General features: G+C 68.1%; 52 protein-coding genes and 4 pseudogenes. 34 read left to right on the top strand and 22 right to left on the bottom strand.

All coding sequences use genetic code 11. The annotated features are described in order from the left end of the window. The first annotated feature begins 1,687 nt into the window (after window positions 1–1,687). On the top strand, window positions 1,688–1,894 hold the full coding sequence (locus tag EDD92_RS48795) for a hypothetical protein (protein WP_123970932.1): 207 nt from the start codon (window positions 1,688–1,690) through the stop codon (window positions 1,892–1,894). Window positions 1,895–2,387: 493 nt separating this feature from the next. Then, window positions 2,388–2,597, top strand: coding sequence for a hypothetical protein (locus tag EDD92_RS48790; RefSeq protein ID WP_123970931.1), 210 nt, complete (start codon window positions 2,388–2,390; stop codon window positions 2,595–2,597). A 211-nt stretch (window positions 2,598–2,808) separates the two neighbouring features. On the opposite strand, the gene EDD92_RS48785 is transcribed toward EDD92_RS48790, so the two are convergent. From EDD92_RS48785 to EDD92_RS48770, 3 genes are all read right to left on the bottom strand, one after another. Continuing rightward, window positions 2,809–3,168 (bottom strand): hypothetical protein, encoded by a 360-nt coding sequence (locus EDD92_RS48785; protein WP_123970930.1) that lies wholly within the window; start codon window positions 3,166–3,168, stop codon window positions 2,809–2,811. Between the two features lie 52 nt (window positions 3,169–3,220). Further along, window positions 3,221–3,520: a hypothetical protein gene (locus EDD92_RS48780; protein ID WP_123970929.1), complete on the bottom strand. Its 300-nt coding sequence runs from the start codon at window positions 3,518–3,520 to the stop codon at window positions 3,221–3,223. A 795-nt stretch (window positions 3,521–4,315) separates the two neighbouring features. Further along, window positions 4,316–4,933 (bottom strand): TetR/AcrR family transcriptional regulator, encoded by a 618-nt coding sequence (locus EDD92_RS48770; RefSeq protein WP_123970928.1) that lies wholly within the window; start codon window positions 4,931–4,933, stop codon window positions 4,316–4,318. A 374-nt stretch (window positions 4,934–5,307) separates the two neighbouring features. Here EDD92_RS48770 and EDD92_RS48765 point away from each other — a divergent pair, with 374 nt between their 5' ends. From EDD92_RS48765 to EDD92_RS51965, 3 genes are all read left to right on the top strand, one after another. Then, entirely contained in the window at window positions 5,308–6,333 is a 1,026-nt protein-coding gene (locus tag EDD92_RS48765; RefSeq protein ID WP_260327410.1) for an alpha/beta hydrolase, read from the top strand. 237 nt (window positions 6,334–6,570) lie between these two features. Beyond that, complete coding sequence (locus EDD92_RS48760; RefSeq protein ID WP_260327409.1) at window positions 6,571–7,071, top strand: hypothetical protein; 501 nt, start codon at window positions 6,571–6,573, stop codon at window positions 7,069–7,071. A 46-nt stretch (window positions 7,072–7,117) separates the two neighbouring features. Further along, window positions 7,118–7,252: a hypothetical protein gene (locus EDD92_RS51965; protein ID WP_260327408.1), complete on the top strand. Its 135-nt coding sequence runs from the start codon at window positions 7,118–7,120 to the stop codon at window positions 7,250–7,252. 369 nt (window positions 7,253–7,621) lie between these two features. Here the strand turns inward: EDD92_RS51965 and EDD92_RS48750 are convergent, their stop codons facing one another. Next, window positions 7,622–8,170, bottom strand: a complete 549-nt coding sequence (locus EDD92_RS48750) for a tetratricopeptide repeat protein (protein WP_123970927.1) — start codon at window positions 8,168–8,170, stop codon at window positions 7,622–7,624. Window positions 8,171–8,207: 37 nt separating this feature from the next. Between EDD92_RS48750 and EDD92_RS48745 the strand changes: the two genes are divergently transcribed. Further along, window positions 8,208–9,014, top strand: a complete 807-nt coding sequence (locus EDD92_RS48745) for a hypothetical protein (RefSeq protein WP_123970926.1) — start codon at window positions 8,208–8,210, stop codon at window positions 9,012–9,014. Between the two features lie 496 nt (window positions 9,015–9,510). Here EDD92_RS48745 and EDD92_RS48740 read toward each other — a convergent pair whose 3' ends face one another. The 3 genes from EDD92_RS48740 to EDD92_RS50650 all read right to left on the bottom strand — a co-directional run bounded on the left by EDD92_RS48740 (window position 9,511) and on the right by EDD92_RS50650 (window position 12,956). After that, window positions 9,511–10,059, bottom strand: coding sequence for a hypothetical protein (locus EDD92_RS48740; RefSeq protein WP_123970925.1), 549 nt, complete (start codon window positions 10,057–10,059; stop codon window positions 9,511–9,513). Window positions 10,060–11,709: 1,650 nt separating this feature from the next. Continuing rightward, window positions 11,710–12,582 (bottom strand): hypothetical protein, encoded by an 873-nt coding sequence (locus tag EDD92_RS51960; protein WP_260327407.1) that lies wholly within the window; start codon window positions 12,580–12,582, stop codon window positions 11,710–11,712. Further along, a complete protein-coding gene (locus tag EDD92_RS50650; protein ID WP_221268343.1) occupies window positions 12,582–12,956 on the bottom strand; it encodes a DUF6228 family protein in 375 nt (124 codons plus the stop codon). The genes EDD92_RS51960 and EDD92_RS50650 overlap by 1 nt, the downstream gene beginning before the upstream one ends. A 117-nt stretch (window positions 12,957–13,073) precedes the next feature. On the opposite strand from EDD92_RS50650, the gene EDD92_RS48725 reads away from it, so the two are divergent. Then, a complete protein-coding gene (locus EDD92_RS48725) occupies window positions 13,074–14,339 on the top strand; it encodes a ParA family protein (RefSeq protein ID WP_123970923.1) in 1,266 nt (421 codons plus the stop codon). After that, window positions 14,336–15,442, top strand: a complete 1,107-nt coding sequence (locus EDD92_RS48720) for a ParB/RepB/Spo0J family partition protein (protein WP_123970922.1) — start codon at window positions 14,336–14,338, stop codon at window positions 15,440–15,442. Before EDD92_RS48725 ends, EDD92_RS48720 begins: the two co-directional genes overlap by 4 nt. A gap of 2,047 nt (window positions 15,443–17,489) precedes the next feature. Here the strand turns inward: EDD92_RS48720 and EDD92_RS52675 are convergent. Both EDD92_RS52675 and EDD92_RS52670 read right to left on the bottom strand, forming a co-directional pair. Further along, window positions 17,490–17,978, bottom strand: coding sequence for a hypothetical protein (locus EDD92_RS52675; RefSeq protein WP_399185657.1), 489 nt, complete (start codon window positions 17,976–17,978; stop codon window positions 17,490–17,492). Next, entirely contained in the window at window positions 17,875–18,282 is a 408-nt protein-coding gene (locus tag EDD92_RS52670) for an alpha/beta fold hydrolase (protein WP_399185649.1), read from the bottom strand. The genes EDD92_RS52675 and EDD92_RS52670 overlap by 104 nt, the downstream gene beginning before the upstream one ends. A 453-nt stretch (window positions 18,283–18,735) precedes the next feature. Between EDD92_RS52670 and EDD92_RS48705 the strand changes: the two are divergent. The 3 genes and pseudogenes from EDD92_RS48705 to EDD92_RS48695 all read left to right on the top strand — a co-directional run. Beyond that, window positions 18,736–18,991 (top strand): annotated as a pseudogene (locus EDD92_RS48705) (transposase); the annotation flags it as partial. A gap of 294 nt (window positions 18,992–19,285) precedes the next feature. Next, complete coding sequence (locus EDD92_RS48700) at window positions 19,286–20,536, top strand: neprosin family prolyl endopeptidase (RefSeq protein WP_123970921.1); 1,251 nt, start codon at window positions 19,286–19,288, stop codon at window positions 20,534–20,536. After that, complete coding sequence (locus EDD92_RS48695; protein ID WP_123970920.1) at window positions 20,527–20,880, top strand: hypothetical protein; 354 nt, start codon at window positions 20,527–20,529, stop codon at window positions 20,878–20,880. The genes EDD92_RS48700 and EDD92_RS48695 overlap by 10 nt, the downstream gene beginning before the upstream one ends. A 1,690-nt stretch (window positions 20,881–22,570) precedes the next feature. Here EDD92_RS48695 and EDD92_RS48685 read toward each other — a convergent pair. Continuing rightward, window positions 22,571–23,011, bottom strand: a complete 441-nt coding sequence (locus tag EDD92_RS48685; protein ID WP_260327440.1) for an SDR family oxidoreductase — start codon at window positions 23,009–23,011, stop codon at window positions 22,571–22,573. Here EDD92_RS48685 and EDD92_RS52665 point away from each other — a divergent pair. Next, window positions 22,946–23,149, top strand: a pseudogene (locus EDD92_RS52665) (transposase); the annotation flags it as partial. The gene EDD92_RS48685 and the pseudogene EDD92_RS52665 overlap by 66 nt on opposite strands. Window positions 23,150–23,361: 212 nt before the next feature. On the opposite strand, the gene EDD92_RS48675 reads toward EDD92_RS52665, so the two are convergent. After that, window positions 23,362–24,099 (bottom strand): SDR family oxidoreductase, encoded by a 738-nt coding sequence (locus EDD92_RS48675; protein ID WP_123971061.1) that lies wholly within the window; start codon window positions 24,097–24,099, stop codon window positions 23,362–23,364. Window positions 24,100–24,192: 93 nt separating this feature from the next. On the opposite strand from EDD92_RS48675, the gene EDD92_RS48670 reads away from it, so the two are divergent. The 7 genes from EDD92_RS48670 (at window position 24,193) to EDD92_RS48640 (ending at window position 30,667) form a co-directional block, all read left to right on the top strand. Then, window positions 24,193–25,032, top strand: coding sequence for a LysR family transcriptional regulator (locus EDD92_RS48670; protein ID WP_123970919.1), 840 nt, complete (start codon window positions 24,193–24,195; stop codon window positions 25,030–25,032). Between the two features lie 396 nt (window positions 25,033–25,428). Continuing rightward, window positions 25,429–26,166 (top strand): hypothetical protein, encoded by a 738-nt coding sequence (locus EDD92_RS48665; protein ID WP_260327406.1) that lies wholly within the window; start codon window positions 25,429–25,431, stop codon window positions 26,164–26,166. After that, entirely contained in the window at window positions 26,153–26,761 is a 609-nt protein-coding gene (locus tag EDD92_RS48660; RefSeq protein ID WP_260327405.1) for a Fic family protein, read from the top strand. Before EDD92_RS48665 ends, EDD92_RS48660 begins: the two co-directional genes overlap by 14 nt. 221 nt (window positions 26,762–26,982) lie before the next feature. Continuing rightward, on the top strand, window positions 26,983–27,132 hold the full coding sequence (locus tag EDD92_RS50380) for a hypothetical protein (RefSeq protein ID WP_185124523.1): 150 nt from the start codon (window positions 26,983–26,985) through the stop codon (window positions 27,130–27,132). Between the two features lie 370 nt (window positions 27,133–27,502). After that, on the top strand, window positions 27,503–28,567 hold the full coding sequence (locus EDD92_RS48650) for a bifunctional DNA primase/polymerase (protein WP_185124541.1): 1,065 nt from the start codon (window positions 27,503–27,505) through the stop codon (window positions 28,565–28,567). Next, complete coding sequence (locus EDD92_RS48645) at window positions 28,564–30,096, top strand: phage/plasmid primase, P4 family (protein WP_123970918.1); 1,533 nt, start codon at window positions 28,564–28,566, stop codon at window positions 30,094–30,096. The genes EDD92_RS48650 and EDD92_RS48645 overlap by 4 nt, the downstream gene beginning before the upstream one ends. Before the next feature lie 187 nt (window positions 30,097–30,283). Then, the gene (locus EDD92_RS48640; RefSeq protein ID WP_123970917.1) at window positions 30,284–30,667 is read left to right on the top strand and encodes a DUF6009 family protein; all 384 of its coding nucleotides are present in this window, start codon (window positions 30,284–30,286) and stop codon (window positions 30,665–30,667) included. A gap of 177 nt (window positions 30,668–30,844) precedes the next feature. On the opposite strand, the gene EDD92_RS48635 is transcribed toward EDD92_RS48640, so the two are convergent. The 3 genes from EDD92_RS48635 to EDD92_RS48625 all read right to left on the bottom strand — a co-directional run bounded on the left by EDD92_RS48635 (window position 30,845) and on the right by EDD92_RS48625 (window position 33,194). Continuing rightward, a complete protein-coding gene (locus EDD92_RS48635) occupies window positions 30,845–31,369 on the bottom strand; it encodes a hypothetical protein (RefSeq protein ID WP_185124522.1) in 525 nt (174 codons plus the stop codon). 358 nt (window positions 31,370–31,727) lie between these two features. Continuing rightward, entirely contained in the window at window positions 31,728–32,366 is a 639-nt protein-coding gene (locus EDD92_RS48630; protein ID WP_123970915.1) for a dihydrofolate reductase family protein, read from the bottom strand. Window positions 32,367–32,741: 375 nt separating this feature from the next. Continuing rightward, entirely contained in the window at window positions 32,742–33,194 is a 453-nt protein-coding gene (locus EDD92_RS48625) for an Lrp/AsnC family transcriptional regulator (RefSeq protein WP_123970914.1), read from the bottom strand. A gap of 97 nt (window positions 33,195–33,291) precedes the next feature. On the opposite strand from EDD92_RS48625, the gene EDD92_RS48620 reads away from it, so the two are divergent. After that, a complete protein-coding gene (locus tag EDD92_RS48620; RefSeq protein WP_123970913.1) occupies window positions 33,292–34,251 on the top strand; it encodes an SMP-30/gluconolactonase/LRE family protein in 960 nt (319 codons plus the stop codon). Window positions 34,252–34,372: 121 nt separating this feature from the next. On the opposite strand, the gene EDD92_RS48615 is transcribed toward EDD92_RS48620, so the two are convergent. Further along, a complete protein-coding gene (locus EDD92_RS48615) occupies window positions 34,373–35,008 on the bottom strand; it encodes a TetR/AcrR family transcriptional regulator (protein ID WP_123970912.1) in 636 nt (211 codons plus the stop codon). Window positions 35,009–35,112: 104 nt separating this feature from the next. Here EDD92_RS48615 and EDD92_RS48610 point away from each other — a divergent pair, with 104 nt between their 5' ends. After that, window positions 35,113–35,982, top strand: coding sequence for an alpha/beta hydrolase fold domain-containing protein (locus tag EDD92_RS48610; RefSeq protein ID WP_260327404.1), 870 nt, complete (start codon window positions 35,113–35,115; stop codon window positions 35,980–35,982). 36 nt (window positions 35,983–36,018) lie between these two features. Beyond that, window positions 36,019–36,309 (top strand): annotated as a pseudogene (locus EDD92_RS48605) (PIG-L family deacetylase); the annotation flags it as partial. A 104-nt stretch (window positions 36,310–36,413) separates the two neighbouring features. On the opposite strand, the gene EDD92_RS48600 reads toward EDD92_RS48605, so the two are convergent. Next, window positions 36,414–37,268, bottom strand: a complete 855-nt coding sequence (locus tag EDD92_RS48600; protein ID WP_123970911.1) for an alpha/beta fold hydrolase — start codon at window positions 37,266–37,268, stop codon at window positions 36,414–36,416. Window positions 37,269–37,696: 428 nt separating this feature from the next. Between EDD92_RS48600 and tap the strand changes: the two genes are divergently transcribed. The 5 genes from tap to EDD92_RS48575 all read left to right on the top strand — a co-directional run bounded on the left by tap (window position 37,697) and on the right by EDD92_RS48575 (window position 43,943). After that, window positions 37,697–39,802, top strand: a complete 2,106-nt coding sequence (tap, locus tag EDD92_RS48595; protein ID WP_123970910.1) for a telomere-associated protein Tap — start codon at window positions 37,697–37,699, stop codon at window positions 39,800–39,802. Between the two features lie 4 nt (window positions 39,803–39,806). Beyond that, entirely contained in the window at window positions 39,807–40,364 is a 558-nt protein-coding gene (tpg, locus tag EDD92_RS48590; protein WP_123970909.1) for a telomere-protecting terminal protein Tpg, read from the top strand. Between the two features lie 587 nt (window positions 40,365–40,951). Next, on the top strand, window positions 40,952–42,049 hold the full coding sequence (locus EDD92_RS48585; RefSeq protein WP_123970908.1) for a bifunctional DNA primase/polymerase: 1,098 nt from the start codon (window positions 40,952–40,954) through the stop codon (window positions 42,047–42,049). After that, a complete protein-coding gene (locus tag EDD92_RS48580) occupies window positions 42,046–43,545 on the top strand; it encodes a phage/plasmid primase, P4 family (RefSeq protein WP_123970907.1) in 1,500 nt (499 codons plus the stop codon). Before EDD92_RS48585 ends, EDD92_RS48580 begins: the two co-directional genes overlap by 4 nt. Then, window positions 43,542–43,943: a DUF6009 family protein gene (locus tag EDD92_RS48575; protein WP_123970906.1), complete on the top strand. Its 402-nt coding sequence runs from the start codon at window positions 43,542–43,544 to the stop codon at window positions 43,941–43,943. Before EDD92_RS48580 ends, EDD92_RS48575 begins: the two co-directional genes overlap by 4 nt. Window positions 43,944–44,117: 174 nt before the next feature. Here EDD92_RS48575 and EDD92_RS48570 read toward each other — a convergent pair whose 3' ends face one another. After that, window positions 44,118–44,696: a TetR/AcrR family transcriptional regulator gene (locus EDD92_RS48570; protein ID WP_123970905.1), complete on the bottom strand. Its 579-nt coding sequence runs from the start codon at window positions 44,694–44,696 to the stop codon at window positions 44,118–44,120. A 91-nt stretch (window positions 44,697–44,787) separates the two neighbouring features. Here EDD92_RS48570 and EDD92_RS48565 point away from each other — a divergent pair, with 91 nt between their 5' ends. Further along, entirely contained in the window at window positions 44,788–45,234 is a 447-nt protein-coding gene (locus tag EDD92_RS48565) for a DUF1772 domain-containing protein (RefSeq protein WP_123970904.1), read from the top strand. Between the two features lie 678 nt (window positions 45,235–45,912). Here EDD92_RS48565 and EDD92_RS48555 read toward each other — a convergent pair. Then, window positions 45,913–46,137 carry a hypothetical protein gene (locus EDD92_RS48555; protein WP_123970902.1) on the bottom strand — a complete coding sequence of 75 codons (225 nt, stop codon included), beginning with the start codon at window positions 46,135–46,137 and terminating at the stop codon, window positions 45,913–45,915. Window positions 46,138–46,606: 469 nt separating this feature from the next. Between EDD92_RS48555 and EDD92_RS48550 the strand changes: the two genes are divergently transcribed. Next, window positions 46,607–47,005 carry a hypothetical protein gene (locus tag EDD92_RS48550; protein WP_123970901.1) on the top strand — a complete coding sequence of 133 codons (399 nt, stop codon included), beginning with the start codon at window positions 46,607–46,609 and terminating at the stop codon, window positions 47,003–47,005. Window positions 47,006–47,075: 70 nt separating this feature from the next. On the opposite strand, the gene istB is transcribed toward EDD92_RS48550, so the two are convergent. After that, complete coding sequence (istB, locus tag EDD92_RS48545; protein ID WP_123970900.1) at window positions 47,076–47,867, bottom strand: IS21-like element helper ATPase IstB; 792 nt, start codon at window positions 47,865–47,867, stop codon at window positions 47,076–47,078. After that, window positions 47,864–49,520, bottom strand: a pseudogene (gene istA, locus EDD92_RS48540) (IS21 family transposase). The gene istB and the pseudogene istA overlap by 4 nt, the downstream one beginning before the upstream one ends. A 98-nt stretch (window positions 49,521–49,618) precedes the next feature. On the opposite strand from istA, the gene EDD92_RS48535 reads away from it, so the two are divergent. Both EDD92_RS48535 and EDD92_RS48530 read left to right on the top strand, forming a co-directional pair. Then, a complete protein-coding gene (locus EDD92_RS48535) occupies window positions 49,619–50,320 on the top strand; it encodes a site-specific integrase (RefSeq protein WP_260327403.1) in 702 nt (233 codons plus the stop codon). A 286-nt stretch (window positions 50,321–50,606) separates the two neighbouring features. Continuing rightward, window positions 50,607–51,908, top strand: coding sequence for an MFS transporter (locus EDD92_RS48530; protein WP_260327402.1), 1,302 nt, complete (start codon window positions 50,607–50,609; stop codon window positions 51,906–51,908). Window positions 51,909–51,991: 83 nt separating this feature from the next. On the opposite strand, the gene EDD92_RS50375 is transcribed toward EDD92_RS48530, so the two are convergent. After that, window positions 51,992–52,132, bottom strand: a complete 141-nt coding sequence (locus tag EDD92_RS50375) for a hypothetical protein (protein WP_185124521.1) — start codon at window positions 52,130–52,132, stop codon at window positions 51,992–51,994. A 611-nt stretch (window positions 52,133–52,743) separates the two neighbouring features. Between EDD92_RS50375 and EDD92_RS48525 the strand changes: the two genes are divergently transcribed. Together EDD92_RS48525 and EDD92_RS48520 are read left to right on the top strand one after the other, a co-directional pair. Then, window positions 52,744–53,325, top strand: coding sequence for a helix-turn-helix transcriptional regulator (locus tag EDD92_RS48525; RefSeq protein ID WP_185124520.1), 582 nt, complete (start codon window positions 52,744–52,746; stop codon window positions 53,323–53,325). Further along, on the top strand, window positions 53,322–53,612 hold the full coding sequence (locus tag EDD92_RS48520; protein ID WP_260327439.1) for a hypothetical protein: 291 nt from the start codon (window positions 53,322–53,324) through the stop codon (window positions 53,610–53,612). Before EDD92_RS48525 ends, EDD92_RS48520 begins: the two co-directional genes overlap by 4 nt. A gap of 337 nt (window positions 53,613–53,949) precedes the next feature. Here the strand turns inward: EDD92_RS48520 and EDD92_RS48515 are convergent, their stop codons facing one another. Further along, window positions 53,950–54,147, bottom strand: coding sequence for a hypothetical protein (locus EDD92_RS48515; RefSeq protein WP_123970896.1), 198 nt, complete (start codon window positions 54,145–54,147; stop codon window positions 53,950–53,952). Between the two features lie 115 nt (window positions 54,148–54,262). Between EDD92_RS48515 and EDD92_RS48510 the strand changes: the two genes are divergently transcribed. After that, the coding region (locus tag EDD92_RS48510) for a sel1 repeat family protein (RefSeq protein WP_123970895.1) at window positions 54,263–56,451 on the top strand (2,189 nt) is incomplete at its 3' end.

Below are 56,451 nucleotides of genomic sequence, written 5' to 3'. Positions count from 1 at the left end.
CCTGCCCCTGGCGTGGTTCAGCGACGCCATCGCGCTCGTATGGTCTGAGCGCCCGGCGGAGCCACTTCAGGCCGGAACGACGGGATGTCTTGGAGCTGGCTGACGGGTTATCCCGGTTGTCCCGGACAACTCCGAGGACCTCACGGTCCTCTCCGGCTGAAGGGAGGTCTGCGGCCCGCGCGCGCTGCACCTGCCCGGGCACGATGCTCACCATGGTGCCGTCAGCGTCGGAATGCCGGGGCGGAGGCGTCCGGTAGCCCACCTCGTCGGCGGCCTGCTGAACGGCTTCGTGCTCCTCGTCGAGGACAGCACGCACCTTCTCCAACGCGCGGTCCACGTCGTCGAGAGCTGCGTCGTCGGGCCTGATCGCGTCCAGATCGGGCAGAGGCGTCTGCGGGGTCAGATCCTGAGGCTGCGCGGCGTGGTCGTGCCCCATCCGGACACGCAGTTCGGCAAGCTCTGTCTCCAGGGCCTGCATGCGGCGTGAGGCATGGTCGGCGACCTGCTGCGCGGTGTCCCGCTCCTGCTCTGCTCGGGACAGCTGCTCGCGCAGTTCGGTCTGCTGCCACTGTGCACGGGACAGGCGTAGCTCCAGCGCCTTGTGCTCCCCCAGGTCCTTGGCCGGCAGCAACTGCAGGGCATCGACCCGGCGCTTCAGTTCCGCAACCTTCGCCTGGGCCTGTCCGAGCATGGCGAACAGCAGCGTGACGATCTGGAGTGCCTGGTGCCAGCCGCGCTCGCTGGCCTCGTAGGCCTGCCGGACGCGCTGCATCTCCTGGTAGACCTCGATGGTGCGGTCCTTGGCCGCCAGCAGCTCTCGGGCGAGTGCCAGCTCCTGCGTCTCCTCGATCGGTCTCGGGCTGACTTGTGCCTGGTCCCATAACTCTCGTGCCGTCTGAAGGCGCTGCCCCGTGCGATCGGCTGGTTCGTGCGGGAAACAGACGTCGGCCACGGCCTCGACCAGGTCCCACTCCAGTGCCTCGCCGGCCAGCAGGTCACGAAGCCGGCGCAGCTCGGGCACAACCTTGGCGACGAAGTGGTCCGGTGTGAGCTGCCGATGAAGCTGCCCCACCGACACCGATGTCTCGTCAAGCCAGGACCGAACCAGAGCGACCAACTGGTTGATCTCAGCGCACGACCCCCGCGGCGCTCCCCACGGCCGCCCCGGTCGCTTCCCCCTGTCGGCCACGCACCCTCCCGCTCGATTGTTCGCTGGACAACCCCAGTTGTCACCGGAGAACCATCCAACCGGCCCACCAGGAGGTTCTGCCCAGGGATCGTCGTAATCCCCTACGGCACGACACGATCCAGGCGGTGCACTCATGAACGACACTTCCCCTGCCTTCCAGCATCTCGTGCTGGCGATCGCCATCCTGTCCTCCACCGTCGCCGCGGCTGTCGCCTTCGTCCCGCCCCGCTGGGAGGGAGGCACGATGCCGGCAGGACTCACCTTGTGGGTACAGGAGTTGGTGTTGCGAGGCGACCCGCGGCGCGGTGTCAACGGCAGTACCGCGGGGCCTTGGCAGCCATCGATGCAAAGGGCGAACTGGATGCTCCCTGCAGGGGCTCTCAGCCCTCAGCGGACCCATTTCCGCATGCTCCACCATCTGGCTGCCCGCGCGCGGCAGCTCTGGACCGCTCAGCGAGCGCAGATCAAGACCGCCTGCACTCAGCTGCGAGGTGCCGCATGAACGTCCACGACGTGATGTTTCTGATGCTCGCGTTCGTCGTGCTCGGTGTGCTCTCCGTCGTGGCGGGCGCCATCGGATTCGGGATCGCCAAGTGGGAAGGCGCCCTCACTGCCGCGGCGGTCAATCGGGGATTCATCGCCTTCGGCGCCACCTTCACGATCGGCATCTCCACGCTCGCCGTGATCATCACAGCCCTGAAGTAGCCATGGTTAGCGAGCGTGCTCTACGGAGTGAGCGTGCCTGCCCCCCTCCTGGTCAAGCTCCTCGGATCAGAAAGGCGGTTCAACGGAGTAGCCCTTCTGCGATCGATCGCAGCCAACCCCGCCGCGCGCACCATCGTCCCGCCGGCTGGATCGACCGCCGGCGGATTGCCGAACGTGAGGGCGCCTGCCTTGAGGTTTCTGGCCTATGGGCTCGACTCCCCAATCGGGGAGTCGTCGCTACCTCGAACTGAACGGGGCGGGACTCGGAGCGGGACCGGACCGTGGCCGACTCCCCGCACCCGTCGCGGGCGGGAGTCCGCCACGACTACGCCGCCTCCTGGTCCTCGCCGTCCCCGCCGCCGAGGGCGTGCTTTAGCTGGGAACGGGCCTCGGGACGCTCAGGTAGTGCACGCGGCACAAACGGGCCATCCCCGGTGTCCCGGCCAGCGAACCTTGATCGTGTGCCACCGGATGTCATTGTTACGGTCGCTGGATGGAGAGCTGGGACGAGGGCGCCGTGCGCGCACGGATACGGGAGATGGCAGCACGGGACCCGGAGCGGGAGCGCTTCGGGGCGGACACGCACCGGTACGAGCTGGCACCTCGGCTGGCGGAGGCGGAGATTCGGGCTTTCGAGGAATCCCACGGCATCGAGCTGCCGATGGAGTACCGGTCCGTCGTCGCTGAGGTGGGGCGTCACTGACGGGCGGCAACTTACCGGCTTCGAGCCTGCCGGGTGGCCACTATCCGAGGTTGTTCGCTCATGACGGTGACGCTGCTGACGATCGGCTCTCGCGGTTTACGGACAGGCTCGCGCCCCTCAGGCTCCGCGATGGCCGCCTTGCTTGCCGAACCGACCTCGTCGACCCCTACCCCCAAGCGCTCGACAAGCTGATCGACGCCAAGGCCCACGTTCAGGCTGGCGAGGCGTCGATTTCTTGGATGCCGCCTCCGGGACCGGTGGCGAGATACTCCAGGAGCCGAGTGAGGGCGTTCGCAGCCAGTTCCTGTGCGTGGTCGTCGCCGAACTCATCGGTGACGGGCTCGTCTTCGTCGGTGACGTCGGCCGGCTCGAAGGTGGTCTCCCAGATGCGCTGAACGGGCCGGCGGTCGGCACGGGTGGTGAACCGGATACGGATGGGCCAGCCGGCCCCGTCTGCGGTGACGTCCACGACCTGGATGGTGCCGGACTGCGGGCAGTCGATGGAGCGCCCGCGCAGCACGTCAGCGGTCATCCGTGCGGCGCGGGCGGGAGAGAAGAACACGGCGGTCATATCAGGAGGCTAGTGCGGGGACGGGCCGTGTGCGCCCCGTCCCCGCGTCCGGTCAGCCGCAGCGTGGGGACATGGCGCTGGCCGGGATTCTTTCCTGGTAGGCGGTGATGATGCCCTTGATGCCCGTCGAGCCGTAGCCGAGGTATGACACGACGACGCGGTACCGGTAACCCGAGCACGGCGGCAGGGCGTTCAGCAGGAACACGCGCGTGTTCGGGTCTTGGTCGTATTCGCTGGTGGGGGTGGTGAGGGTGGCGGTGATGTCCTCGTCGACGGTGGGCGTCCAGTGCTTCGCGTGGATCTTGTTGAAGCCGAAGCCGGTGGGCGTGCCACAGCGCAGCCTTGGGGGCACCGGCCGACACCGACCAACTTCAGCAACGCATCACCATGCTGGAACAGAACCTCGCCGACATCCAAGGTCAGCTCGATGAACGCGACGACGAACTGGAGGCTGCCCGAGCGGCCAACCGCGAACTGACCCGCGCCTTAAACCAGCGCGAGTGACCTACAACGCCCGCAGGAGGAAGTCGAAATGTCCGGGTTCATCGGACACGGCGGCCGCCATCTTTTCCGACAAGGAGGGCGGCAGGCGATCGGGGGTGCGGCTATTCGGGCAACGGTCTGTCCTGGACGACGTTCTTCATTACGAGGTGTCGGCGTACGGAGTTTTCTGGTCTTGGCAAGATTTTCGTGAAGTCGGGATTGCCACCGTGCGCCGGTGACGAACGAGATAGCCAAAGCGCTGCCTCCAGAATCAAGATTCTTCGGTTTGACCGTTGAAGAGGGATGCCGGGCCGTCGCGGAAGAAGCGAACCGCAACTCCGCTCGCGCCCAGCCCACCAGCCTGCGGCCCGTTGACTCACTGCACGCCGCAGGCCAGCAACCCGTGGGAGGTTCCAAGCCTGGGACGAGCGCGTGACGCACACCCTGGACTGGTGGGCGGCTTACGGGGCGTGGTGGCTGGCTCGGTGAGGTCGAGGGACTCCAGGTCAGCTTCGGCGCTGCGATCGCCAAGCTCAACAGCCTCAAGCGATCTCCGGCCGATGGTCGGCCGCAGCTGGTCGGCCTTGGTATGCCGGTCTTCACCGACCACGCACCCTCCCCCGGGCAGGGACCGGGAGGGCCCCGATAACCGGCCCTGATCCTGTCAATGAGCGAGTTCTGCTTGGCGAAGGCTGCGGAACACCGCCGGGGTCGTCCATCCGCGCAACGTGGCGTGAATCGCCGAGCGGAATGCGGCCTCGGCCGTCGCGGCGTCGAAGGCCCCAGCCAGTTCAAGAGTCACCAGCCCGTGGAGGGTGGCCCAGATCGACAGGGCGATCGACGTTGCCTCGCCGACGAGGACGGAAGCTGTCACGGCACGATCGATCGCTGCGAGAAGCGGACGGATCGGGTCACTGGCACCGACCTTCCCCGACGGGTCGAAGGACTGCACACCACCGAACAGCACCGTGTACAGGTGGCTGTGTCCTTGCCCCCAGCGACGGTAGGCGACGGCCAGCGCGTAGAGGTCGGCGAGCGGGTCTGCGGAGGTCTGCACCGCCGACACGTCCTGGAACAGGCCGGTGACGGCTCTGTCGCGCACCGCACCGATGAGCCCGTCCTTACCGCCGAACAGGGAGTACACCGCCGTCGTCGACGCCTCGGCGGCAGCGGCCACGGCGCGGACCGTGAGCGACTCCCGCGGACGGGTGGCGAGCATCTCGGTCGCGCACTCCACAAGCCGCTCTTTGACGGCCTCGTCGTTTGTTCTCGGCCTACCCACGGCCAGCAGCCTACCCCTTCTGATAACGTTGTTTTGAAACAGCGTTCTGAAACTGGGGGTCCGCCGTGCCTACGTTCGCCATACGTCTCGTCCGCTTCACCGGACGCTTACTGCTGGCTCTGGCCGCCGCCACGATGCTGGTCGTTGTCTTTCTCGCACTGATCGCCCTCACAGATGGGGCAAGCTCGGGGCTCGCCGCATGGTTGACGACCCTTGGAGTCGGAGCTGTCCTCGCGCTGTGGCTGGGTCGGCGCCGCACTTGGCCGGCACGGCTCGTGCCGTTCCTGCCGGTGGTTGTCGCGGTGGCATTGACGGCGTCGGTCTGTATCCCGACCGTGCCGACGGCCCGGCGATACCCGGCCGCCCTGCCGTTCGTGACCACACAGCACTGGAGCCTGTCCACCGGCAGCCGGGTCGCGGTGTACCACTACCCGCCCGCAAACCCCGGCGCCCGGCATCCCATCCCGCTCGTGTACCTCAACGGCGGACCGGTCCGCGGCATCTCGGTGCTCGACCACCGGTTCCTGCAACTCCTGGCACGCCAGGGCTACGACATCTACGCCTACGAACAGGCCGGTGGCGGACGAAGCGACCTGCTGCCCATGAGCCAGTACACGATCTCCAGGTCGGTCCGTGACCTCGCCGCCCTCGTCGACCGCCTGAACAAAGGCAAGGTCGACATCCTCGGATTCTCCTCAGGCGGGACCGTGCTCACCCGAGCCCTGGCCGACCCGCGCGTCGCCGCCCGCCTGCACCGGGCGATCATCGCCGAGCCCGGCCCCATGGACGGCCCCACCGCACACATCACCGGGCACAAGGGCCGAAAATCCGCACGCGGCATCGCGCCGGCCATGACCGGGCCGCGATCGACGCACGCCCCCCGGTACGCCGTGGCACTCGGCCTCATGCGACTCGGACTCCTCACCCCCGACACCGGACTGATCGGACAGGCCGAAGGCGACAACGCCTTCACCGCCGCAGACCTCGGCAGCGACACCGCATCCGCCTACTGCGCGCGCGACGCGCACCGCATCCCCGCCGAGGACACCCCACAGAACTTCTCCTTCAGCCCCGCCGCCAGCCTCCGCATCCAGCAGACGGTCAAGGACTCACCCTCCATCGCCCCGCAACTGAGGCGCTCCCGGACCCCCGCGATGCTGATGATCGCCGAGTGCTCCTCCCAGGTCCGTCAATGGGCGACCGCAATCCTTGCCCATGACCCCGCCATCCAGCGCACGCAGTACATGCCCGGAGTCGGACACCACATGTGGAACGGCCTCGACGAAAACAACGACCGGGCCGTCGGCGTCATCACTGCGTTCCTTCAGGGCAAGCCAACACCCCTGCCGAACTCCCCGACCCGCAACGAGATCCCTGCCTTCCTGCGCGATCACAAATGAAGACGCTTCAGCCCGTCGCCGGCAACGGCGGGCGAAACCTCGAAGCCTCCCCGGTCCTGCTGCAGGTGCAGCCATGGGCGATCTCTTAGTCCGGAAAAAGTGCAAGCGATCCCACCGAACTCCTGGCCCGAGCACTCCGCGACCGCGGCCGCCAGGTCGAAGTCGAGCACCTCCGGCGCGTGCTGAAAACGCCCGCCGCAAGTCCCGCCCACACCAACCCCGAGCAGGCGCCCACCGATGAAGCGTCTCTTCCGCCGCCGCGGCCACACGCCCGGCGCTCTCAGCCCCGAGGACCAGGCCGCCGTCGACCAGTTCCGCGCCCTGCTCGCCGCACTGCGCGACATGGAGACCTGGACGCCCGGCCTCTACCGGGACATCGCCGTACGCGTCGGACCGCTCATCGAACGGGCCCACTCCCGCCCGGGCGACGACCACGGTCACGACCTGATCGCCGTCTCCCTGGTTCACCCCGACACCCAGCACGCCCCGGCCTACCTCCACGGCCACCAACTCGGCTACACCGGCAAGGGCTGGCTGCGCTGCGAGACGGACAAGATCCTCGGAGTGTGGCACGCGGCCCTCACACCACTCACCCACGCCGCGGCGGGCCTCGACATCCCCGACGACGTCGGCATGAAACCCGCGCACTACGCCGTCCACGTCGAAGCCCGCCGGAAGGACAACTCCGGCCGCATCTTGCTCCACATGGGCTACCCAGACCTGGCTCGCCTCCCGTGACGCGGAACGCCTCAACACCCTGCCGGAGGGCAGAGCGGCCACCGTCATGCCCGGGTACACGGTCACCGCGAAGGACACGGTGTTCCATGTCAGTGACCACACCTCCTACAGCGACCCGCACGAGAACGACGCCTGCGAGCTCCTGGCGGCCCTCCTCGAAGACGTGAGTGCCCCGTGGTGACGACGGCCCTGTACGAGATCGAGACCAGCGAAGCCGACGACGGCACGACCGTCCCTGCCGAAGGCATCTGGGCCCCCAGCAACGAGGATGCAGGCCGACAGCGGATTCATCGCCTACAGCGGGCTGTACGTTGCCGGCATCGGAGCCCCGAACGACGACCGCCCGCACCCGGACAGTTCGTCGTCCTCGGATACCAACGGTGGGCGGACCTCATCGAGGCCGCTGCCGCGTACATGGCCCGCGTCCACGACTGGCGGCACCTCCACAGTTACCCCGGTGACGACCCCAGCGAGGCCATCGACCGGCTCCCCCACGCCGTGCACACGCACGCGGTGTACCTCCGCCACCCTCCGGCTTGTGCATAGGTGGTCAGTGACCAATTCGTGGAGGCGTTCTTTTCTGAGAGCCAGGCTCGTCCTCGTTCGCCGCGAGCTGACCCGGGATGTCCTCCGCTTCCGGATGGCGCCCCAAACTTTCGAGGAGGTTCGCTTGCAAACGCAGCGCTTCGGCGCGATCCGGGACGTACCGTGCCGCGGCCAGAGGGAGGAGCTTGTCATAGAGCCGAAGGGCCTCCTCGATGGCCCGTAACGCTTCATGCAGTTCGACCCGCGCCTCGTACCGGACCCATGCCCAGCAGCCCAGGGCGAGGGCGAGGTCGGATTCGCGGACGTCGGGGTTGCCCGCGGCCAGGCGACGGTAGATCTCCAGCGCCTCCTGCTCGGCCGCCATCGCCTCCTCGCGCCGCCCCAGCTCGGAGAACCGCTTCCCCAGGTTGGACAGCGAGGCGGCGAGACTGCGTGCGTGGGCACCGGGGTCGGCGACAGCCAAGCGGCGGTCGATATCGACGGCTTTCTCGACCGGCGCGAGGGCTTCGGCTGGTCGGCCCTCTCGTTTCAGCGGCCGGATTGCCCGATTCACAGAATGTGAAACACCTCAGGCGAGCAGACTCGACGGCATGGCACGTACCGCCCGCAAGTCAGCTGCTCCCACAAAACCGCTGCTGAAGCCGCCCGTCCGGATCGGAAATCTCGACACCGCCGCACTCGTCGGCGAGTTGCGTCAACTCCACGAGGACGCCGAGGACGAGAGCGTCGGCCAGATGCCCGCTGACGAGGAGCTGTTCGGGGCTCTGCTGCATCTTGAGGCCAACGCGGGGGCGTTGAAGGGCGAGGAAGCGCGGCGCAAGGCCGCGATCGCGCGGGTGAAGCTGTGGGAGTACCTCCGGGAGCAGGCGGACGTCCATCAGGCGAAGGCAGTCGAAGATGCCAGGCATGCGAATGCCGAGTGGGCCCAACTGGTGCCAGCCCTCGCCGTCAGGACCGTTAGCGCGGCGTACAACAAGGCCACCCGTCTCCGTGCTGCGGCGCTGACCGATGACTCGCGAGGCGTTGACAGCCCGGTGCGTCGCACACCAGAGGCCGTACTCGACGTGGAACGTCGCGCGGCGCTCCGCGAGGCCGAGGCGCGCCGGGTCGAGCAAGAGGCGGCGCACCGTCACAGGCTGCTCGCTCCGGTCGCGCAGCGGCTGATCGAGCACCGGGCGGGCCTGGACGACGGTGGGGAGGTTACCGACTGGCTCGACGAGATTGCCACGGTCCTCCCCGATTGCAACACACCGATCCGGGTCGTCAGCCTCCAGACCTATGTGGCAGCCGCGGTCCGAGAACTGAGGAAGATCGAGCGGACGACGGCGCGGCCGGCGGCCTCGACCCCTGACGCCCAACTCGCGTATGAGGCCGCGGCCGAGCTCATCGACGGCTGAGGCAGCCACTACCAGTGCATCGGCTACGTGAGCACGTATGGACGATGCCCCGCAGCTCTGCTGTGCCGAGACGAAGGGGGTGGCCCATGAGCGACGAGAAAGAGCCACCGGTCCGGCGGTACGGCAAACGACAGCCGAGTGGTGGGACCGAGTCCGAAACGGTAGGGCCCGGCGCGCCATCACCGGTGCGGCGCGGCACCGCGTCATCGCCAGAAGAAGTACGGGGCCATACCTACCTTGGAGACGTTGCCGACTCACAGGTTGCCATCGAGGCGGCTCTGGCAGTTGGGGCTACCTGGACGGCTGCACCCTTCGCGGGCGCCTTGATGTCTCACCTTGCGACAGACACATACCAGCAGTTCAGGGGCTGGACACGCAGCACGCTCAAAGGCGCGACCAGGTTCGCTGAGACAGAAGCCCGAACGACTCGGTTCGTTGAGAAAACGACTCGATTGAGTGAGACAGGACAGGCGCGGCCCACAGGGCACTCCCCCAGCTACCGCGAGGCCCGAGTGATTACGCCGTAATCACCCTGGGGCGGCGGGACTTCGGGTCCTGCAGGCAGTTGGCGACGAGGGTCATCGACGAGCCAGCGTGAGTGGAGGCGGTGGTCGGGTGCCTGAGGGGTAGTGCCGGCGAAGAATCCGCCTCCGACGACGAGTCCGTCACCGTTTAGGGTCACGCCGCCTGGATTGATGATGCGAGTGTTCTCCAACACCAGCGTCCCGCCGATCTGCGCACTCCACATGAGGACTTCGCCACTGACGACGGCGTCTCGGCAAAGGAAGTCGCGTTCGGCCACCAGACTGTCTGCCTGCAGCGCGGGGGTGCCGCCGAGGCATACTCCAGTGAGGTCGGCCGTGCCACTCACGCGGGTCCGGGTAAGCCGCAAGGGTCGAGCACTGCGGCAGTGCGCGAAGCGAAAGAGGCCATCGACGCGGGCGTCACGCAGATCCAGGCCCGGCAGCTTCGAGTGGGTGAGGTCGATGAGCTTCGTGGAAGCGGCTTCCAGGCGAGGTTCCCGTTCGAAGTCGCAGTTTGTCATGACGACGGCATGAGGTACGTCGCAGCCTGACAAGTCCAGCAGCCCCGCAACCGTTGCTCCTTGTAGCCGGAGGGCTGGAACATGCCCTGGTACGGGTTCACGCTCCCCCAGTAGCAGACGGGTAATGATCTCGGCGCGTACGACCGTGTCAGACGCCTGAGGCGCTCCTCGAGCCCTCCGGCTTAGATCTACAAGCCGTCCAGGGGGAAAGGCATCCCACAGCAGCTGCTCGGATTCGGACAGACCTCGTCCAGACATAGGCCGCTCTCCCCACGCAGTAGCAGTCGACTCGTGATGCTGCTTGTGGAGATGTTGGGCTGGCTTCCACAGGTTCCTGCTCGGCGGACAACTGGGGCATTGACGCGTGGGCGCTGAGCGTGAGCAGTCAGCAGAGCCGCATCCGCGCGCAGCAGCGTTCTGTACGACAGGGCCCCGTGGGGGGGTGTGCCGGACACAAGCGGCATGGCCCCCCGGCGCCGGAGCAAGAGGCCGCCTCAGGGCGTGATCGACTACGGCGTGATCACTTGAGGGCGGGCAGCCGGCGGCTCCTGGGTGATTACGCCGTAATCACCCAGGAGCCTTGAAACGTGGGTGAGTAACTCAACCAGGCTCTCCAGTGGTACCAGCGCGCCGTCGCTGCAGGCGATGTAGACGCCCTGCTTCCCGCAGCCGAAGCCCTGGCCAATTCGGGCTGCCTGGATGAGGCACTCCCCTGGTTTCAGCGCGCCGCCGCTGCCGGGAGGAGCGACGCGGCCCTGGCGGCGGCCCGCCAATTGGCTGACGCGGGACGGCTGGACGAAGCCCTCGACTGGTTCGAGCGAGCCGCTCAGGACGAAACCGTCACAGCCCCCAGGAAGCAGCGCGCCGACTGGCCGCAGCTGGTCGCCCGGACGAAGCTGCAGCCTGGGCGGATCGCGCCCTCACAGGTGAGGCAACCGAGCCGCTTCCACCACAGGATCCGTACCTCCACCCTGAAACGGAGTGCCGCCTGATGTCCGCTTGGGCAGCGCGAGCTGCCCAACGAGCATTAGCCAACCCACTTGCAGAGGCCCGACAACTTGCCACCGTAGGCCAACTGGACGAAGCGCTGACACGCGCGCGAGAGGCCGCCCTGGCCGGCGACCCTCACGCAGCGACCTGGGGAGCTCTCCAGTTGGCCGATCGCGGACGATGGGAAGAAGCTCTGGCCTGGTGTGTGCACGCCGCAGCAACTGGAAGCGACCTCGCTCTCCCCCTCGTCGTGGTGTGCCTCTCTGAGGAAGGTCGCACAGCCGAAGCCGAGCAGTTGGAGCGCTACGGATGGGACGTCAGCGGAGACATCGCCACATCGTGGCAACCACGCGACGACGCTCCGAGGGGCGCCCCGGCTGTTTCCCCAGGTGCCTCAAGGGTTGGGTGATTACGCCGTAATCACCCAGCGGGCGTCTCGACTTGGGCGAGGGTGCGTCGCTCTGCCTCCGCGCCCAACCGCGGTGCCTTCGCAGGACCACACCGTAATGACCTGGGGACTGGCAGCCCGTCGGGCGGGGTGATTACGACGTAATCACTTGGATGAGACGGATGACCCGTCTCGCTGAAGGTGAACCACGTCGGGGCTGTGACCAGCGGTGGTGCAGATCGAGCGAGACGGAGGTGCGGTCGGCGTCTCGCTCAATCTGAGTTCTGAGGGCCAGGACTTGCCTCGCGTCCGGCAGCGAACTCGTCGAGAAGCTGGAACAGGATCTTGGTCGCGTGCTTCTCGTCCTCGGGCGGCAGGTCGGCGATGTTGTTCCAGCCTTCTGGGAGCGCGATATGCAGGACCTGTCCGGGCCAGGCGTGGTTGCAGCTGCGGCCGCGGCGGGCGACGAGCCATTCGTGCCAGCCTGCGAGCCCCTGCCCGCCGTGGCGTATCGCGTGCTGGTCGTAGCCGGTGAGGAAGGCGGTCAGTTGGTGGAACGACGAGGCTGTGCCGACGAACATGCCGGGACGCCGGCCGACGCAGGCGAAATACTCGCGCTCGCTCATTTCCCTGATCTGTCTCATCGGTCTCCTTCGCAGGTCTGGCGCGGATCCGGCTATGCACCGTGCGGATGCCGACGGTCGTTCCAAAGTCCTCTGAGGGCTTCGAGTTCGGTGCGGGGGAGTGCTCGCCCATTTGCTGCGGTAGCCGCTCTCTCCGGAGGTGTGCGCGACGTCGTCGAAGCAGCGGATTACGGCGCGGGCCAGCTCATCGATGGGGTAGTGGTTCGACCAGAGTTCGGTGCCCTTGTTGTCGTGGTCGCTTCCGTCCCTGAGCTCCAAGACTCGGACCCAGACGCCCTCGTCTTCCCGATAGAAGATCCATCGATAGGCAGTCGGCTCGGCCTCGAACTGCGCTCGCGTTTCCGTCTCGCCGGCGATCAGCCGGGCCAGCGCGGTCAGGTCTTCCGGCGCGCTCGTGATGTAGGACGCGGTGAGCACGATGACCGCCTGGCCGTCTGTAACCGTGCAGTCAGCCCAGCCGTGTCCGTCGAGGCGCCAGGCAAGTCGCAGGCCGATCGTCACTACGCATTCCCTTCCAGGAAGTGCCGGATGTCCGATGCCGCGGCAGCGAGCTCTTCGCCAGCCTCGAGCCAGATGGCGACCGACGCGTTCCAACTCCCGGGAAAGGTGCGCCAGGGACGGAGCGTCCAGGTCGATCCGACGTGCCGGCCTGAGCGGAACACGGCCGACAGGGCCAGGTCCTCGTCGATGGTGTGCCAGGTCCGTGCACCGTCCCAACCATGGACGTCCGCGGCAGAAGTCCTCAGCCTCCGCCAGCCACACCCACCCAGCGCTGACCACGTACAAACGACCGTAGCGAGCCAGGCACGGCAGTGGCTCACAAAGAGCGAGACGGATCGGTAGACAGCCCAGCTCGACCGGGACGCAAGAACCATGACCCAGATAGACCGAGACTGGCCTTCAGCGAGACGGTCAACGGAGAACTTCATCAACTTGGTCTAACTAACGTGTCGATGATGCAAATGATCAAGGGCGTTAGTATGGTGACCTCCATGAGTTCTCCAGCCACCTCCAGCGACCGCGAGAAGGTCGTCTCCAAGCTGCCGGGATGGCTCCGGCAGAACCTCAAAATCAGAACCGCCCAGCACGGCATCGAGATCCAGACGGCCGTCGAACAGGGCATCAGAGACTGGTGCAGCCTGGCCTCGACCCCCGCCACCATCGACACCGCCGCCGCCGACTCCTTCTCCACCTTCCTGCCCCCCAGCCAGTGGGAGGAGTTCCGGGAGATCGCCGCCGACCGGCGCGTCTCCCTCATCCAGGGACTGGCCCAATCCGTCCAGTTGTGGCTCGACACCAACCCTGCCCCAGACATCGAACGCCCAGCGTTCACCCGTCGCCTGATCGTCTGCAACCAAAAGGGCGGCGTCGGCAAGACCGCCATCACCGCCGGCCTCGGCGAGGCACTGGCCGAAGACCCCAACACCCTTCACCCGGTACGCGTCGCCAAGGCACTCGCCAAGGCCGTGCGCGCGAGCGAAACGCACGACGACGAAACCGAAGCGGAAGACGACCCGCTCGACATCGAGAACCTGCCCGGACTCGGGCTGCGGGTGCTCCTCGTCGACTTCGACCCGCAGTGCCACCTCACCAACCAACTCGGCGGCAGCCCACTGCCGATGGATGGGGACAGCCTCACCAACCACATGGCGGGCGACCCCAAGGGCGACCTCCGCGACCTCATCCTCTCCGTCGACGACGACACCTTCGACGGCCGCCTCCACCTCCTGCCGGCCTGCAACGACGCCTTCCTCCTCGACGTACGCCTGTCCGCCGTACGGGCCCGGGAAGCCGCCCTCGAAAGGGCCCTTGCCCCCCTCGAAGGTGACTACGACGTCATCATCGTCGACTGCCCACCCAGCCTCGGCCTCAGCATGGACGCCGCCGTCTACTACGGCCGCCGACGCGACGGCGAAAAGCCCGGCCAGTCCGGGGCCCTCATCGTCGTCCAAGCCGAGGACAGCTCCGCCGACGCCTACGAACTGCTCACCTCACAGATCGACGACCTGCGCGGCGACCTCCAAGTCGACATCGACTACCTCGGCATCGTCGTCAACCTCTACGACTCCCGCCGCGGATACATCGCCACCTCGTCGCTCCAGGGATGGGTGGACATAAAGGATCCGAAGGTCGTCGGACTCATCGGAGACCTCAAGGAACAGAAAGAAGCGGTTCGAGTGAAGAAACCCCTGCTGTCCTACGCCCCTAAATCACAGCAGGCAGTCGGCATGCGAGCCCTGGCAAGGGAGGTCTCGTGAGCAAGGCTGATCAGCTGGGCGCCGGCCGGTTCGGCGGGGGAGTGCGCCCAGTCAGCGCACGCCGCCAGGCCGTCGCCGCCGCCACGGGCGTCCCCACCGAGGCTATCGCCCCGCCCACAGAACTCCCCGTCCAACGGGTCAGCCTCAACCCGGACAACCCCCGCTCCAGCCTGGGGGATCTCACCGACCTCGCGGGCAGCCTCAAGACCCACGGCCAGAAACAGGCAATCACGGTCATGAACCGCGACGCCTACATCAAAGCCAACCCCCAACGCGAAGCCGACCTCGAACCCGACACCACCCACGTCGTGGTCGACGGCAGCAGCCGCCTGGCTGCCGCCCGCGACGGCGGCCTCGCCACCATCAAGGTCATGGTCAGCGACGACGAGGGCTCCACCCCCGAAGAGATCCTCGAATCCGCCCTCGTCGCCAACATCCACCGCCAGGACCTCGAAGAACTCGACGAAGCCCGCGCTCTCCAGCGTCTCCTGGACATTTCAGGCAGTCAGCGAGCCCTGGCCAAACGCCTCCACCGCTCCCAAGGCTGGATCTCCCAGCGCCTCGCCCTCCTCAACCTGACCCCCGAACTCCAAGCCCGCATCGGTGAAGAACCCATCGACCTGCTGCGCGCGGTCGGCAACAAGCCAGCCGACCAGCAGGAAGGCGTGCTGGAAGAGCTCAAAGCGGAGCGAGCACGCAAGGAAGGGCAGGCCCGCACATCGAAGGGCACCCCGAAGCCACAGGCGCCTGAAACGGGGGAGTTGTACAGCCGAGAGACGGCTCCGGATACTCCAGCAGAGCCGGAATCCAACTCAGCCCCGGAGGGAGCGGATGCCACGCAGCCTCCGGTGCACCGGCCGAGGTCTGCGCAGGATGAGCCGTCTGCCATCAAGTCAGGGGACGGCATGCCGTCTGTTCCCGCGCAGGCGGCCACCGAAGGGACGACGGCTGATGAGGGGGAGGAGCAGCCCAAGCGGTTCCCCTACGAGAAGGGTTGGCTCGTCGCAGAGCTCCTGATCCGAAAGATGCCCCCAGCTGAGTTCGACACGATGCTGGACACGCTCATCAAGTACAAGGAGGACCAGACCGTCTCTTCCGGTTGACCTGGGGACACACCACGGTCAGCCCTCCACGAGGGCCGCCTTCCCACGTTTGGAGACCGGCCCTTCGCCTCCCAGCCAGACCAGGGTCTGGCAGGTGATGTGGTGTGTGTCTATCCGGCACCGGCTGGCTCGAGGCTCGGGTGATTACGGCGTAATCACCCGAGCCTCGAGCCAGCCGGTGCCGGTCAGCGCAGTAGCGGCAGCGGTCTGTCAGGAAGTACGAAGCCGGCGGCTCCAGGATGCCGGACGCAGCCGCTCTTCCCCGGGCAGGCGGGCTGGCACACAGGGGCCACGGTTACCAACTTGCTGCCCGAGGTCACGTCAGCACCTCGGCACCGGCTCCGAGTTCGGCCTGCCGGTGGCGCGGCCCACCACCTCGATGCGATCTATCCGTCGCACGAGATGGAGAACCGGACCGGTGCGGGCCTCATCGTCCAGACAGATCGAGCACGCGTGGACGCGTTGATGGCGCGCCGCTGACCGCACCACCGTGCCGGAGCCAGGCTGTCGACGGCGCGCACTTGCTATCTCCCCAACCACCCACGCACGGGCCGGGCGGCCGGGGCATGAAGAGGCACCAGTAGGCCATCGTGCTTCTGTGTGTTCGCCGTGGGTCACGGAGCAGGCTGGTCGTCATTGGACGCCGCGTCACGCCAGGCCTTACGGACCCGCTGCCATGAACGGAGGACATCAGGCAGCTGCTCCAGGATGCCTCGGACAGCGAACAGGAGAACGGAGATGACACCTGCGCCTGCAAGGAGCATGAGTACCGCTGAGTTGCTCACCGGCTTCGACCTTTCTTGATGGTGGTCGAACCGGTGGGGGAGGCAGGCTCAGTTCGACCACGCCGTGCGTGGGTAGAACTGACTTCCTGCCGACACCAAGAACTCAGACCGGGATCAGCTCCCGGGGGCTTCTTGCAGGTGGAGCGTGCAGGCCCTGATGCCTGCGTGGTCGAATCCACTCCCCGGCCGCCCGTGTCGGAGGCGGGCACGGTTCTGTGGAAACCTTCCTGGCACCCCAACATTGAGCTGGGCCGCCCAGGGCGCGGACAGACCGGGCACTGGGCTCGGCCTGAGATTGCTCCGAAGCTAGCACAACTGCGGTTGATGAAGCCTGAGTTCACATCTCGGCTTGACAGCTACGGGTCGCATCCGATTTGGGTTGGGCACGGCCGCTTCGATGACGCCCTAGTAGAAGCGGCGCCGCAGCTTTGCATGGTTGGTTGTCCGCAGCATTCGCACGGCTTCGCCAGCGGCGGCGTACGGTGCCGTCGGCGAACCAGCGGACCAGAGACACGGCAAGGTCGACGGCCATGCGCGCCTCGGCGAGGGTCTCCTCCCGGGGGGCTGCTGGCCTCCGTGGCGGATCGTCTGCCCTGGCCAGAGTAGGGACATCATCACCTCGACGGTCTCTTCCCCCGCGGTGCCGGTCTTCCCGGGGAGGACGACGTCCCACTGGCCCGGGTGCTGGCGCAGTTCGCGAAGTATTGTGCCGAGCATGGCCTTGCTGTTGTTCGGCTCCAAAGTGGCGTGCGCGGCCCACCCTCATTGCCATGGGATCGGCACTGCTGGTGGAGCGCCGGAAGACCCAGCAAGAGACGGAAGCTGACTGGTGCAGAACCCGACGGGAGCGCTAGGCGAAGTTCCTCGCAGCTCACGCCGAAGCTGGCAGCGATCTGCGGAATATTGCCGCCACACCTGGCCTTGACGCGGGCGAGCGGTATCGGCAGACACGCGCGGCCTACGCACATTGCTACGCGTCCCGCCACGAGTTGGAGCTTCTCGCTCCGCAGACTGTCGTCACTCTGGCCGAGGCTTGCAGTCACGCAGTCCGAATGATGCGTGACGCCGTAAGCGCTGGTGGCTTCGGCAGCGTTCTCCGGGGTCTGGCACAAGTTCCGTAAGCCGCTCACATCTTGCAGTTGTTGATCTTCATCGAACGGTGCGGAAGTCGTACTGAAACCGCTCCTCGCACGGTGGTACGCCGGACGGGCAGCCGGGTCAAAACGATCGCCTGCGCCGCGAACGGGTCGACCAGGCTGCACCTACGCCGCGAGTGTGTCCAGGACTTCTGTGACGGAGGCAGGATTGAGAGGGCCTACGTGCGACGCCTCCGGAAAGTTGTGTACGCGGAAGCGGTTGCCGGGTATGAGTGCGTCGGCTTCCGCGACCATCCTGTCCTGGAGCGCGGTGGCGATCGTCCGGTCTTTACCGAAGCGGAGGTAGGTGCGGGGAATGCGTCCCCAGCTGTCAGCTCGGCCGACCGCTCGGCCCGCATAAGCGGCGATGGGCTCGTCGGTCTGCATGCCGGCCAGGATGCGGCGGAAGTCGTCGTCGGGGTAGTCCGTGCAGATCATCTCCTTCAGGAGGGCCAGTTCACGGCTGTCACCTGTCCGGAAGTTCAGCCGCAGCACCCCGAGCTGGTCCGGGTCACCCACCGTCAGCTCGACCGGGCTGACGGCGTTGGCGTTCTCGGGTGCCGCCGTGCAGGCATCCGCTGTGGGCAGGGCACGGCTGGGACAGAAGGCTGCCATGTAGCAGATGTGGTGAAGCAGATGCGGGACGGCGTTGCCGACACGGCTGACCGATACGCCGCCCGCCTAGGCTGTGCCCGACCAGCACCACCGGGCCGTTCCGCGCCGCGCGCCGCACGATGCCTATGACGCGCGCCTCGTAGTCGTCGAGCCCGAGGCCCTTCAGCGGGGATGGCTCGGCCGCCATCGCTTTGAGGTCCTGCCGCTGATACGACTCCGGGACGAAGGCCTCCGTGCCATGCCCCAGCTGGTCGACCATCACGACGCGGTGCCCGCGCAGCGTCAGCTCCCGCGCGATCGGCATCCAGAACGCGCCGGCGCTGTGGGTACCGTGCACCAGCACGTAGGTGGTGGACCCGCGACGTGGCTCCGCCACCGCTCGTGAGGCTCCGAGCCCGCCGGCCAGGGCCATGCCCCCCACCGCGAGCCCCAGACCGCGCAGCGCCGTCCGCCTGGTGGTACTCGTTCGTGGTTCGTTCGTGGCATGCATCATGTTCCGACGCTATGAGCGGCCCGCTGAGCTCACCAGCGGCCCAGCACCCCTGCGGGGGTGGGCCTGGGACCACCTTTCGGGCGCTGGAGGTTCGGAGGGAGACCTACCCTGCAACCGAAAGGACGGTGGATCAGACACCTCAACGCCCAGCTCGGCTCGGTGGAGTCGACGCTCGACATCATCGCCGACTACATCAACGCCTGACCGGTTGGGGCCAGGCCACGAAGCGGCGGGCCCCAACCCCCGTACTTGCGAGGGAAGTTCATGGTGAGCAGGTCCCGTTGCTATCCGTCCGACACCTTCGACGACGAATGGGCCCTCATCGAAGTGCTGCTGCCGCCCCCCGCCTGCGAGACCCCCCACAGGGGGACGTCCCGAGGAACACCCCCGGCGCGCGATCGTCGACGCGATCCGCTACGTCGTCGACACCGGCTGCAAGTGGAGGGCCCTGCCCAAGGACTTCCCGCCTTGGCGCACGTGTTGCGGCTTCATGGCCCGCTGGGCCGCCTGCGGACTGGTTCGGGCTGCGGGGGCGAGCGGCTGATCACGTAGGTGCCGGCCGCAGGGACGCAAAGGCTTGTAATCAAGGGGCCGGCGCGGCCCAGTTGCATCCCGGACCTCGGGCCTCAGGTGCCGCCTGGGCCCCTGTGACTTGCCCCGAGCAATGGCCGATTCCGTGCCTGTCGGTGTCCGGGCCCGGGTCTAGCGTGACGGCCACGCCGGCACACGTGTCCGGGGCCCCCGGGCCGCCGTGGGGCGGCGACTGTCCGGGACCCGTGTACCGCGGCCGTCCCGGGATTGGGGGACGAAGACCATGGCCACAGGCGCCGTCGAGCGCAACCCGAGCGAGTACGCCGAGATCGCGAACCGGCCGGACCGGCCCGTCACGCAAACGCTGTCGGAGGCCGAGGCCGCGAGCCGGCTGGATGAGATCCACCAGTATCTGAAGGACCGTTACGCACGCCGGGACGTTGTCACCCAGACGGTGACCAAAGGCGGCGTCCAGCTGGACTGGGTGCCGGTCGAGTCCCAGATGGTGGACGGCCGTATCGCCGAACCACCCGGCGAGGACCGGCCGTTGAAGGCGGAGAAGGGTGAGTTCCCCGCCGAGCCGGTGCACTTCGAGCTGGAGGACGAGGCCGCCGACCGCGGTCCGCGCGGCACCGTCCCGCTGGTCCGGCTGCCGGTCGAGCGGATCAAGCCCACCAGCACCCTGGCCGACTGGCTGTCCAAGGGCCCTGCCACCCGGATCGTCGCCCCGCTCGGCTCCGGCCGCGAGACGGTCCAGGCGGCGGTCGCCACGGTCCACAAGTACGGCTACAGCAGCCAGAGCGTGACCTGCTACGGCACCGCCGGCAACATCAACGCCTGGAACACCTATGTGGAGCGCAGCGACGAGTTCTCCCTCGGTCAGCTCAGCCTCTCCCGGGGCAGCGGCACCGGACGTCAGACCCTGGAGGTCGGTCACCAGACCTACAAGGACCTGTACGGGGACTGGGTCCCGCACCTGTTCACCTTCTACACGACCAACGGCTACACCCAGAGCGGCGACAACAAGGGCGGCTACAACGAGAACGTGAAGGGCTGGGTGCAGTACAGCAGTACCGTCCACCCTGGCGCCCTCTCCAGCCCGCTCAGCACGTTCGGCGGCACGCAGTACGTGCTGGGGCTGAAGGTGCAGCTGTGGCAAGGCAACTGGTGGGTGAGGGTCAACGGCAACTGGATCGGCTACTACCCGGCGAGCCTGTACGCCACCACCGGCCTGCGCGACCAGGCCTCCGCCGTCTCCTGGTTCGGGGAGGTCGTGGACAGCGGCACCGACCCGGCCACCACCCAGACCGACATGGGCAGCGGCCACTGGCCCTACGAGGGCTTCGGGTACTGCGCGTACATGAACAACCTCGAGTACCAGTCCGACACGGGCGGCACGATGACGCGCTACTCGGGCTCCACCTGGGCGTCCCACCCGAACTGCTACACAGTGGAAGGACACTTCTCCAACACGGGGAGCTGGGAGTCCTACCAGTGGTGGGGCGGCAGCGGAAGGAACTCGGCATGCCCGTGACGGGCACAGGGAATCAGCCGGCCGGAGCGGACGGCCCGGACGGGCCGGGGGAGCCCCTCCCGGGCGAGCCCCAAGCCGCATCCGCCCTGCCGGATGTCATTCCCAGCACGACCGATCCGGACGTGGAGTGCGTGCGGATCGGCTCCGTGGAACACACCGGAGGCGGCGCCCTCGCGGCACCGCCTCCGGGCGCCGCCGGTGAACCGGCCGGCGGCCCGTCGCCGTGCCCACCCGGGTATGTCCCGCGCCGCCGCCGCACGCCATACCCCACCGAGGGCAAACGCGTCCTTCGCCCCGGCCCCTCGGAACGCAACCCGAACGCCCGCCCGGACGAGAAGAGCTGAGCGCGCCGAGCCCATGGTGGAGTCGGCGAGAGCGTCGCGCGGCAGGGAGCGACCGAAGCGACTCACCTGTGATGGCGACTCTTGTGGGTGCGGGCTGCAGGTTGGCTGCAGAGTCGCTTGAGTCGCTTCGGTCGCTGGGGTGGTGGACGAGCGTCGGTTTCAGCGCTGCCGCCGATCGGTCCGGAATGGGGCCAGCAGGGGCAGATCAGGCGTCGGCTCCGGCCCGAGGGGCGGAGATCCAGGGCAGCCTGTCGGGGGAGGACGACCTCCATGGCGGCGGACTCGAGATCGTCGGCCCGCACGGGGCCCCGCCTCACGCTTGTCCCGAATCCGCGTGCAAGGGAATGAAAGGCGGGCGGCAGGGTCTCTGCACGTTCAGTCCCTGCCGGTCAGTCCCTTGTAAACGTGCAGGTCACAGGAGTACCTGACACTCATAAGGGACCCAAGGGACTCTAGTTGGGAGTTATGAGCGAGTCCTGCGTGCGCGTGTATGCGCGCGCGTATCTACTGAGCTCCATGTATGTAGCTGGCTCATAATTGGAGTTTTCAGTCCCTTCAGTCCCTGCCAGCGGGCCTACTTGCCTTCTGATCTGCGAAAACGCGCAGGGACTGGAGACAGGGACCAGACCCTGGCCCTCCTCTTCAGGCCCTCCTCTTCGGGCCCTGCCCGCAGCGCGCCGCGCCGCCAGGACCCGCGCCTGGGCGAGGTCGGTGAAGTCGTTGGGCGAGATGACCTTGCGCTGCACGACGGAGAAGTAGATCTCCACCTGGTTCAACCAGGAGGCGTGGACCGGGGTGTGCACCAGTACCGCGTTCGGAAGCGGCGGCCAGCCGGTCGGCGGCCTTCTTGCCGCGGCAGGAGGAGCCGTTGTCGACGACCCAGAACACGCGCTTGGCGCTGGCGTAGGGCTCCTGGGTCATGACCTGGGCGACCAGGGGCCATGAACGGAACGATGCCGGTGGTCGGCTCGCAACGGCCGAGCACCTTCGGGCGCTGGACGTCGTAGGCGGCCAGGTAGGCCAGCGCGCCGCCGCGCCCGTAGGTGTGGTTCACCCGCATCGTGCGGGCCTGGCCGGGGGGCGAGGGTGGGGCGGCAGGGACAGCGGGCCTGGATGGAGGTCTTCTCGTCCGCGGAGATGACGTATTCGTCCTCTCCGAGCGGGGTGCCATCGAAGATGCGCGCGTACAGGTCCAGGACCCGTTGAGCGGTGGCGCGGAAGTTCGGGTCGCGGATGAAGATCCAGGAGCGGTGCTGCCAGGGATTGAGTGCGTCGTCCCTGAGCCAGCGGCGCACAGTGGAGGCGGAGATGGTGTCGGCGACGGCCCGGGTGACGGCCTCGCGCGCGAGTTCGGGGCATGACCAGGACGAGAGCGTTGGCTCCGGACTGGGTGGGCAACTGGCAGGCCAGTGCTTTGACTTCGGCGATCTGCAGCGCGGTGAACGTCGGAGGCCGCCCCGACCGATTGCGGTCGGCCAGGGCGGGCACCCGGCCGGCCGCAATCGGCCGCGCCAGCGGCGCACGGTGTTCGCGTGCAGGTGGATTTCAGCGGCGACCCGGGCGTTGCCGCGGCCTCGTGCTGCCAGGAGCACGATCGCCGCCTGCTGGCGTGCCTGGTGCGGGTCTTGTGGCGGTAGGGCCATCTCCTTGAGTTGGGTGGCGCTCGGCGGCGGTGGAGCCACATGACTCGTCAGGCGTTGGAGTGAACGCCGATGCCGCCGGAGACGGTGAGGTTGTCGCCGGTGATGTAGTTGGCGGCTTCCGAGGCGAGGAAGGCCACGGCTTCGGCGATGTCGGTGGGAGCGCCGACGCGGCCGAGCGGGACGTCCCGGGCCCAGGAATCGATCATTTCCTGGGAGACACCCATCTTGCGGTAGGCGGGGGTGTTGATCAGTCCTGGGCTGACGGCGTTGACGCGGATGCGGCGGGGGGCGAGTTCGAGCGCGAGGGACCGCATGAGGGGCAGCAGAGCGCCCTTGGCGGCTGTCATCGCGGCCCCGAGTCCTTCGGCGGCGCCTACGGTGAACACGACCGAGGCGCCCTCGTTGAGGAGCGGCAGCGCCTTTTGGCGCTGCGAGCCCGCTGGCCCAAGGAGAAGCTGTACGTCGTACTGGACAACTTCTCCCCGCACAAGCACGCCGAGGTCCGCACTTGGGTGGCCGACAACGACATCGAGCTGGTCTTCCTACCCACCTACGGCTCCTGGCTGAACTGGATCGAGTCCGAGTTCGCCGCGCTACGCTACTTCGCACTCAACGGCACGAACCACCGCACACACGACGAGCAGAACGCCGCCATCGCCGCCTACATACGCTGGCACAACGCCCGCGCCGAGCCGAAGACCGGCATTGGACCGAATACCCAGCCAAGGCTGCGTAAAGCCATGGGACGTCGTCCAGCCCAGCGACAGCGATCTTCGCAGGGTGCACGTGGGTCCGACCGGCGGCGGCCTGATCGACGAGGACGTATCCGAGGGTCAGGTCACCAGGGCACGACCCCGTTGTCGTCGAACAGTTGGCCGGTAGGGCCGTCGTCCGGCAGGGTCGCCAGCCTGATGGCGATCGCCGCGCCCTGCTCGGGGGTCTGGGTCCCGCTGAATCCGTTGAGGTCGGTGGCCACGTAACCGGGGCAGGCGTTGTTGATCAGGATGTTGGTGCCGCTCAGCTCCTTGGCGTACTGGATGGTGACGGCGTTGAGGTAGGTCTTCGTCGGCGCGTAGCCCCCGCTGATTCCCCCGAGGTCGACGCCGGGCGTGGTCTGCAGTGTCAGGGAGCCGACGTGGCTGGACTGGTTGACGATCCGCGGGTGCTCCGAGCGGCGAAGCAGCGGCAGCATTGCGTTGGTGACCCTGATGACGCCGATGACGTTGGTCTCCACCAGTCGCCGCACGGTCTCGAGGTCGATGGTCGTGGGTTCCTCCGGCCAGCCGCCGGCAACGCCGGCATTGTTGACCAGTACGTCGAGCCGTCCTGCCCGCTCCTCGATCATTTGGACCGCGGCGGTCACACTCCCGCCGTCGGTCACGTCCAGGGGTACGCCGAACGCGTCGGCGCCGGCCGCGCGCAACTTCGCCACGGCGTCCTCCCGGCGTTGCTCGTCCCGGGCGCCGACACCGACACTCCAGCCCCGCGCACCCAGCCCGGCCGCGATCTCATACCCGATCCCCTTGTTCGCGCCGGTGACCAGCGCGATCGTCTTCTCACTCATGACAGCGAGCATGCTCGTGCTGCGGCCGGGCACCAACACCATCTCGGTAGTGCAGCGATACCTGGTCGGTATCGATCTGCCGTCTGCCGTCATTAGCCTGCACTCATGGAAATACGCGAGCTGCGGTACTTCGTCGCCGTCGCCGAGGAGCTGCACTTCGGCAAGGCTGCCCAGCGCCTCGGGATGGCCCAGCCGCCCCTGTCCCGCGCGATCGCCCAGCTCGAACGGCGGCTCGGAATCGCACTGCTGGAACGCACCAGCCGCAAGGTCACGCTCACCGAGGCCGGAGGCGTGCTTCTGGCCGAAGGACGCGCGATCCTCAGCGCAGTGACCGCAGCTGAGCGGCGTACCCGTCGGGCCGCGACAGCGCACCCCAGCCTTGTCCTCGCCGTGAAGTCCGGCACCGCCGGCGAACTACTGACGAAACTGCTCGACGCCTACGCCGCGGAACCCGGCGCGGCCACCGTCGAGCTACTGCTCTGCGAGGCACACCAGCACCAGCTGCTGCTGCAGGACGGGCAAGCCGACGTAGCTCTGCTGCACCTGCCCTTCGACTCAGCAGCCGGGCTCGACACCGAAACCCTGTACACCGAGGGACAGGTCGCGATCCTGCCGGCCTCACACCCGCTCGCCAGCCGCTCTCAGATCCGGATGGCCGACGTCACCACGCTGCCAGAGCTCCCGATGGCGCGCTGGCCCGGTCCCAGCGGCAGCTACCCAGAGGGACCGGGCGCAGAGGTACGGAACCTGACACAGCTCTTCCAGCTGATCGCGCTCGGCCGTACCACCGTGGTCATTCCCGAGTCAGCCAGCGCCGACCTGCGCCGGGACCTCGCCGCCGTACCGGTCCTGGACGCTCCGCCCGTGGCAACGGCGATCGCCTGGCCGCCGCACAGCCGCCTTCGTACAGTTGCTGACCTGATCCGCGTTGCAACACGTCTTTGAACTCGGATCAAGAGGGCGGCCATCCAACGGCAGCCCCGATCAAGCAACTGGCAGCTCAAACGCCTCCCCTGTCCGCTGGCGCGCAATGACACCGGTCGCACGTCCACTGCGCTGGCTGGACGCCACAAGACGAGTGCTCAAGTCAACCCCCGAAGGGCTTCCGGAGCCGACCACTTAGTACGGCTTCTTCAGCCCGCCGAAGCCGGGCACCGACCGCTGCGCGAACCATCGCTCGGTGACGACGAGAGCGGGCTATAGGCCCCGCACAGATGCCCGCACGGGGCGCGGGCCGGAAAACCATTCGCGACCCCAGGGGCTTCGAGCCGAGACTGATGGGTCGATCACATCAGACAGGAAGAGTGGCCAGCGCTGACGTACAACCGTGACACCCTGCCCTTGCCCGAGAACCGTGTGCCCCGCGTCACCTACGAGGGCATTCGGAACTGGGATCAATTCGACCCGGCCCGCCACCCGTTCGCGTGGGACGAGGACGAGGAGGCTCACCTCCGCTCGTTGGTCCGCGAGTGGGTGCCACCCGTGCTCTCCGGCATGGCCGGCTGGTGGGAGGGCGAACGCTGGTGTGAGCGTCAGGTGGACGCGATCATCCGGGAACGATACGGCGCCTGGGCCTGGGGGTGGAGCTGGTGCTACCGCTACGGCGGGCCCATCGGCAACTGGGTCAGCGGGCCGAGCTCGGTGACGACCCCCGACGAGACCGCAGCACGCGTCGTAGCCGCACTGCTGGAGTGGCGGGAGTGGCTGGAGCGGACGGCCCAGCGCTTTGCTGAACTGGCACCGCCGCCGGACGCCTCACCCGAGGATCGCAGTTGGCACTTGGAACGGGCCTGCGTCCGGCTCGTGACCCACACTCTGGACTCGGGCGCGGAGGGCGGCTGGTACGGCCAGGCCTCGATTGTCTTGGGCTGGTTCCTCACCAGCACCGGCATGGACCGAGCCGAAGCCGCGCGAGCGGTGGAGCGTGGGATCGGCGGCAGGTTCAAGAGCTGGGTCTACCCGGAACGGACGCTGATCGAATCGGTCGGCGAGGACCTGGCCGCCGGCCTCACCGGCCACGCCCCGTACCAGGACCACCGGGAGAGGGCGGCACTGGAGGAACTCCATGACCGCTACTGACAGCCTTTCGGTCTGGCTGCGCGTGCGCCGCGAGGCCGACTGGCAAAGTGCACCCGCCCTACAGCGGTTCCCGCCCGGTCGCGATGGGTTCCGGTCCTGGTGCGAGGGACCGGTGTGCCGACGCGACCCGATTCGCGCCCAGCGTCTGCTCGCCGCATACGCCCTGGCCCGAGAAGATGCCGCACGCCGTACCCCGTTGGATTTCGCCCTGCTTGCCGGTTGGCAGCGTGAAATCCTCGCTGCGACAGAGGCACCGTTTCGCGTGAGCGACGCCTACGCGAAGGCTGGCCGCGAGCGCTACGGCCTGACCCCTCACACGGCGGCCACTTTCGATTCCTGCCTGCGCGAGACGACCGACCCGGACATCCCGCTGGCGGCTCGCGCGGCCCGCGCGTACCTCGATGTGGCGTTCTTCCACCCCTTCACCGATGGCAATGCCCGCGCCGCACTGTTGACCCTGGTCCATGTTCTGGCCCGGGAAGGCATCGTCCTTCCTGAGGTCGATCCGCTCCAGACCACCCGCTATGCGGATGACCTGGCCGGTGCCGCCGACCTTGCCGTCCTCATCGGGGTGCTCAACCGTCCGCGATGCTGAAGCACCCAGGCTGAGGCCACCGACAAACTCCCGCCAGGATTCAACAAACCATCGTCCCCTGGCGGCCGGCTCGTCTTCCACGTCTTCGCCGCGCTCGCTGAGTTCAGCCGCGAGCTGATCGTCTCCGGTACCCGCGCAAGCCTGGACGTCCCCACACCCGCGGCCGGGCTGGCGGCCCGGCCACCGTCGCCACCGCCGAGACCACCCGGGCCGCCCGCGACATGCTGCCCAACCCCGAAAACTCGATCACCTCGATCACCTCGATCACCAAGATCCTCGGCGAGAGCCCTGGCACCCTCTACAACCACATCCCCGATCTTCAGGAAATCCGCGCCTCCGGCCGCGTCCCGAAGCAGCCCACCGCTGGCTGACCACTCCCGCTACTGGCCCTTCCGATCCTCCCGGAGGCCAAGTTCGTCCAGTCCCTGTACCGCGTGCCCAGCGGTAGGCGAACTACGGTCCCTTAAGACACTCGCAATTGGAGCATTACGGGCATACGTTGCCTGCTTTGTTCTCCCTGCAGAGACTCAAGGGACCGTAGGGACCCGAAAACCAATAGAACGCCACGCGGGGGGAGCTGCGCCCTCCCCCCGCCCCGGGGTCCTACACTCTTCCGAAAGACAGTCCCTACAGTCCCTTTGGTCCCTCACTTCAGTACGCGGCCGACTGACGGCCGGGGCTGTCAGGGACTCAAGGACACGACACTTGCCGAAGGACAGACGAGTGCCCGGCCCCGACCTGATGAGAGTGCCCGCAACTCCTGCGCGGACCGCCACATCCCAGGCTGTGGCCCGCTGGTGCGCCGAGCAGGGGTGGCCGGTCCACCCCCTGGCATCAGGACGTAAGACGCCCGCTGCCAACTGTCCGGACTGCAAGGACAAACACCACTCTCCGACCTCGTGCGTCTGCATCCCGGCCGGCCGGCCGTGCCACGGTTTTCATGCCGCGACCACCGACACGGCGCGCATCGATGCCTGGTGGTCCGCCCATCCTTCCTGGGGCGTCGGCGTGGCCTGCGGGGGAGCCGACCTGATCGTCATCGACATCGACGCACACTCCGCGCCGGTCCCCGACCGCAGCCGTCTCCTGCCCGGCATCCCCATCCACGACTCCGTGAACCTGCGGGGGCTTGCGTCCGGTTTCGACACCCTCGCTCTCCTGGCTGCCCTGCGTGGGCGGCCCAGCCCGGCCGAGGACGACAGCACCCTGCGCGTGCGGACCCCTTCCGGCGGCCTGCACGTCTGGTACCGGAATCCCCACCCCGCCACCCGGTTCCGCTGTTCGACCGGGTCCAGTTCGAAAGTCGCTCTGGCCTGGCAGGTCGATGTCCGGGCCGACGGCGGCTACATCGTCGCGCCCACCACCCGCACCGCCCAGGGGACCTATCTGCGGGAAGGTCCGGGCCGCCTGCCGGCGCCGCTGCCCGACTGGCTGGGCGAGGAACTCGTCAGGACCGGACACACCATCCAGCGCCTGGCGGCCTCCTCCCGACCCGCGGCTCCCCGCCGTCGACCCCCGCGAACCCCCAAGCGCGCACACCGCGTCCTGGACCCGCTGCTGCTGGAAGTCGCCGAGTGCGCGGCAACACCCGAGGGCGCCTCCTTCACCGAGAAGCTCAACAAGGCCGCCTACACGGCCGGAGGACTGGCGGCCGCCGGACACCTCGACGAACACACCTCCCGCGTCCTCCTGCACGACGCCGCCGAGACCGCACGCCCCTGGCAGAGTGCCCGCAACGAACGCATCATCGACGACGCGTTCGCTGCCGGGTCCGCCCGCCCGCTCCACCTCGAAGGACGTTCATGAGCAGGGCCGACACGCCGCGTTTCGACGCCACCGCCGCTGCCCAGCAGATGCTGGACCTCGAACAGAGGGACCATCAGCCGGCCGCCCTGCCCGCCCAGGCCCACACCTCCCCGGTCCCCACCCCCTCCTGGGCGCTGTCGGCACCCCTGCCCGGAACCCTCACCGACCGCGGCAACGCCAAGCTGTTCGTCCAGCTCTACCGCGATCAGTTCCGCCACGTCGAAGGCCTGGGCTGGTTCTCCTGGGACGGCTACCGCTGGAAGCGCACCGGCGGTGAGAAAGCCGCCCTGTGGGCTGCCGGCGAGATGGCCGAGGACATGCCCGACAGCGACCCCCGCGGACTTTTCAGCGACCGCGAGCTCCGCCACCACAGGAAGCGGACCCTGTCGACCACCGGCATGAAGGCTCTGCTCACCCAGGCCAAGGCCTCCCCGGACCTGTCCGTCGACCCCGACACCCTTGACGGCGATCCCTACGCCCTGTGCACCCCCGCAGGCGTCGTCGACCTCCACACCGGGCTGCTGCGCAAGCCCGACCCCACCCGCGACTTCCACTCCCGCGCTACCAGCGTCGCCCCCCAGCAGACCAAGACCCCGCGCTGGCACCGCTTCCTGTGCGACACCTTCGGCGACGACGCCGAAGGGCAGGAAATGATCGGCTTCCTGCACCTGCTGCTGGGCTACTCCATCACCGGCGACGTCGGCGCCCAGGTCCTTCCCTTCCTCCACGGCCACGGAAAGAACGGCAAGAGCGTCCTGCTGGACGTCATGATCCAGATCCTGGGTGACTACGCGGATGCCGCCCCGCCCGGCTTCCTCATGGACCGCGGGGCGTTCTCCGAGCACTCCACGGAACTCACCGAGCTCCACGGCCGCCGCCTGATCGTCTGCAGCGAGCTCAAGCCCAACGACAAGTTCGACGAGGCGAGGGTCAAGCTTCTGACGGGCGGAGAGAAGATCAAGGCTCGCCGGATGCGGCAGGACTACTTCTCCTTCACCCCCACCCACCACCTGTGGCTGCTGGGCAACCACCGCCCCGAGGTGAGCAACGGCGGCTTCGCGTTCTGGCGCCGTATCCGGCTGCTGCCCTTCGAACGGACCGTCCCCGATCACCGCAAGATCGACAACCTGGCGCTCGAACTCGTCCGTGACGAAGGCCCCGGCATCCTGCAGTGGCTCATCGAGGGCGCCCGCCGCTACCTCACCACCCGTGACAGCCTCGAAGGCCCCGACCGCGTCCGCATCGCCACCAGCGCGTACGCCAACACCGAGGACCACATCGGCCGCTTCCTCACCGAATGCTGCACCCGCGACCTCGAGACCCAGCCCGACCTGCGCGTCGAACAAGGCCTCCTTTACGCCGCCTACGCGTCCTGGTGCAGCGCCGGCGAAGGCATCCGCCCCGCCGGTACCCGTGCCTTCGCCACCCGCGTACGGCAGGAAGTAGGCCTCGCCTCACCCGCAGACATGATCAAATCCAACGGCCGCAAGTACTACCCGGGACTCGCCCTGCTGGAAAGCCCGTCATGAAACAACTCCCGCCGCACGGCGAACCGCAGCACACCGGACCCGCCCCCCAGCAGGCCCAGAGGTCCCTACCCGCCCGAATCCGCCCCGCTTACCATGGACCCGCAGGGCTACTTCCAGCAACGGGCGGCTCACCACACCACGAGGCGGGCAGCCGTCCGGCCCCGCAGACGAAGGAGGGCCAGCAGCCATGAGCTCGCTACTGACCGAGGGCGATCTCACCCACGAGGAAAACGTCGTGTGGCTGGAAGACCCCGAGACCTTCGACTACGTCCGCCAGGCCCTCGACAAGACCCGGCGCCGCAACACCAGACCCCCCTACCTCCGCGACGGTCGCATGGTCGGCTACGCCCTCCTCGACGACCAGGCCGAACCCGACCCCGACAGCGGTCTGTACAAGCGCCGCGTCTTCTTCCTCCTTCCGCACGACCGTGACAGCCTTCCCGGTGGTCTGTACCGCGAAGGGGCTCCCGGCGAAGCCGTGGACCCGCGCACCATCGAGGTGAAGAAGGTGGGGGAGAAGACCCCACGCTCGCAGCGGGGCCCGGCAGCCATAACGGGCTCCCACCCCTAGTGCTGTGACCGGATAGGTTCGCCGGGTTGGTCCGACCGCAGCTATGAGAGGGCGTCCGCCCCAGCGGATGGCCTTCTCACCTCGGATGCGGGTACGTGAGCCCGGTAGAGGCTCCTGGCATATCTGGCAGCACGCTGCCTCGCGATAGCCGCTCCTGACTTGCCCTTCACGGCACGGTCAGGGAGCCGGGCGTCTGGGGTCGATCGGATCGTCCGGGACCACGCTGTCGGGGTCCTTGACTCCGAGCTGGCGGCGCGCGGCCAGGAACAATCTGCGCATCGCCTCTCTCAGCCTGTCCTCCACCGCACGGCCACCGTAGTGGTCGATGAGTTCGTCCGGACGGCCCTCGTGTACGGCGCGCACCCACCAGGCGTGGTGCTCGACCTCCCTGGCCGCCTGCTGGAGCTCCACCGTTCCCAGGATGCGCAGCTGCTGCACCACGGACCGGAGCCGGGCGTGTTCGTCGTCGACCTTGTTGCGCTGCTCGTCCCGGTCCGCGACCCGGTCATACCGACGGACCAGATGAACGAGCTGCCGCGCCGAGGCGGCACACTCCTTGCACAGGTCGTAGAGCGGCGCGTCCCAACGCACTGCCAGGGCGTGCCGCTCCTTTCTCCTCTCCATCAGGTAGGCCGGGATGAGACCCACGGCGGCACCAACTACCACCAGCAGTACGCTCGTTGCTGTCGCGGAAGCATTCATGCCGGACATCCAACCGGGTGCGAGAGGCCACGAAGGCCAATTCCCGGCGTACCTATCTGGTCACAGCACTAGCTGTGGTGCCTCAGGAGATTGGTTCCACGAAGCCATCGACCGCCAGTTACTGCGGGAGGGTGTCGAGTGGTTCCGGCGGTTGGTCGAAGGTGAGGCGGTAGTCGCCGCCGGATGTGCGGGCACCAGCACCCCGACTGAACGGCCGACCCCACCGCCACACGGGGCCCGGCCCCAGCACACCCACAGTCGACTACCCGCCGCGCAGCGACGAGGGCCAAGACCACGACGACGAACCACCGAGGCGGGTGAGGCAGCACACCACCCCGGCGAACCCTGACCCCGCGCGTCAGCGGCGGACCAGCACCGCGTGCGTGACCGTCGGCGAGCCGACCAGTTCGGACACCCGGTAGCCGTCGATCCCGTCGCCCAGATTGTCGAGCAGCCGCTCCCCGCGTCCGATGAGCATCGGCGTGATCACCAGGTGGAGCTCGTCGATCAGCCTGGCCCGCAGATACTGCTGGATGACCGCCGCGCCGCCGCCGATCCGGACGTCTTTGCCGCCCGCGGCGTCGAACGCACGCTGCAACACCGTCTCCAACGGCTCATCGGTGAAGTGGAAGGTCGTTCCGCCTGCCATCTCCAGCGTCGGGCGCACATGGTGGGTGTGCACGAAAACGTCGTGATGGTAGGGCGGGTTGTCGCCCCACCAGCCCTTCCAGGACTCGTCCTTCCACGGCCCGCGCTGCGGCCCGAACATGTTCCGCCCCATGATCGTGGCGCCGATATTCTGATCGCCGCGGGTGAAGTAGTCGACATCGATGCCGGTCTTGCCCGCGGCGGAATCCTCCGTCGCGGAGACGAACCAACTGTGCAGATCGTCACCCCAGCCGACTCCGTCGCCGAACGGGGCGTCGAGTCGCTGGTTCGCGCCGGCCATGAAGCCGTCGAGGGAGATCGTGACGTTGTGTACGCGGACCTTGGGCATGGCCTTCGCCTCTCGTGTTGATGGCCTCTCTCACCCCTGCGTCGAACAGAGCCTGCCTGGATCGACATCCCCGCGCACGTTCTTTCGGCGTGCCATACCGGTGCTCAGCACCGCGCGCCGGCACCGAGTACGCGGCGCGGGCGGGCGACGTCGACGGGCAGCAGGCTCGCGCCGTCAAGACCGCCCTGCCCAGTCCTCCGGGGAGGGGCCGTCGTCGCACACCTGGACTGTTACCTCAGCGAGCGCCAGTCGGCGTGGCACCAACCTCATGCGACAGCACACCCAGCGCGGAGCCGGGCCGGCGTTTTTTCAGGTCAGGGGAGCGCTGCGGTTGGCCCGCGGAGCTACGTTCAACCGTCCATGACTTGCGCAAGGTCACGCCTGGTGGGCGGCCTGCGGGGAGACCGGCCGCTCGAAGAATGTCTCCAGCACAACCGTCGCCTGGGTCCCGCTCACTCCGTCGATGGCGTAGATCCGGCGCAGCACGTCCTGCAGGTGCTCGGTGGTCGTGGTCCTGACTTTCACCAGCACCGAGGCGCTGCCGGCGATAACGTGCGCCTCCAGAATCTCGGGTAGCGCGGCGAAGTCCTTCGCCGAGTCGCCCATCCAGGCCGTCGAGTCGACCATCACGTAAGCCAGGACGCCGCCGCCCACCGCTGCCGGATCAACCTCCGCCGCGGTGCGCCGGATGACGCCGCGCTCCCGCAGCTTGCGTACGCGCTCATGAGCCGCGCCGGCGGACAGGCCCACGGCCTGGCCCAGCGCAGCATAGGACTGGGTGGCGTCCCTCTGAAGCTCCGTTAGTAGGGCGCGGTCAATGTGATCCACAACTCTCCATTCGGTATAGCCTTGCGCAGACCATAGCGCATCTTGCAATCTCCTCATCAAGCCGAAGGATATTCGGCATATCTACGGGAGGGGACCCATGACCAGCGAGCGCCCTGCGCTGTACGAGATGCTCGACGACCGGTTCCGTACGGGGCGGTGTATGAACGGCGATGGCGGCTTGGAGGTGCTGTACACAGGTTGCCGCTGGGCCGAGGGGCCGATCTACCTTCCTTCTTGGAGGCAGGTGATCTGGAGTGACATCCCCAATGACCGGATGCTGCGCTGGGACGAGGAGACCGGTGCCGTCAGCGTCTTCCGTCGCTTTGCCGGGCACACCAACGGCAACACCCTTGACCGCCAGGGCCGGTTGATCACCTGCGAGCAGGGCAACCGCCGGGTGACGCGAACCGAGCACGACGGCACTGTCACGGTGTTGGCGGATCGCTGGCAGGGCAAGCGACTGAACAGCCCGAACGACGCAGCCGTGAAGTCGGACGGATCCATCTGGTTCTCCGATCCGGACTTCGGCATCACCAGCGACTACGAGGGTTACCGTGCCGAGAGCGAGATCGGCGCCAACAACGTCTACCGCATCGACCCGGACAGCGGTGAAGTACGCCTGGTCGCCGACTGCTGCGCGGCGCCGAACGGCCTGGTCTTGTCGGCCGACGAGCGACAGCTCTTCGTCTCCGACACCCGGGCCGGCTGTATCCGGGTCTTCGACGTACGGGACAACGGCACACTCTCCGACGGCAAGGTCTTCGCAGACGCCGCACGCCGCAAGAACGCCCGTTTCGACAACCTCCGCTTCGACGACGACGGCCGGCTCTGGGCTGCTGCGATGGACGACGGGGTGCACTGCTACGACCCCGACGGCACGCTGATCGGGCGGCTCAACATTCCCGAGAAGGTGGCCAACATCTCCTGGGGCGGAGTCAAGCGCAACCGTCTCTTCATCACCGCGCAGACCAGCCTCTACTCGGTGATCATGGGCGTCACGGGCACGCACCCGACCGGCCCGGGGCGCCAGCCCTGGCCGGCCCCGACATCCCGGTGACCCCCGGCCGTGAGTGGTCCAGTTGGCCGGAGAGGCCAACTGGACCACTCAGCCACACTGGCTCGCCGTCGGGGGCCTGAGGGTGCCCGGGCTGCGATTCAGGACCTTTTCCCGTTGGGCGCTACGCGGCAGTGCGCACGGCGTAGTCGGCGAGGGAGGGCGCAAGCAGGCCGAAGACCTCGTCAGTTGCTGTGCTCAAGGTGGCTGCGATCTGTCGGTTCGTGCGGCCTGCGGTGGCGAGGTCGAGAGCGTGGTGGAAAAGGGTGCGGTGTGCCGTGGCCAGGAGGGCGGCAGCCGCCCGGAGGGCGAGGGCTCCTGCGGGTGCCGCGGTCTCGGCGGCCAGCGCCGCAGTGAGGGCGTCCTCGCGCTGTTCGTGCAGTTCGCGTAGGCGGGCGCCGAGGGTGGGGCTGCTGGTGATCATCCGGGCGAAGTCCGAGCCACAGAAACCGGCGAGGGCGTCATGGCGCGCGACGGCTGCCAGGTACTCGCGGTGCAGGCCGGCCAGCGCGGACTCGCCCTCGCGGCGGGAGGCGAGTGCGGCGGCGAGGCTGTCGCGGAAGGTCTCGTGGAAGTCGAGGGCGAGGTCTTCCTTGCGCGGGAAGTAGTTGGTGACGGTCATCTTGGCCACCTGTGCGGCGGTGGCGATCTGGGCGATGGTCACCGCCTCGAAGCCGTGCTCCAGGAACAGCTGTGTCGCGGCGTCGGAGATGGCCTGGCGGGTCTGCTGCCTCTTCAGTTCTCGCAGTCCAGCGGTCATGCGCACCATCCTAGTGTAGGTCAGACCTAAAAATGTAGTTGACCCTTCGATGTGTCGCATCTAATTTTAGGTTCGCCCTAGAAAGGCACGTGGGAAGGAACCGAGTGAACCTGCGCATCACCCCGTCCGAGTCGGCCGCCGTCCGCGACGGGCTGGCCCGCCTGGCCGACGGCATCCCGGATCTGCCCGCCGGTGCCGACCTCGCCCCCGCGCTCCCCGCCACCGGCGGGGTGCCCGGTCGGTGGACCAACGCCTCCGGCCAAGCCCCCGCAGAGGCCGGCGTCGTCCTCTACGTCCACGGCGGCGGCTTCGCCGGCACCGAGCCTCGCGCGGAACGAGCGCTCGCCCACCGCCTGTCGCAGGCAACGGGCCGCCCGGTCTTCGGCGTGGACTACCGGCTCGCCCCGGCCCACCCGTATCCGGCGGCGCTACATGATGTGGCCGCCGTGCACCGCAGCCTGATCGAGCAGGGTGTACCCGCAGGCCGCATCGTGCACTTCGGCGAGTCGGCTGGTGCCACCCTGGTGCTGTCCGCCCTGCTGATACTCAAGGCGGCCGGGGACACGCTGCCGGCCACCGCGGTCGTGGTCTCCCCGCTCGCCGATCTCACACTCTCCAGCCCCTCCCTGACGGTAGATCAGGGCCGCGACACCATCAGCAAGGCGGCACTGGAGACGGTGTGCACCCAGTACCTGGCCGGGGCGCGGCCCGACGCCGCGCCGCAGTCCCCGCTTCACGGCGAACTGTCGGGCCTGCCCGACCTGCTGGTGATCGCCGGCGGAGCCGAAGTGCTGGCCGACGACGCCCGCCGGCTGGCCGCCGCCGCGACCGCGGCCGGGACCCCCGCGCGCCTCGACCTGTACGAGGACCTCCCGCACGTCTTCCACCTGGCCATGCTGGCCGACGCCCCGACCACCGCCACCGACACCTTCCTGCACCGCCTGGCGCAGTGGACCCACGAGAGGACCGCATGAACCTGCGCGTCACCCCAGAAGAAATCCCTGCGCCTGATGAGCGTGCACGCCCACCCCGACGACGAGTCGAGCAAGGGGGCGGCGACGCTGGCCAAGTACGCCGCCGAGGGCGCCGACGTCCTCGTCGTCACCTGCACCGGCGGCGAACGCGGCACCGTCCTCAACCCCGCGATGGACCGACCCGAGGTCCGCGCCAACCTCGCCGGGATCCGCCGCGAGGAGATGGCCGCTGCCCACGACATCCTCGGCATCCGCCAGCAGTATCGGGGCTTCACCGACTCCGGGCTGCCTGAAGACGGTGAGCCACTACCGGACGGCTGCTTCGCGCGACCCCGCTGGACGCTCAACCGTAGGCAGCCGCCTCTGGGGGTGTGCATCGGGAGATCGGCTCTGCGCACCTACTGCAGCATTGCCAAGGGCCTGGTGGAGTGTCAGCGCGCCGCGAGGTTTGCGAGCAGCTCGGCGGCGGGCTTCGGGTGGACGAGCCAGCGCAGGTGGCTCCCCTCGAGTGTTCGGACGTCGAAGGGGTTGTCGGGTGTGAGCGCGTCGGCTTCGCGGATCATGCGGTCCTGCACGGCGAGCGGAACGCTGGCATCGGCGGCCAGGCGCACATACGTCTTGGGAATCCGGCCCCAGGTCATGGCCTGTGCCCGGTCGGCGGACGTGCCGGCGTCGAGGTTCTCATCGGGCTGGAAGGTGTTCAGGAAGGTCCGGAACTCGTCATCGGTGAGGTCGGCGGCGAACGCTCGCTTGAACGCGGCGAGCGCCGCTGGCTCGGCGGTACGGAAGTTGGTGCGGAGCAGACCGAGTTCGGCCGGGTTCCCGACGAGCGTGGCAGCGAAGGCTCCCGCGTCGACATCCGCCATCTCCGGCTGGGCGTAGTAGTCGCTCACGTCCAGATCGACGGGGCACCAGGCGGAGACGTAAACGATCCGGTCGATCAGCTCGGGCCGGGCGTTGGCGACGGCGGTGGCTGTGATGCCGCCTCTGCTGTGGGCGACGAGGATGGTGGGCCCGTTCTGCTTGGCCCGTTCGAGGACTTCGATCACGCGGGCGGCGTTGTCGGCGAGCGTGACTCCCTTGATGCTCCCCGGTTCTGCGGCGAGGGCGTCGAGGATCTGGGGAGCCTGGTAGGCCGCGGGGAAGGTCGCCTCGAATCCGTGCCCGGGAAGGTCGACCGCCGCCGAGCGATGCCCGAGTAAGGCGAGCTCGGCCTGCAGTGGCGCGAACGAGAACGAATTCGCGAAGGCCCCATGAACAAAAACGAATGTCGGCAGATTCTGCATGCCTCAGCCTCCAACAGAACGATCTTCTGAGCAAGATCAAGGGTTCAAGATGGCTTCGATACGTCTGGCTGTGGCTTCGATGGTGGTGGTGAGCCATGTGCGGCTGGTGCCTCGCAGGGGTGCTTGCATCGGGAAGCGGCGGTGGAATTCGGCGGGGGCCTGTGGGACGACGAGGAGGTCGTCACTGAGGATGGACCGTCTCCAAGGGGCGGATGCGAACAGGCAAGACCGGAACTCGTCAGAACTTGCCTACGGATGACCGGGACTGCCTACACATCACAGAGCCAGGACAACAGGTCATTCGGCATGTCGCCGCCGCCTCACCGCCACTTCTCGTGAGTCACCCGAGAGGGTTAAAGAGAAGGCTAAAGTAAGGGTTAATTCCAAGGTGAAGGCTGGTAGTGTCCGAGGTGGAGGTGGATCACTGCATGGCAACCGAGGAAGAGCTGTTCGAGGCAGTCGACGCGCTCTTGGAGGAGGAGCCGCAGCTTCCGCCTCCTGCGGAGCGGGCCCGGCTGCGTGAGGCCGCCGGTATCACCCAGGCCCGACTGGCGCAGGCCCTGAAGACGACGCTGCAGACGGTCAAGAACTGGGAGAACGGGCGCTCGGAGCCCAGGGAGCCGCGTCTGTCGGCGTATCAGCGGCTGATGGAGGGCTGGGCGGCGAAGTATCCGCTGCCCGGCAGTGCAGCGCTCGCCCCGGAGCCCGCTCCCGTCCCACAGGCGCTCGTCGGCCCTGCGGAGCAGGCGTCGGCCTCCACCGCGCCCGAGGCTCCAGCCGCACCGCCCGCACCGGCTTCCGTCGCACGCCCTGACCGTCCCGCTGTCCCTCGCGCGACGTCGCGCCGCCCGGCCCGCAAGGCCGCGCGGGTCCCGGTCGACACCCGGTTTCCGCATGGCCCGCTCGCGGTCCTGGACGGCGACGGGCAGGCGTACGGCGTCGACGGGATCGTCCTGGACTGCCCGGCCGGCACCATCCCGGAGCTGGTGGAGTGGACGCTGCGTGAGTCGGGACTGGGCTCGCCGCGGCTGCACCGCAACGGCAAGGACAGCGACCCGCTGATCGTCCTGACGGCGGCGGCCGCCGCGAAGTTCGGTCTGCCGGAGCAGTTGGAGGACCGCCGCACGCTGCGCCTGGAGGACGGACACCCGGTCCTCAAGCAGATCGCCAAGGCGAAGTGGCAGCTCACCCAGCGCGGATTCGGGCCGTGGCCGCGCGTCTACCGCCCCGCCAAGGGCAACGAGCGGCAGTGCGTGCAGCTGGCGATCCTGCCCTGGGACGCACTCGACTCCCGGGCCTGGCCCGGCGCCGGCGAGCTGGAGCCGGCCGAACTCGCCCATGCCCTCGGCGTGTACGCGACCCGGGTCATCACCCCACGCGGATCCACGGCCGTCTCGGGCCTGGAGCTGATGACCGCGCTGCGCCCGCCCACCCGCGCCGTACGCGATGCCGCCACCGGCAGCTGGGTCTCCGGCCGCAATCCGGGCTCGCTCGGCACGGAGCCGGTCGATCCCGCACCGCCGGAGGCTCCACCGGAGCACCCGGTCGCGCAGGGCTGGACGAAGGGTTTCCTTGATGAGGAGGCCTACCAGTGGGTGCGCGACCCCGACCTGCTCACCGGTGAGGAGGTCTCGGTGCGCTGGGCGGTCGGCCTGGACATCAACACCGCCTTCCTCGCGGCCGCGGCCCGCCTGGTGGTGGGGCTGTCCGGCCCCGAGCACTTCGTGAACCCGGTGTTCGATCCGAAGATCCCCGGCTGCTGGTACGTGGACCTGTCCGGCATCGAGCTGGACCCGCGCCTGCCCTCCCCGTTCACGCCCACCGGCGAGCGCCCGACGGAACCGGCCTGGTACGAGACCCGCACCGTCGCCTACGCCCGGGAACTCGGCCACAACGTCGCCCCCATCGAGGCCTACCTGCGGCGGGAGAGCGGCGCCTACCTCGACCCGTGGCACGACCGGCTCAAGACCGCCTACGTCGACACCATGGCCGACCTGGGCGTCACCAAGGACCTGGACGACCACGCCTTCCTCGCCGCGATGGAACAGCACAAACAGGCCGACCCGGCCCTGGCCGCCGTCCTGGCCGCCGTCAAGGCCACGGTCAAGGGCGGCGTGGGCAAACTCAGGGAGCGGCCGCAGGGACGCCGCTACCGCGACGGGGAGCGGTGGCCTGCCCTGGAACGCCCGACCTGGCGCCCCGACATCCGCGCCGCGGTCATCGCCAAGGCCCGCGTGAACATGCACCGCAAGATGCTCAAGACCGCGGAGGCGACCGGCCGGTACCCGCTCGCCGTGCTCTCGGACTGCGTCGTCTATCCCTCCCCGGGGCGCACGCCGCTGGACTTCCTGCCCTACACCGCCTCCGGCAAGCCGATGCCCGGCAGCTTCCGGCTCGGGGCGACGCCGGGCCTGGCGAAGCTGGAGGGCGTGCAGGAGATGGCCTGGGCGGTCGACCTGATGGAGCAGGGCTTCAACCCGGCCCGCCACATCAAGGGCGACGGCCACGACGCCGTCATCGAGGAAGGGGAGTAGACCGGTGGGGGACATCGACGACGCTCTGGACCGCGCCGGCTACGAACACGTCACCAAGCCGCCGCCGAAGACGCCGGCCGCGCAGATGCGGCTGCTGGTCAAGGCGGAGAAGGGCGCCACGAAGGCGGTGGCGCAGCGGCTGGGCATCTCGCAGCGGCAGGTGGAGCGCTATCTCGTGGGGCAGGCCAAGCATCCGCGCCCGGCGCTGAAAGCGGCGCTGGAGCGCGAGGTCGCCAAGGTGTGGCAGCCGCGCGTGCGGCAGCAGGCCCGCAAGAAGGCCGCCACCAGCACCGGGCTGACGGTCGAGACCCGGGCCCGGTTCGGCTATACGGCGCCGGTCGGCACGACCGACGACCCGCGCATGCGCCGACTGACGGTCCATCTGCCTCCCGAGTACGCGCGACGCCTGTTCGACGCCCAGCAGCAGGGCGCAGGCGACGCTCAGCTCCGTGGAATCGTCGCCGACGGGCTACGGGACATCTATTTCCGGGACGGCGGACGCCGCGCCGGCAACCTCGATGTCGACATCACCGACATCGACTACTTCGACGTGTCGTTCTAGAACCGCAGCGGGCTCCGCGGCCAGTACGCCGTCACAGCGACCGAAGCGACTCAGCTGTGGTGGCCCCGGCGCGGGCGGCGTCGTGAGCGCGGGGAGTCCCGGGAGAGCGCTACAGGTTCGCTTCACAGTCGCTTGAGTCGCTCTGGGGACCGGGTGGGGGAGGGGCAGGCTTGAGTCGCTGTGGCCGAATCAGGTCTGTGCGGGGGCAGCGACCGAGGAGCAGCTACCGAAGGCGCTGTCGGTCGCTTTCAGTAGCTGATGAAAAAGCCCAGGTCAGAGTCGGTGATTCGGCTGAGCAGCGACCGAAGCGACTGAAGGGCCGGTATATGAGGGCATTAGCGCGAGCGCCTGTGCGTGCGTGTGTGCGTCATATATAGGAAGTTTGAGTCGCTTCAGTCGCTGTTTGATCGCTTCCAAGCTTGTGACCTGCGTTTTTGCTCGGCTGGTCCGGTAGCTACTCAACCGGCTCGGGTCGCTGGCTTCCGTACTGGGTCGAATCTTTGTTTTCCCATGAGCCTCTCGGCCCCCATCGCTTAGCTATGCTGTGCCGGTTGCTCAGTCGCTTCGGTCGCTGGTGGGGGGTGCGCATGGCCTCTGAGCTGCACAACTCACGTAGCTACTCAACGCTTTCCGCTTCGGTCGCGGGCCCGTTGGCAACGGCTCGGTGGTGTGCGGGCCGGGGTTGGCCCGTTCATCCGCTGTCTCCGGGGCGCAAGACGCCCGCGGGCAACTGCGAGGACTGCCGCAGCCCCGGGCACGACCACAGGGGATGCGTCTGTCCGGCCGCCGGTCGCTGGTGTCACGGCTTCCACGCCGCCACCCTCGACTTCGCCCGCATCGAGCAGTGGTGGGGCGCCCACCCGGGCTTCGGTGTCGGGGTCGCCTGCGGCCCCGCGGGCCTGCTGGTCGTCGACATCGACGCGCACGAACGGCAACTGCCCGGACGGGACCGCCTGTTACCGGGCATCGGGATCTCCGACGGCATCGACCTGACCGGGCTGGTCAGCGGCTTTCACACGATCGCCGTGCTGGCCGCCCTGCGCGGCGTCCCCAGCCCCGCCGACGACGAGACGACCCTGCGCGTGAGGACCCCCTCGGGCGGTCTGCACGTCTGGTACCGGGCACACACCGGGCACCGGTGGCAGTGTTCCACCGGGTCAGGTGGCCGCGCCCTCGCCTGGCAGGTCGACATACGGGCGCACGGCGGGTACATCGTCGCCCCCGGCACCGTGACCGACGCCGGCGTGTACGAGGCGGTGGGGAGCGCACGGGAACCCGCACCGCTGCCCGACTGGCTGGCCCGCGAGCTGGAGCGCACCGGGCACCTGCCGCCCGCGCACGAGCCCGCACCGAGGCCGGTCCCGCCGCGGGCCAGGCAGGCCGTCCTCGCCGCGGGCGGCGGCCGCGCAGCCGGTGGCCGCCTCCTGGGCGCGCTGCTGGCAGAGGTGGCCGCCTGTGCCGCCGTAGCCGAAGGAGCAGCGTTCTCCGAGAAGCTGAACCGTGCCGCCTACACCGCCGGCGGGCTCGTGGCCGGCGGCCAGCTTGCGGCGGACGAGGCCGAACGCCTCCTCCGGGAGGCCGCCGAGCATGCCCGCCCGGGGCAGGAACGGCGCTGCGAGGCCATCATCCGCAGCGGTCTGAGCGCCGGCCGAACGCGCCCGCTCATCCCGGGAGGCCGCGCATGACGTCCTTCCGGGACGACACCCTCTTCGACGCCCAGGCCGTCGCCGCGCAGATCCTTGCCCGCCCCGTGCCGCACCCCCGCTCCGACGAGGACGCCCCCGCGCAGGGAGAGGCCACGGCCGACGGACTGCTGCCCGACACCCTCAGCGACCGCGGCAACGCCAAACTGTTCGTCAAGCTCTACTCCAACGACTACCGGCACGTGCCCGGCCTCGGCTGGTTCCGCTGGGACAGCACCCGCTGGCAGGTCGACGAGGACGACACGGTGATGTGGGCCGCAGGCGACCTCGCGGAGTCCCTGGCGAGCACCGACCCGCGCGGCGTGTTCACCTCGGCCGCGCTGCAGCAGCACCGCCGCCGGGCGCTCAGCACCAGCGGCATGAACGCGATGCTCACGCAGGCCAGATCCGCGCCTGGCATGGTGCTCAACGCGGCCCGGCTGGACGCCGACCCGTACGCGCTGTGCACGCCCGCCGGCATCGTCGACCTGCGCACCGGGCTGATCCGTACGCCCGACCCGAACAAGGACTTCCACTCCCGCTCCACCACCGCGGCCCCGGAGCAGAGGCCCACCCCGCGCTGGGACCGCTTCCTCAGCGACACCTTCGGCGACGGACCCGAGGGCGCGGAGATGATCGACTTCCTGCATCTGCTGCTCGGCTACTCCATCACCGGGGACGTCGGCGCCCAGGTGATGCCGTTCCTGTTCGGCTCCGGCAAGAACGGCAAGTCGGTACTGCTGGACGTCCTGATGAAGCTGGTGGGGGACTACGCCGATGCCGCGCCGCCCGGCTTCCTGATGGCCCGCCCTTACGAGGGCCACCCCACCGACCTGGCCGAACTGCACGGCCGGCGCGTCATCGTGTGCAGCGAGGTCAAACCCGGGGACCGCTTCGACGAGGCGCGGGTGAAGCTGCTGACAGGCGGCGACCGCATCAAGGCGCGCCGCATGCGGCAGGACTTCTTCAGCTTCCAACCCACCCACAAACTCTGGCTGCTGGGCAATCACCGTCCCGAAGTCGGCACGGGCGGCTTCGCGTTCTGGCGGCGGATGCGGCTGATCCCGTTCGAGCGGGTCGTCCCCGACGACCGCAAGATCGACAACCTGGCCGACATCCTTGTCACCGAGGAGGGCCCCGGCATTCTCAACTGGCTGATCCTGGGCGCGCGTCGCTACCTCACCGGCGAGAAGGACCTCACCGGACCCGAACGCGTGCGGATCGCCACGACGGCGTATGCGGAGACCGAGGACCACACCGGGCGATTCCTCGCCGAGTCCTGCCGACTGGACGGTGACCTCAGAGCAGAACAGGCACAGCTCTACGCGGCCTACAAGGCGTGGTGCCAGAATGAGGGCGCCCCGGCCATCTCGTCACGCGCCTTCGCGGCCCGGGTCCGCGAAGTGGTAGGACTGGCGTCGCCCAAGGAGATGATCCTGTCCAACCAGCGCAAGTACTACCCGGGCATCGGACTGGTCGCCGACGAGGAGGCACAATGAGCGCCCTCATCGCCGAGGACGAACTCGCCCATGAGGACGACTTCGTCTGGCTCGAGGACATCAGCACGCTCGACTACGTACGCCAGAGCCTGGACCGGCTGCCCACGCGCCGCGGCAAGCCCGCCTACCACCGCGACGGACGCATGGTCGGCTACGCGCTCCTGGGCCCCGGCGCCAAACCGTCCCGCTCCTCGGGCACCTTCCGCCGCCGGGTGTTCTGGCTGCTGCCCCACGACCGCGACACCGACCCACAGGGCCTGTACGCGACCGGGGCGCCCGCCGAGGCGGTGGACCCGCGGACCCTGGCGCCCGGCAGCAAGGGATGCAAGACCGAGCGGTCGGAGGGCGGGCCGCCGTCCTCGGCGATGCGGGAGCTGGGAATCACGCTGCCGCTCTAGGGCGCGTATCGGGTCGTGATCAATGATCATCGCAGCCTGCGGGGCGGGTGCCCCGTCGGGGGTACGGCGGGGCCCGGCGATCTGCGGCTGCGCCGCGAGGGCGCGAGCGACCGGAAGCGATGCCGCAGGCAGGCAGCGGCGGGGCTCGGGGACCTCGCCGTGCCCGCCGGTGTGTCAGGCCATGGCGAGCCGGTCCACCAGCAGCTGCACCCTGCGCTCGGTGTACGCCGGAGGCAGTCGTCCTTCCCGGGTCAAGGTCGCGAGACCGTGCAGGGATGCCCAGAACGTCTCGGTGAACAGGCCCGGGTCGACGCCGTCCCCGGCGACCTCGCCGAGGGTCTCAAGGAGTGCGGCAAAGGCGTCCTTGAGAGGTGCCGGGGTGTCCTCCTGGGCGTATGCGAGGCCGCCGTCGAGCTGGAACAGGGCGTCGTAGACCGCCGGGTTACGTGCGGCGAAGTCGAGGTAGGCACGGGCCAGGGCGGCGACCCGCTCGCGTGAGCCGTCCGCGGCGGCGGTCGCGGCCCGGATCGCCACGGCCATCTCGGAAGCGCCCTGGAGGGCGACGGCGCCGATGATCTCGCGTTTGCCGCGGAAGTGGCTGTAGAGGACCGGCTGACTGTATTCGATGCGCTCGGCGAGCCGGCGGGTGGTGACCGCGTCCCAGCCCTGCTGCTCGGCGAGTTCGCGGGCCGTCGCCACGATGAGGCGCTCGCGCTCCGCCCGTTCCCGCTGCTTGCGTTCCTGTACCGGCATGGTTCGATCCTAGCACCGCTAGACAATCGAGCGACAGCAGTACTAGCGTTGCCTTATCGGCTAGCAACACTAGATCCCAGGAAGGGTCATCATGCTCAACGCACTCCAGGTCGTCACCACCGTGGTCGTCGGCGTGATGGTGGGGGTCGAGTTCGCCGTCCCCTTCTTCATCAACCCGATCCTCAACGCACTCCCCGACGACAGCAACCAACTCGGCCGCGCCCACGGAGGCCAGAGGGGCGGCGCCGTGATGCCGTTCTGGTACATCACCTCGCTCCTCCTCGTCGCGGTCTGGGCCATCGCCGGATGGCACCACCACGGCACCAGCCTCGTCGTCACCGCCGGCGCGCTGCTGATCCTCAGCGTGATCATGTCGATCCTGCTGCTCGTCCCGATCAACAACCGGGTCAAGACGTGGACCCCCGAGAACCGGCCCGCCGACTGGAAGCAGCAGATAAACCGCTGGGACCGCTTCCACTACGTCCGCGTCGCCGTCATCATCGCCGCCTACGCCCTGCTGGCCGCCGCCCTCGCCTGAGCCCGCGGACCGACACCGCACCGGTGGCGCACGATCCCCAATCCCCGGGCGGCAGCGGGCCACCGAAAACCGAGTCCGTCGTGGGGGATCTCCGAGTGACGGCGCGGTCGGTGCGGCGTTGGCGGCGGGTGTGGGAGCAGGGCGGCGCGGAGGCGTTGCGCTCGACGGGACCGGCGTCGGTGGAACGGCAGGAGCGGCAATGAGCGAGGTCTACGCGGTCCGCGTCACGGACGCCTTGCGCGACGAGGCGCCCCACATCCGGACCCATGACGGCCGCAAGCTCACGCCACGGTAGGCAGCTGATCTTCGACCGACCAGGCGACGCAGCACCTGTTACAAGTTTCTCTACATCATCAAGCGCGGGCCGGCCCCTTGGGCCGCAAGCGAGTTACGGACCCGCGGTCGGGGACGGCGCCCCCTCCATCCCGGTGTCGGCCGATCCCCCGCCGGAGGCATCGTTCTGGCCGTGGCCTTCCGTAGTGGCGTGCGCGGGGAGCTTCCATCCCGTCCACCACCGACCCAGGCAGAGCCGAGCAGACGCGGCCATGGCGTCCAGGTGGAGCGCGCCACTGTACGAACGACCTGGACGCCATGAACCACGCCCGCTCCACGGTGTGTGGGTCGACGGCGGATGGGATGGAAGCGGGGGAGAGTGGTGGGTTGAGGGGATCGTTCGACCTAGATCGTCGGGTAACCGAGCACGTCGCCGTTCGGGCAGTTGTTGGAGTGGACGGGGACGAAGTCAGTCAGAATCGGCAGCACCGACACCTCTGCCCCTTCCAGCCCACAGACGGATCCCGGCGCGAAGGTCCAGTGGGGGGTCGACTCGTTCTCCGCATGAGCAGGAACTGCCATGGCGAGAGCAGCCACGGCCAGCGTGGCGGTCATGATGATCTTTCGCATGCTCGCTCCAACGACCATGACAATCACCAGACACGGCTCACCATGGGCGTGTCCCCCACGTGCCCGAATCCGCGAGCACCAACGTGGAACAGCGGGGAGTCACAGGAACAGCTCCACTTAGCCGCAGGTCAAAAGGCTCCCAGCTCAGCAGCGATCCGCGTACGCGATCTTCCAAACTGGGGCTCTCACCCAACACCGTTCTCCTGCCCTCCGGATACCTTGAGCCGCATGGACGCTGCACAGCATCAGACGGGCCCGCTGTCAGACGAAGAGTTTCAGCAGTTCACCAACCTGCTGCGCCGCTACCTGCACTACGAACTGGATCAGTGGGTGGCTTCGTAGGTGGAAACGGACACCACTTGTCGGTGAGTTTCGACAGCAGTAGCTGCCTTGGGCTGTGTGAAATGTCGGTGAGATCTGACACCACCTGGCCTGGGGTGAGGTCCGGTGTCTGGTCGAGCCGTAAACGATGGACCTCAGCGCCTGCGTGATCGATGATCGGACAGTGAAGAGAGTCATCGATCTTGATCAAGCGGTCGTCGAAATTGCAGAGCGTCGACGTGGGTGGGAGTCCGCAGGATTGGCTGTCGGGCCTGTCAGTTGGCGTGACGAAGCAGCTTCTTGGCCTCAGCAGCTTGAGACGGACCGCTCGCGAGTGGAGGACCCCGATTCAATCGGCGTCCGTATCACGGGGCTGGCAGAGGCCGAGCTTTGTGTGGTGCTGTTCCGCGGTGGCTGGGCCGACGTCGACTTCATCGCGAGCATCGATGATGCCGGTGTGCTCCCTGCCCGGGATGTGGGTTCACCGCAAGCCTTCGGGAACCTCCTTGACCGTTGCGTGTCCAGGGTGTTCGGTCCATCCCAGTAGCGGCTTCCCCGGTGTCGTGATGGTGGCCATCGGCCGGCCCGCGGCACCTGTCGAAGAAGGCCCGCTGCCGTCAGTCAGCAGTCTGTTGGGCCCTGGCTCGGGTCTGGGCGAGGCGGAAGGAATCAGTGCCGGTCTCGATGATGTTCCCGCCGAAGGTGAGCCGATCGACGATGGCCGCGCAGAGCCGGGGATCGGTAAATGTTTTGGTCCACCCTCCAAAACTTTCGTTGGAGGCGATGGCGACGCTGTTCTTTTCCTCCCGTTCGGTTAGAACTTGGAACAGCAACTCGGCGCCACGTTTGTCGAGTTCCATGTATCCCAGCTCGTCGATCGCGAGGAGATCGACGCGTCCGTAGCGGGCGATTGTCTTCGTCAGGACCTTCTCGTCGGCGGCCTCCACCAGCTCGTTGACCAGCTTGGTGGCCAGCACGTACTTCACCCGGTAGCCAGCCATCGCGGCTTCGGTGCCCAGCGCGATCAGCAGGTGAGACTTCCCCGTGCCGGAGTCTCCTATGAGACAGAGGGGCAGGCCCTTCTTCACCCATTCGCAGGATGCGAGGGTGTGGATCACGGCCGGGTCGATGTTCGGGTTGGCGTCGAAATCGAATTGCCGCAGAGACTTTTCCCGGGGAAAAGAGGCGGCCTTGATCCGGCGCTCGGAACGTCGGCGGGCCCGGTCGTCGCACTCGGCCAGCAGCAGCTCCGCGAGGAACCCCCGATAGGTCATCTGGCCCTTGGCCGCATCCTCGGCGATGTCGGCGAACTGGCCTCGGATCGTGGGCAGTCGCAGGGCCTTGCAGGATGCTTCGATGGCCGCGTCGGCGGCCTGCTCGGTCAGCCCGCGGTGGCGTTTGACGGTCACGGCTCTTCTCCCTCGGGGTTGGGCCGGCCGCCCGGCCGGCGTCGTCGCAGTAACTGGTCGTAGACGGCCACCGAGGGCAGCGGCCGGGTGTCCGGCGGCAGGTGCGCCAGTCTCCGCTCGGTCAGCGAGGTGACCTTCGGATGCCCGAACCGGTCGGACTCCGGCCCTTCCGGCAGCACGGTCGGGGCCGTGGTGTCGTCGGCCTCCGCTGCTTTGCGGGCCTCCAGCGCGACCGCGTCCGAGGTCATCGCTCCCGCCCGCAGCGCCGCGGCGAGTCCGGCGACCAAGTGCTCGTGCGGCATGTGGCGGCCCAGCAGCAGGACCTCGATCAGCGCCCGGGTTCCGTCTCGGTCGCCGTGGGCCTTGCAGGCCGCTGCCCACCAGGCGTCGTGGACCGGGGTGAACTTCCCCGCCGAGCGGGCCTGTTCCAGCGCGGTCGAGCCGGGCAGGGCCCCCGGTTTGCGGACCAGTGCCTCCAGATAATGGTCCAGCACCAGACGCGACCCGGCCTTGGTCATCAGCCGTTCGTGCCGGGCGACTTCGACGCCGTCGTCGTAGACCACCAGCTCGGAGGCGTGCAGCATCACGCGCACCCGTCTTCCGATCAGCCGCACCGGCACCGAGTAGTGGTTCGTGCGGACGCTGATCTGGCCGTAGCGGTCCACTCGCAGTGCGAACAGCCGGCCGGTCTCGAACGGTTCGGCCGGCAACGGCTTCAGCAAAGGCTGTTCCGCGGCGAAGTACTCGCCGATGGTCCGCGGTCGGGAGCGGATCCGCCGGGCGTCGTCCTCCTCGTCCCAGCGGTCGACCATCGCGTTCAGTTCGGCCAGCGAGTCGACCTCGGGAACGGGGACGAAGTGATTGCGGCGGAAGTAGCCGATCTGCCCCTCCACCCCGCCCTTCTCGTGGGCTCCCTCGATGCCGGGACGGCAGTAGAAGACCTCGATGCCGAAGTGCGAGCGGAACGCGATCCACCGTTCGGTCTCCACTCGGGCCCGGTTGAAGCCCAGCACTTGGGCGACGGCCGAGTTGAGGTTGTCGTAGCGGACCTTGCCGGTCGGCACCCCCGCCGAGCACGCTGAGAGCGTGGACGTGTCCCTCGAAGAACGCCTCCTGGCCGCCGGAGGCGGACACCCGGTGCACCGCCTTGCCGGAGTACGACAGGCGGAACGAGAACAGGCTGCACTTGACCTGATCACCGGCCAGACGGATCGTCACGTCCCCGAAGTCGACCTCCGCTTCGGCTCCCGGCCGGTGGGACTGCGGCACGAAGGCCTTCGCAATGCCCCGGCCCGCCGCGATCCGTATCTCCTCGCGACGTTCCGCAACATAGGCGCGGACGATCCCGTAGGTGATGTCGGCAGCGTCGTGTTCGGCAACCAGCCGGTCGAAGATCCGCTTGGCGGTGTGCTGCTGTTTCCGCGGCGCGGTGAGATCCGCCCGCAGCATCTCATCGACCAGCCCTTTGTAAGGGTCCAGCCGTGTCCTGCGCGGCGGAGGCTTCTTGCGAGGCTCCGGCCAGACCGAGGTCAGAGCCTTGCGAACCGTGCGGAAGCCCACCCCGTACTTGTTCTGCAGGGCCCGGTTCGACAGCCCGGCCCGGGAATCACGACGGATCGCCGCGTACAGATCGACTTTGGACTTCGGCGGCATCCGTGCCCCCTCACCACGCGGTGCACTTTGATGCTCCCACCGCAAGCACCCAGGTGGTGTCCAAACTCATCGATACCGCTTCCCGATGAGAGCGGGCGGTGTCATCTCTAACCGACAGGCGGTGTCACTACCCACGCACACAGCCAGCCGCCGTCAAGCGTCTCCTGGACCGCACCCTGGAATGCACCGGCCTGCGGGACCAGGCAGGCGAGCCACTGCTCTACACGCCCCACGACTTCCGCAGGATGTTCGCGACCGAGGCCGTCACCGGTGGCCTGCCCGTTCACATCGCCGCACGCATCCTCGGACACAAGACGCTGACCACCACTCAGGCGTATCTCGCGGTCTTCCAGGACGACCTGATCAGGACGTACCGCGGCTTCCTCGACCGTCGTCGCGCCGCGCGTCCCCAGGAGGAGTACCGGGAGCCCACTCCGCAGGAGTGGCGCGACTTCCAGCAGCACTTCGAACTCCGCAAGGTCTCGCTCGGCACCTGCGGGCGTCCCTACGGAACCCCCTGCAAGCGCGAGCACGCCTGCATCCGCTGCCCAGTCCTCCAGATGGACCCCCGCCAGAAGTCCCGCCTCATCGAGATCATCCAGAACCTCCGTGAACGCATCCGCGAGGCCCGCGCCAACGGCTGGCTCGGAGAGGTCGAGGGACTTCAAGTCAGCTTCGACGCCGCGATGGCCAAACTCAAGAGCCTCAAGAACACCCCCACCGACGGACGCCCTGAACTGGTCGACCTCGGCATGCCCGTCTTCACCGACGACGCACCACCGCCTCAGCCAGATGAGTAGGTGTTCTTATTCCTAGCGCGTTGAAGCACTTCGCTCCGAGATCCAGATGGTCAGCAGATGGATCTCGCCCATTGCGGCGGATCGTCGTTGCGGAGGCCCGGTGCCCGGCGTCACAATGCGTGGAGGTGCCGGGTGGTCATCCCGGCGAAGTGTTGGAGGCGCTGCTTGTGAACACCGCACCGCGGTGCGCCTCGCCATGCGCGCCAGACGCTGACCACTTCGCTTCGCCCACCGGCTGACCTGCTTCATTCACGGTGGGCGCTTCCCCTCATGGGAGACCACCGTAGTGTCCGAAGACTTCGGGACGGTTGATCGCCGTCCTCTGGCAACGGTTCTTGCCGCCAACCTCGTTTCGATTGCAGGGAATTGCCTCACCTACATGGGCGTGCCGTGGTTCGTGCTGCAGAGCACGGGCAGCGCCGCCAAGGCCGGGATCGTCGCGTTCTGCACACTGCTGCCCGCCGTGCTCGCTGCGCTCGTCACCGGTCCGGTCATCGACCAGATGGGCCGACGGCGGGTGAGTGTTGCCTCGGATCTCGCCTGCGGGGTCGCCGTTGCCGCGATCCCGCTTCTGCAGTTCGCCGGCAGCCTGCAGTTCTGGATGCTGTGCGTGCTGATGGCGATGACCGGGCTGTTCCGTGCGCCGGGTGAAACCGCTCGCGGCGTGCTGCTGCCCACGCTCGCCGAACGCGCCGGAATGCCGCTGGCCAGGGCTGCCGGGCTGTACGACGGTGCGGCGCGCTGCGCGGCGCTGACGGCATCCGGTCTCGGAGGCGTGCTGATCGCCGTACTCGGAGCCGAGAACGTCCTGTTGGTGGATGCCGCGACCTTCGCCGTGGCCGCGCCACTGTTCGCGTTCGGAGTGCGCGGCCTGCCCGAGGCGCAGGCCCAAGAACGGGCCGAGCCGGCGTCGCTGCGTGCCTACCGTCGCGAACTCGGGGAAGGGTATCGCTTCGTGGCAGCCACGCCGCTGCTGCTGGGCCTGTGCCTGATGACGCTGGTCACCAGGGGCCTCGACCAGGGGTGGAGCGCCGTGCTCCTGCCCGTGCACGCCCGTGAAGAGCTTGATGGTGCCGTCGATCTCGGCCTGCTGAACGCGGCGTTCGGGATCTGCGCTCTCACGGGGGCGCTGGTCTATGGCGCGGTGGGCAGCCGCTTTCGGCGCTGGCCCGTGTTCACGATCGCCTTTCTCATCGGGGGCCTGCCGCGCTTCGTGGTGGCCGCCTTCACCGACACCTTCACCCCGCTGGCCGTGATCATGGCAGTTGAAGGTCTCGCCTTCGGCGTACTCAACCCCATCATGGCCACGGTGACGTATGAGACGGTGCCGGAGGACCTGCGCAGCCGCGTGCTGAGCGCGACAACGGCCTCGGTCCAGCTGGTCACTCCGCTGGGAGGACTGGCCGCGGGCTTCCTCGTGGACTCAGCCGGCCTGCCCTTCTCGCTGCTGGCGGTTGGCGGTGTGTATCTGCTCGCCACGCTCTGCCCGGTGATCTTCCCGGCCTGGAGGCAGATGGACCGTATCGGTTCTTCCCATGACAGAGCGGAGGGCTTGCTGCCGCAGGGTTCGGGGGTGAAACGGGTGTAGGCACGAGAACACCGTTTCGGCGCTGTTCACGAACATTTGACGTCGGTGCTCCCCGTCGTGCTCAAGCGGGGGGCCCGGCCTTCTTAGTCCGGAAAAGGGCCGCGACGACGGCGGCCGCGCTCGCCGCCGTCCTGTCCGGCGACACCGCCACCGCCGAGGCGTACTTCGTCGACGACCTTGCCGAGGTATACGCGGGCCGCGGTCTGACCGTCGAACTGGTCCACCGCGACCTCGACCGGGACGTCGTCGACCGCTGAACAAGGTGGCCCACTACACGTCGAAGAGCCCGCGCCTTCCAGCGCGGGCTCTTCGACGTGGCGTAAACGAGCTACGCCAAATTTGGCACACGCGCCGTCAAACACGAGTGCCTTGAAGTCTCCTGGCTCCGGAGTGCTTCGCGGTCCACGATGCGAGGGGCGCTAGCGGTGCAACAGGACTGTGGGACGTCTTCGGCCGACTCCGGACGTCTTAGGACAGCGGCGTCCCAATTGCTCAGGTCGGCGCGGTTCATTGACTCGATCGATCGAGTCAATTGCGCTCCCCACTGTGGACACTTGCGGACACTCGTGGACGTCCGTGGACTATGTTGATCTTGAAACCTCGAAAGGGAAGCGACCTCACCAGGGGCTTCCCAGGCGGCGGCGCGAGCGAGTACGCAGAGAGGCCCTTGCCGTTGCGCGCGTGGGTGCTCCATGCTCTGGGTGTCGGCACATTGCCGAGGAGGCCCGTCAACCTCCCCGCCCGCTGAACTCCTGGCTCTGGAGGAAGTTTTGTCAACGCGTCACATGCACCCTCTGCCGCGCTCCCCGCGCTGCTCATGCTCGGGCGGTGCCGCATGAGCGACCGGGTGCGGCTCGCGGGTCGGCTGATCGAAGCTCGACTCAGCGTCAGCCTTTCCATGCACGAGATCGGCGACCTGTCCGGCGTCGACGCTTCGTCGATCAGCCGGTTCGAGGACGCGCAGCGTCTGCCGAGCGAGTCCACTCTTCAGGCGCTCGTGAGCGCACTGCAGGGCGCCGGCGCCGACATCTCGTGGGACCTCATGCGAGAGATCCACGACCGGGCGAGGAAGGAGCCGGAGAAGGAACTCCGGAACAACTTCCGTTCCCTCGGGATGGAGACCGGTGAACCTGACCTGGTGGAGGTCAGGACTGTCCGCGACTACACGGAAGCTCTCCGGGAGCTCCACGTGTGGGCGGGCAAGCCGTCGATGCGTGACCTGGCGCAACGCTCCGATCACCGTGTCAGCAAAAGCACGTTCAGCAAGATGCTGAACGATGACAGGCTCCCGCGGTTCGACATCCTCAATGCCTTCCTGACCGCTTGTGGTTCGCAGTACCGGCAAGCCTGGATCCGGAAATGGCGTCAACTGGCGCGGACCCAGGACCCCACCACGATCGAGCGGTGGACGGCATGAACATTCTCGCCGCCACGGTGCCCAACTTCCTGGGCGGCCTGGCCGTCCTCATCGTGGGCAGTGCCCTCACGTGGGTACTTGCCCGGCGGGCGAATCGGCCGCGCCGGTACACCCTGCTCAACAGTGCAGCCCCAGACGGGAGCCCGATTGTGCACCTCACTACCCGGCGGGCGGGGACCATCATTCGTCGCGACGTAGGGCGAGGACCGGAACGGTTCGAGCTGACCAACGTCCAGCTGCCTGACGGCACGTATGCGGCCGAACCCATCGACCGGTACGTCGTCTGATCCCCCAACAGGGTCAACCTGGCCCCGTCCGTGAATCGCGGACGGGGCCGTGGAGTGACTGGGGCCGAATCCCGCCACACGCCGCTCCGGCCGGGGCCACCATGGCGACGTACGCGGCCGTGGGGAACATCGGTACCGCGGTTGGCGCTGAGAACGATCATGGCCAGGGCGTGAGCGCGCCCACCCGGTTCTTCGCACACCTCGGGCCGTGTGGAGCCCGTACTCACAGTTGAAAGCCGGCGGGTTGGTCTAGGCGGGGCTGTTTTCGGGGGCGTCCGCTCGCATTTCGGGCAGTGCGTCGGCTTCGGTGTTGAGGACCTCCGCCAGTGTCGCCCACTCAGGAGGACAGACCTACGACGGCGTTGGCCACGACGGCGGCGAGGGTGATGACGGCGGCGAAGGTGGTAGCGGCCCGGGTCACGGCCGCGGGGTAGGTGGCCCCGTCCAGGCGTGCGAGTTTGGCCGCACCGGCAGCGGCCAGCAGCGCGATGACCAACACGAGTGTGCTGGTGAGGAGGGTGAAGGCGACGGTCACGGCAGGCTCCCGGTGCTCGGTGAGATGTCGTGGTCGAACTTCTCTAAGAATCTGTTCGCCGTGGTTCGCCGGAGGAAGATGGACACGGCGAACATTGCTGTATGGGGGTGGGCAGGTGGAGGACCAGTGGACCAGCGGCAGTGACACTCCGGCCCTGACCGAGCTGCGGACAAGGCTGAGCGAAGCACTAGCCCGCAACCGGATGAACAAGACGGACCTCTCCAACAGCTCGCACCTGGGGCGCACGACGGTGTCGGAAGCCTTTCAGGCCGACGGGCCGCTGCCCTCGGAGCGGACGTTGACTGCGCTGGCCCGCGTCTTGAAGCTGCCTGCCGAGGAGTTGCTAGCGCTGCGGAGGGAGGCGGCCGACGGCGTACAGCGGCTGGCGCTGGGCCGTTTGATCGTGGAGTGGGACCCGCACGATCTAGAAGTCCATCCCGCCGGACCCGGCGCAACCCTTCCCGGCCACCGTGCATCGGAGGCGGATGCGCTGCCGGGGTACGTGGAGCGTGCGCACGACCTGATGCTGGGCGACGCGGTCCGGGACGCCAGGGCTGGCAGGAGCCGGATGCTGGTTCTGGTCGGTGAGTCCTCGACCGGCAAGACACGGGCGTGCTGGGAGGCGGTGCAAGCACTCGCGGACGACGGCTGGCGGTTGTGGCACCCGTTCGACCCAACCCGCGCCGAGGCCGCTCTCGACGACCTGCGCCGCGTCGCCCCACAGACCGTGGTCTGGCTGAACGAGGCTCAGCACTACTTCGGCGACCGCAAGGTCGGCGAGCGGATCACCGCCGCACTCCATGCCCTGCTCACCACCTCGGAGCGTGGCCCGGTACTGGTGCTGGGCACCCTCTGGCCTGGATACGCCAACCGGTATACGGCCCTGCCCAAGTCAGGGAAGAAGGACCGGTACAGCCGGGTGCGGGAACTCTTAGCCGGCCGCACGGTATGCGTACCGGAGACCTTCGACGCCCAGGCCCTGGCTATGGCTGCGGCCAAAGCACACGGAGGGGACCAACTGCTGGCCGATGCCCTTGCTCGCTCCGGCGTGGACGGGCGGGTGGCCCAGGACCTGGCTGGAGCGCCCGAGCTCCTCAAACGCTACAAACAAGCGACACCCGCGGCCCGAGCGGTGCTGGAGGCGGCCATGGATGCCCGTCGTCTCGGGGTTGGCCTCCACCTGCCTCAGGCATTTCTCACCGCCGCTAGCGCCGACTACCTCAAGGATTCCGAATACGACCAGCTCGCCCGCGTCAAGCGCGGGGGCAGAGGCTGGACCGAAAGGGCATACGCCGAACTCGCCAAAGAGGTCCACGGCAAGCAAGCCCCCCTGCGCAGCACCACTCCCCGGCTCCAGCACCGTTCGCCCACACTGCCCGACAACCCGACCGCGTCAGCCTCAGGGCCGATGCTCCGGCTCGCCGATTACCTGGAGCAACATGGCCGAACCGCCTGCATGGCACTGTGCCCTCCCGCTTCCTTCTGGCACGCAGCCCTCACTCACCTCACTCGCCCCGACGACCTCCATGCTCTTGCCGAGCAAGCCGAGAGGAGGCACCGCCTGCAATGGAGCCATCACCTGCGACACCGCGCCGTCCAGTACGGCAGCACTGCCGCACTGTCCCGTCTGGCTCTGCTGAGGGAGGAGGCCGGTGACTGGGCAGGCGCCCAGGATCTTGCCCGGAGGGCCGTCGAGCTCGGAAGCACCAAGGCACTGCGCAGGCTGGCCATGAGTCGGATGTTCTCGATCTTGGAGGGTCGGGAGAGCGCTGAGGACCTCATGCGGTGGGCCGTCGACCATGGCGACGACAGGGCCATCGACCTGGGACAGCTGGCCTGGATACACAGGTGGCACGGGGACCGGGACGGTGCAGAAAACCTGTACCGGCGGGCCGCCGATCTCGGAAACATCGAGGCCCTGCGCCGTCTGGCCGAGCTGCAGGAGGAGGCCGGGAACCGGGAGAGCGCCGAGGACTTCTTCCGGCGGGCTGCCGACCTCGGAGACACCTACGCCCTGCTCCATCTGGCCCTGTGGCGGGAGTCTGCTGGGGACCGGGCAGGCGCCGAGGACCTCGCCCGGAGGGCAGCGGATCTCGGAAGCACCTACACCCTGTGCCGTCTGGCCGAACTGCGAGACCGGGAGGGCGCGGAAGATCTCTACCGGCGGGCTGCCGACCTCGGAGACACCAGCGCCCTGTGCAATCTGGCCCTGTGGCGCACGGAGGCTGGAGACCGGGAGGGCGCGGAAGATCTCTACGGGCGGGCTGCCGACCTCGGAGACACCAGCGCCCTGAGCAGTCTGGC

Source organism: Streptomyces sp. TLI_185 (assembly GCF_003814765.1).
Classification (GTDB): Bacteria; Actinomycetota; Actinomycetes; order Streptomycetales; family Streptomycetaceae; genus Streptomyces.
This window is presented reverse-complemented; position numbering and strand designations above follow the sequence as displayed.

What these genes read in the sequence shown, in the direction of transcription:
- EDD92_RS48620 (WP_123970913.1), top strand. Translation starts at nt 33,292, where the DNA reads ATGACCAGCGAGCGCCCTGCGCTGTACGAGATGCTCGACGACCGGTTC.
- EDD92_RS48795 (WP_123970932.1), top strand. Translation starts at nt 1,688, where the DNA reads ATGAACGTCCACGACGTGATGTTTCTGATGCTCGCGTTCGTCGTGCTC.
- EDD92_RS48555 (WP_123970902.1), bottom strand. Translation starts at nt 46,137, where the DNA reads ATGCGAAAGATCATCATGACCGCCACGCTGGCCGTGGCTGCTCTCGCC.
- EDD92_RS48525 (WP_185124520.1), top strand. Translation starts at nt 52,744, where the DNA reads ATGAGCGACCGGGTGCGGCTCGCGGGTCGGCTGATCGAAGCTCGACTC.
- EDD92_RS48675 (WP_123971061.1), bottom strand. Translation starts at nt 24,099, where the DNA reads ATGCTCGCTGTCATGAGTGAGAAGACGATCGCGCTGGTCACCGGCGCG.
- EDD92_RS48600 (WP_123970911.1), bottom strand. Translation starts at nt 37,268, where the DNA reads ATGCAGAATCTGCCGACATTCGTTTTTGTTCATGGGGCCTTCGCGAAT.
- EDD92_RS48660 (WP_260327405.1), top strand. Translation starts at nt 26,153, where the DNA reads ATGACCGCTACTGACAGCCTTTCGGTCTGGCTGCGCGTGCGCCGCGAG.
- EDD92_RS48695 (WP_123970920.1), top strand. Translation starts at nt 20,527, where the DNA reads ATGCCCGTGACGGGCACAGGGAATCAGCCGGCCGGAGCGGACGGCCCG.
- EDD92_RS48635 (WP_185124522.1), bottom strand. Translation starts at nt 31,369, where the DNA reads ATGAATGCTTCCGCGACAGCAACGAGCGTACTGCTGGTGGTAGTTGGT.
- EDD92_RS48575 (WP_123970906.1), top strand. Translation starts at nt 43,542, where the DNA reads ATGAGCGCCCTCATCGCCGAGGACGAACTCGCCCATGAGGACGACTTC.
- EDD92_RS48790 (WP_123970931.1), top strand. Translation starts at nt 2,388, where the DNA reads ATGGAGAGCTGGGACGAGGGCGCCGTGCGCGCACGGATACGGGAGATG.
- EDD92_RS48745 (WP_123970926.1), top strand. Translation starts at nt 8,208, where the DNA reads ATGGCACGTACCGCCCGCAAGTCAGCTGCTCCCACAAAACCGCTGCTG.
- EDD92_RS48650 (WP_185124541.1), top strand. Translation starts at nt 27,503, where the DNA reads ATGAGAGTGCCCGCAACTCCTGCGCGGACCGCCACATCCCAGGCTGTG.
- EDD92_RS48630 (WP_123970915.1), bottom strand. Translation starts at nt 32,366, where the DNA reads ATGCCCAAGGTCCGCGTACACAACGTCACGATCTCCCTCGACGGCTTC.
- EDD92_RS48585 (WP_123970908.1), top strand. Translation starts at nt 40,952, where the DNA reads ATGGCCTCTGAGCTGCACAACTCACGTAGCTACTCAACGCTTTCCGCT.
- EDD92_RS48740 (WP_123970925.1), bottom strand. Translation starts at nt 10,059, where the DNA reads ATGACAAACTGCGACTTCGAACGGGAACCTCGCCTGGAAGCCGCTTCC.
- EDD92_RS48520 (WP_260327439.1), top strand. Translation starts at nt 53,322, where the DNA reads ATGAACATTCTCGCCGCCACGGTGCCCAACTTCCTGGGCGGCCTGGCC.
- EDD92_RS48700 (WP_123970921.1), top strand. Translation starts at nt 19,286, where the DNA reads ATGGCCACAGGCGCCGTCGAGCGCAACCCGAGCGAGTACGCCGAGATC.
- tap (WP_123970910.1), top strand. Translation starts at nt 37,697, where the DNA reads ATGGCAACCGAGGAAGAGCTGTTCGAGGCAGTCGACGCGCTCTTGGAG.
- EDD92_RS48550 (WP_123970901.1), top strand. Translation starts at nt 46,607, where the DNA reads ATGGACCTCAGCGCCTGCGTGATCGATGATCGGACAGTGAAGAGAGTC.
- EDD92_RS48725 (WP_123970923.1), top strand. Translation starts at nt 13,074, where the DNA reads ATGAGTTCTCCAGCCACCTCCAGCGACCGCGAGAAGGTCGTCTCCAAG.
- EDD92_RS50380 (WP_185124523.1), top strand. Translation starts at nt 26,983, where the DNA reads ATGCTGCCCAACCCCGAAAACTCGATCACCTCGATCACCTCGATCACC.
- EDD92_RS48760 (WP_260327409.1), top strand. Translation starts at nt 6,571, where the DNA reads ATGAAGCGTCTCTTCCGCCGCCGCGGCCACACGCCCGGCGCTCTCAGC.
- EDD92_RS48570 (WP_123970905.1), bottom strand. Translation starts at nt 44,696, where the DNA reads ATGCCGGTACAGGAACGCAAGCAGCGGGAACGGGCGGAGCGCGAGCGC.
- EDD92_RS48640 (WP_123970917.1), top strand. Translation starts at nt 30,284, where the DNA reads ATGAGCTCGCTACTGACCGAGGGCGATCTCACCCACGAGGAAAACGTC.
- EDD92_RS51965 (WP_260327408.1), top strand. Translation starts at nt 7,118, where the DNA reads ATGCCCGGGTACACGGTCACCGCGAAGGACACGGTGTTCCATGTCAGT.
- EDD92_RS48615 (WP_123970912.1), bottom strand. Translation starts at nt 35,008, where the DNA reads ATGACCGCTGGACTGCGAGAACTGAAGAGGCAGCAGACCCGCCAGGCC.
- EDD92_RS48670 (WP_123970919.1), top strand. Translation starts at nt 24,193, where the DNA reads ATGGAAATACGCGAGCTGCGGTACTTCGTCGCCGTCGCCGAGGAGCTG.
- EDD92_RS48785 (WP_123970930.1), bottom strand. Translation starts at nt 3,168, where the DNA reads ATGACCGCCGTGTTCTTCTCTCCCGCCCGCGCCGCACGGATGACCGCT.
- EDD92_RS48645 (WP_123970918.1), top strand. Translation starts at nt 28,564, where the DNA reads ATGAGCAGGGCCGACACGCCGCGTTTCGACGCCACCGCCGCTGCCCAG.
- EDD92_RS50650 (WP_221268343.1), bottom strand. Translation starts at nt 12,956, where the DNA reads ATGGTTCTTGCGTCCCGGTCGAGCTGGGCTGTCTACCGATCCGTCTCG.
- EDD92_RS48580 (WP_123970907.1), top strand. Translation starts at nt 42,046, where the DNA reads ATGACGTCCTTCCGGGACGACACCCTCTTCGACGCCCAGGCCGTCGCC.
- EDD92_RS52670 (WP_399185649.1), bottom strand. Translation starts at nt 18,282, where the DNA reads ATGCCGATCGCGCGGGAGCTGACGCTGCGCGGGCACCGCGTCGTGATG.
- EDD92_RS52675 (WP_399185657.1), bottom strand. Translation starts at nt 17,978, where the DNA reads ATGGCAGCCTTCTGTCCCAGCCGTGCCCTGCCCACAGCGGATGCCTGC.
- EDD92_RS48565 (WP_123970904.1), top strand. Translation starts at nt 44,788, where the DNA reads ATGCTCAACGCACTCCAGGTCGTCACCACCGTGGTCGTCGGCGTGATG.